The sequence below is a fragment of the Streptomyces sp. NPDC006265 genome (assembly GCF_040613555.1).
In the GTDB taxonomy this organism is placed as follows: Bacteria; Actinomycetota; Actinomycetes; order Streptomycetales; family Streptomycetaceae; genus Streptomyces.
Genome location: NZ_JBEXSH010000005.1, coordinates 1 through 41,365 on the forward strand (window position 1 = coordinate 1; position 41,365 = coordinate 41,365).

The 41,365-nt window shown below is 71.1% G+C and carries 36 protein-coding genes and 1 pseudogene; 23 read left to right on the plus strand and 14 right to left on the minus strand.

Features of this window, described 5'->3' with window-relative positions:
* Positions 1–90 precede the first annotated feature (90 nt).
* Genes ABZ281_RS01200 through deoC form a run of 3 tightly spaced genes read right to left on the minus strand, consistent with a single transcriptional unit; the run spans position 91 to position 3,407 of the window.
* Entirely contained in the window at positions 91–981 is an 891-nt protein-coding gene (locus tag ABZ281_RS01200) for an aldehyde dehydrogenase family protein (RefSeq protein WP_356650844.1), read from the minus strand.
* Positions 982–2,439 carry an aldehyde dehydrogenase family protein gene (locus tag ABZ281_RS01205; protein WP_356650846.1) on the minus strand — a complete coding sequence of 486 codons (1,458 nt, stop codon included), beginning with the start codon at positions 2,437–2,439 and terminating at the stop codon, positions 982–984.
* 5 nt (positions 2,440–2,444) lie between these two features.
* A complete protein-coding gene (deoC, locus tag ABZ281_RS01210; RefSeq protein ID WP_356650906.1) occupies positions 2,445–3,407 on the minus strand; it encodes a deoxyribose-phosphate aldolase in 963 nt (320 codons plus the stop codon).
* A gap of 168 nt (positions 3,408–3,575) precedes the next feature.
* Here deoC and ABZ281_RS01215 point away from each other — a divergent pair, with 168 nt between their 5' ends.
* Positions 3,576–4,280: a PH domain-containing protein gene (locus tag ABZ281_RS01215; RefSeq protein ID WP_356650848.1), complete on the plus strand. Its 705-nt coding sequence runs from the start codon at positions 3,576–3,578 to the stop codon at positions 4,278–4,280.
* A 221-nt stretch (positions 4,281–4,501) separates the two neighbouring features.
* Positions 4,502–4,861, plus strand: coding sequence for a DUF6204 family protein (locus tag ABZ281_RS01220; RefSeq protein WP_356650850.1), 360 nt, complete (start codon positions 4,502–4,504; stop codon positions 4,859–4,861).
* A gap of 65 nt (positions 4,862–4,926) precedes the next feature.
* On the opposite strand, the gene ABZ281_RS01225 is transcribed toward ABZ281_RS01220, so the two are convergent.
* From ABZ281_RS01225 to ABZ281_RS01235, 3 genes are all read right to left on the minus strand, one after another.
* Entirely contained in the window at positions 4,927–6,594 is a 1,668-nt protein-coding gene (locus ABZ281_RS01225) for a phospho-sugar mutase (RefSeq protein WP_356650852.1), read from the minus strand.
* Positions 6,595–6,971: 377 nt separating this feature from the next.
* Positions 6,972–7,796 carry a purine-nucleoside phosphorylase gene (locus tag ABZ281_RS01230; RefSeq protein ID WP_356650854.1) on the minus strand — a complete coding sequence of 275 codons (825 nt, stop codon included), beginning with the start codon at positions 7,794–7,796 and terminating at the stop codon, positions 6,972–6,974.
* 107 nt (positions 7,797–7,903) lie between these two features.
* On the minus strand, positions 7,904–8,341 hold the full coding sequence (locus ABZ281_RS01235) for a gamma-glutamylcyclotransferase (RefSeq protein WP_030842346.1): 438 nt from the start codon (positions 8,339–8,341) through the stop codon (positions 7,904–7,906).
* A gap of 97 nt (positions 8,342–8,438) precedes the next feature.
* Between ABZ281_RS01235 and ABZ281_RS01240 the strand changes: the two genes are divergently transcribed.
* Together ABZ281_RS01240 and ABZ281_RS01245 are read left to right on the plus strand one after the other, a co-directional pair.
* A complete protein-coding gene (locus ABZ281_RS01240) occupies positions 8,439–9,887 on the plus strand; it encodes an NAD(P)H-quinone dehydrogenase (RefSeq protein WP_356650856.1) in 1,449 nt (482 codons plus the stop codon).
* Positions 9,888–10,052: 165 nt separating this feature from the next.
* Positions 10,053–11,039 (plus strand): DeoR/GlpR family DNA-binding transcription regulator, encoded by a 987-nt coding sequence (locus ABZ281_RS01245; protein ID WP_356650858.1) that lies wholly within the window; start codon positions 10,053–10,055, stop codon positions 11,037–11,039.
* Positions 11,040–11,444: 405 nt separating this feature from the next.
* On the opposite strand, the gene ABZ281_RS01250 is transcribed toward ABZ281_RS01245, so the two are convergent.
* Positions 11,445–13,217, minus strand: coding sequence for a biotin carboxylase N-terminal domain-containing protein (locus ABZ281_RS01250; protein WP_356650860.1), 1,773 nt, complete (start codon positions 13,215–13,217; stop codon positions 11,445–11,447).
* Between the two features lie 338 nt (positions 13,218–13,555).
* Here ABZ281_RS01250 and ABZ281_RS01255 point away from each other — a divergent pair, with 338 nt between their 5' ends.
* Positions 13,556–14,032 carry a hypothetical protein gene (locus tag ABZ281_RS01255; protein ID WP_356650862.1) on the plus strand — a complete coding sequence of 159 codons (477 nt, stop codon included), beginning with the start codon at positions 13,556–13,558 and terminating at the stop codon, positions 14,030–14,032.
* Here ABZ281_RS01255 and ABZ281_RS01260 read toward each other — a convergent pair.
* The 4 genes from ABZ281_RS01260 to ABZ281_RS01275 form a co-directional block, all read right to left on the minus strand.
* Complete coding sequence (locus tag ABZ281_RS01260; RefSeq protein WP_356650864.1) at positions 14,001–14,621, minus strand: nucleoside triphosphate pyrophosphatase; 621 nt, start codon at positions 14,619–14,621, stop codon at positions 14,001–14,003. The two genes, ABZ281_RS01255 and ABZ281_RS01260, sit on opposite strands and share 32 nt — an antisense overlap.
* 32 nt (positions 14,622–14,653) lie before the next feature.
* Complete coding sequence (locus ABZ281_RS01265; RefSeq protein WP_107051621.1) at positions 14,654–14,782, minus strand: hypothetical protein; 129 nt, start codon at positions 14,780–14,782, stop codon at positions 14,654–14,656.
* A gap of 76 nt (positions 14,783–14,858) precedes the next feature.
* Complete coding sequence (locus tag ABZ281_RS01270; protein ID WP_356650866.1) at positions 14,859–15,068, minus strand: acyl-CoA carboxylase epsilon subunit; 210 nt, start codon at positions 15,066–15,068, stop codon at positions 14,859–14,861.
* A gap of 25 nt (positions 15,069–15,093) precedes the next feature.
* On the minus strand, positions 15,094–16,698 hold the full coding sequence (locus tag ABZ281_RS01275; RefSeq protein WP_356650868.1) for an acyl-CoA carboxylase subunit beta: 1,605 nt from the start codon (positions 16,696–16,698) through the stop codon (positions 15,094–15,096).
* A 110-nt stretch (positions 16,699–16,808) separates the two neighbouring features.
* Here ABZ281_RS01275 and ABZ281_RS01280 point away from each other — a divergent pair, with 110 nt between their 5' ends.
* Together ABZ281_RS01280 and ABZ281_RS01285 are read left to right on the plus strand one after the other, a co-directional pair.
* On the plus strand, positions 16,809–17,675 hold the full coding sequence (locus ABZ281_RS01280; protein WP_356650870.1) for a biotin--[acetyl-CoA-carboxylase] ligase: 867 nt from the start codon (positions 16,809–16,811) through the stop codon (positions 17,673–17,675).
* A gap of 243 nt (positions 17,676–17,918) precedes the next feature.
* The gene (locus tag ABZ281_RS01285) at positions 17,919–19,025 is read left to right on the plus strand and encodes an adenylate/guanylate cyclase domain-containing protein (protein ID WP_356650872.1); all 1,107 of its coding nucleotides are present in this window, start codon (positions 17,919–17,921) and stop codon (positions 19,023–19,025) included.
* Positions 19,026–19,072: 47 nt separating this feature from the next.
* Here the strand turns inward: ABZ281_RS01285 and ABZ281_RS01290 are convergent, their stop codons facing one another.
* Complete coding sequence (locus ABZ281_RS01290; protein WP_356650874.1) at positions 19,073–19,753, minus strand: hypothetical protein; 681 nt, start codon at positions 19,751–19,753, stop codon at positions 19,073–19,075.
* Positions 19,754–19,985: 232 nt separating this feature from the next.
* Between ABZ281_RS01290 and ABZ281_RS01295 the strand changes: the two genes are divergently transcribed.
* The 3 genes from ABZ281_RS01295 (at position 19,986) to hutH (ending at position 23,681) form a co-directional block, all read left to right on the plus strand.
* Positions 19,986–20,786, plus strand: a complete 801-nt coding sequence (locus ABZ281_RS01295; protein ID WP_356650876.1) for an enoyl-CoA hydratase-related protein — start codon at positions 19,986–19,988, stop codon at positions 20,784–20,786.
* Between the two features lie 87 nt (positions 20,787–20,873).
* Positions 20,874–22,025, plus strand: a complete 1,152-nt coding sequence (locus ABZ281_RS01300) for a GGDEF domain-containing protein (RefSeq protein ID WP_356650878.1) — start codon at positions 20,874–20,876, stop codon at positions 22,023–22,025.
* Between the two features lie 117 nt (positions 22,026–22,142).
* The gene (gene hutH / locus ABZ281_RS01305; protein WP_356650908.1) at positions 22,143–23,681 is read left to right on the plus strand and encodes a histidine ammonia-lyase; all 1,539 of its coding nucleotides are present in this window, start codon (positions 22,143–22,145) and stop codon (positions 23,679–23,681) included.
* Between the two features lie 46 nt (positions 23,682–23,727).
* Here the strand turns inward: hutH and ABZ281_RS01310 are convergent, their stop codons facing one another.
* Entirely contained in the window at positions 23,728–24,042 is a 315-nt protein-coding gene (locus tag ABZ281_RS01310; protein ID WP_356650880.1) for a hypothetical protein, read from the minus strand.
* A 109-nt stretch (positions 24,043–24,151) separates the two neighbouring features.
* Here ABZ281_RS01310 and ABZ281_RS01315 point away from each other — a divergent pair, with 109 nt between their 5' ends.
* The 12 genes and pseudogenes from ABZ281_RS01315 (at position 24,152) to ABZ281_RS01370 (ending at position 39,142) form a co-directional block, all read left to right on the plus strand.
* Positions 24,152–24,481, plus strand: coding sequence for a hypothetical protein (locus ABZ281_RS01315; protein WP_356650882.1), 330 nt, complete (start codon positions 24,152–24,154; stop codon positions 24,479–24,481).
* 307 nt (positions 24,482–24,788) lie between these two features.
* A complete protein-coding gene (locus ABZ281_RS01320; protein WP_356650884.1) occupies positions 24,789–26,039 on the plus strand; it encodes an Ig-like domain-containing protein in 1,251 nt (416 codons plus the stop codon).
* 103 nt (positions 26,040–26,142) lie between these two features.
* Positions 26,143–26,376: pseudogene (locus ABZ281_RS01325) on the plus strand (ABC transporter ATP-binding protein); the annotation flags it as partial.
* Between the two features lie 207 nt (positions 26,377–26,583).
* Positions 26,584–29,868, plus strand: a complete 3,285-nt coding sequence (locus ABZ281_RS01330) for a S8 family peptidase (RefSeq protein ID WP_356650910.1) — start codon at positions 26,584–26,586, stop codon at positions 29,866–29,868.
* Entirely contained in the window at positions 29,808–30,068 is a 261-nt protein-coding gene (locus ABZ281_RS01335) for a hypothetical protein (RefSeq protein WP_356650886.1), read from the plus strand. Before ABZ281_RS01330 ends, ABZ281_RS01335 begins: the two co-directional genes overlap by 61 nt.
* A 170-nt stretch (positions 30,069–30,238) precedes the next feature.
* Positions 30,239–31,081: a nitrilase-related carbon-nitrogen hydrolase gene (locus ABZ281_RS01340; protein ID WP_356650888.1), complete on the plus strand. Its 843-nt coding sequence runs from the start codon at positions 30,239–30,241 to the stop codon at positions 31,079–31,081.
* Positions 31,078–32,364 (plus strand): aspartate aminotransferase family protein, encoded by a 1,287-nt coding sequence (locus ABZ281_RS01345; RefSeq protein ID WP_356650890.1) that lies wholly within the window; start codon positions 31,078–31,080, stop codon positions 32,362–32,364. Before ABZ281_RS01340 ends, ABZ281_RS01345 begins: the two co-directional genes overlap by 4 nt.
* Before the next feature lie 29 nt (positions 32,365–32,393).
* A complete protein-coding gene (locus ABZ281_RS01350) occupies positions 32,394–33,959 on the plus strand; it encodes a PucR family transcriptional regulator (protein ID WP_356650892.1) in 1,566 nt (521 codons plus the stop codon).
* Positions 33,960–34,114: 155 nt separating this feature from the next.
* On the plus strand, positions 34,115–34,957 hold the full coding sequence (locus ABZ281_RS01355; protein WP_356650894.1) for a nitrilase-related carbon-nitrogen hydrolase: 843 nt from the start codon (positions 34,115–34,117) through the stop codon (positions 34,955–34,957).
* 79 nt (positions 34,958–35,036) lie between these two features.
* Positions 35,037–36,440: a dihydropyrimidinase gene (hydA, locus tag ABZ281_RS01360; protein ID WP_356650896.1), complete on the plus strand. Its 1,404-nt coding sequence runs from the start codon at positions 35,037–35,039 to the stop codon at positions 36,438–36,440.
* An 11-nt stretch (positions 36,441–36,451) separates the two neighbouring features.
* On the plus strand, positions 36,452–37,474 hold the full coding sequence (locus ABZ281_RS01365) for a TIGR03842 family LLM class F420-dependent oxidoreductase (protein ID WP_356650898.1): 1,023 nt from the start codon (positions 36,452–36,454) through the stop codon (positions 37,472–37,474).
* 147 nt (positions 37,475–37,621) lie between these two features.
* Complete coding sequence (locus ABZ281_RS01370) at positions 37,622–39,142, plus strand: NCS1 family nucleobase:cation symporter-1 (RefSeq protein WP_356650900.1); 1,521 nt, start codon at positions 37,622–37,624, stop codon at positions 39,140–39,142.
* 24 nt (positions 39,143–39,166) lie between these two features.
* Here ABZ281_RS01370 and ABZ281_RS01375 read toward each other — a convergent pair whose 3' ends face one another.
* Complete coding sequence (locus ABZ281_RS01375; protein WP_356650902.1) at positions 39,167–39,850, minus strand: hypothetical protein; 684 nt, start codon at positions 39,848–39,850, stop codon at positions 39,167–39,169.
* A 333-nt stretch (positions 39,851–40,183) separates the two neighbouring features.
* On the opposite strand from ABZ281_RS01375, the gene ABZ281_RS01380 reads away from it, so the two are divergent.
* On the plus strand, positions 40,184–41,365 hold a 1,182-nt coding region (locus ABZ281_RS01380), incomplete at its 3' end, for a gamma-glutamyltransferase (RefSeq protein ID WP_356650904.1).

A 41,365-nucleotide genomic window follows, 5' to 3' on the forward strand; every position in this document is an offset into this window, starting at 1 on the left:
AGTCCAAGCACACCTGCTCGAACTCCTCGGCATCGACGAAACCAGACCCCGCTGGCTGGAGACCTAAACCCCCAAGTGCGAAGTCACCGGCTAGTACGAGGAACCCGACGCGCCCAGTGACCCCGTCGGGTGCCAGACCGTTTTGGTCTCCAGGAATGCTGTGAGGCGGTCGATGCCGGGGGTCTCCGCGTAATCCACAGGCTGTGGACGAAGAACCCGCTTGAGATTGTCGGCCGCCGCGATCTCCAGCTCCTTCGCGAGGACCTCGTCGGCGCCCGCGAGATCGATCGCGTTGACGTCCTGGTGGGCCGCCAGCGGGGTGGCGATCTCGGCCGTACGGCCCGAGAGGACGTTGACCACGCCGCCGGGGACGTCCGAGGTGGCCAGGACCTCGGCCAGGGACAGGGCGGGGAGCGGGGAGTTCTCGCTCGCCACCACGATCGCCGTGTTGCCGGTCGCGATCACCGGGGCGAGCACCGACACCAGGCCCAGGAAGGACGATTCCTGGGGGGCCACGATCGCGACCACACCCGTCGGTTCGGGGGAGGACAGGTTGAAGAACGGGCCCGCGACCGGGTTGCCGCCGCCGACCACCTGGGCGATCTTGTCGGTCCAGCCCGCGTACCAGACCCAGCGGTCGATCGTCGCGTCCACGACCGCGGCCGCCTTGGACTTCGACAGGCCCTCCGCGCCGGCCACCTCACGGGTGAACTGGTCGCGGCGGCCCTCCAGCATCTCGGCGACGCGGTAGAGGACCTGGCCGCGGTTGTACGCCGTCGCCCCGGACCAGCCGCCGAACGCCTTGCGCGCCGCGACGACCGCGTCACGTGCGTCCTTGCGGGACGACAGGGGCGCGTTCGCCAGCCACTTGCCCTTCGAGTCGGTCACCTCGTACACCCGGCCGCTCTCGGAACGCGGGAACTTCCCGCCGACGTACAGCTTGTAGGTCTTCAGGACGTTGAGCCGATCAACTGCATTCATTTAACGCTCGCCCTCCGGGCTCGACGGGGCGAGGTACGCCTCCAGGCCGTGACGGCCGCCCTCGCGGCCGAAGCCCGACTCCTTGTAGCCGCCGAACGGCGACGTCGGGTCGAACTTGTTGAACGTGTTGGACCAGACGACACCGGCGCGGAGCTTGTTCGCGACCGCCAGGATGCGGGAGCCCTTCTCCGTCCAGATGCCGGCGGAGAGGCCGTACGGCGTGTTGTTGGCCTTGGCGACCGCCTCGTCCGGAGTGCGGAAGGTCAGCACCGACAGCACCGGGCCGAAGATCTCGTCGCGGGCGATCCGGTGCGCCTGGGTGACGTTCGTGAACAGCGTCGGGGCGAACCAGTAGCCGCTCTCCGGCAGCTCGCACGCCGGCGACCAGCGCTCGGCGCCCTCCGCCTCGCCCTGCTCCACGAGCGAGGTGATGCGCGTGAGCTGCTCCTCGGAGTTGATCGCGCCGATGTCCGTGTTCTTGTCCATCGGGTCGCCGAGGCGCAGCGTGGACAGACGGCGCTTCAGGGACTCCAGGAGCTCCTCCTGGATCGACTCCTGCACCAGCAGGCGGGAGCCCGCGCAGCAGACCTGGCCCTGGTTGAAGAAGATGCCGTTGACGATGCCCTCGACGGCCTGGTCGATCGGGGCGTCGTCGAAGACGATGTTCGCGCCCTTGCCGCCCAGTTCAAGCGTGACCTTCTTCCGGGTCCCGGCGACCGTGCGGGCGATCTCCTTGCCGACGGCCGTGGAGCCGGTGAAGGCGACCTTGTTCACGTCCGGGTGGGCGACCAGCGCGGCGCCGGCGTCGCCGTAGCCCGGGAGGATGTTGACGACGCCCCTGGGCAGGCCCGCCTGGCGGCAGATGTCCGCGAAGAACAGAGCGGAGAGGGGGGTGGTCTCGGCGGGCTTCAGGACGACCGTGTTACCCGTCGCGAGGGCCGGGCCGATCTTCCACGCCAGCATGAGCAGGGGGAAGTTCCAGGGGATGACCTGGCCCGCCACGCCGAGGGGCCTCGGGTTCGCCCCGTAGCCGGCGTGGTCGAGCTTGTCGGCCCAGCCCGCGTAGTAGAAGAAGTGCGCGGCGACCAGGGGCAGGTCCGCGTCGCGCGTCTCCTTGATCGGCTTGCCGTTGTCGAGGGTCTCGAGGACGGCCAGCTCGCGGGAGCGCTCCTGGATGATGCGGGCGATCCGGAAGAGGTACTTCGCGCGCTCCGTGCCCGGCAGCGCCGACCACTTCTCGAAGGCCCGGCGTGCGGCCTTCACCGCACGGTCGACATCCTCGGAACCGGCCTGGGCGATCTCGGAGAGGACCTCCTCGGTGGACGGGGAGACGGTCTTGAAGACCTTGCCGTCCGCCGCCTCGACGAACTCGCCGTCGATGAACAGGCCGTAGGAGGGCGCGATGTCGGCGATCGCGCGCGACTCGGGGGCCGGGGCGTATTCGAATACCGATGCCATGGTGATCAGTCCACCGTCACGTAGTCGGGGCCGGAGTAGCGGCCGGTGGCCAGCTTCTGGCGCTGCATCAGCAGGTCGTTCAGCAACGACGAGGCGCCGAAGCGGAACCAGTGGTTGTCCAGCCAGTCCTCGCCCGCCGTCTCGTTGACCAGCACGAGGAACTTGATGGCGTCCTTGGAGGTGCGGATGCCGCCCGCCGGCTTCACGCCGACCTGGATGCCGGTCTGGGCGCGGAAGTCGCGGACGGCCTCCAACATGAGCAGCGTGTTCGCCGGGGTCGCGTTGACGGCGACCTTGCCGGTGGAGGTCTTGATGAAGTCCGCGCCCGCCAGCATCCCGAGCCAGCTCGCGCGGCGGATGTTGTCGTACGTCGAGAGCTCGCCCGTCTCGAAGATGACCTTCAGGCGCGCGGAGGTCCCGCAGGCCTCCTTCACGGCGGTGATCTCGTCGTACACCTTCAAGTATCGACCCGAGAGGAACGCCCCGCGGTCGATGACCATGTCGATCTCGTCGGCACCGGCGGCGACGGCGTCGCTCACGTCGGCCAGCTTGACGTCGAGCGCGGCGCGGCCGGCCGGGAACGCCGTGGCCACCGAGGCGACCTTCACGCCGGAACCGGCGACGGCCTCCTTGGCCACGGCCACCATGTCGGGGTAGACGCAGACCGCCGCCGTGGCGGGCGTCGTACGGTCCGTCGGATCGGGCTTGACCGCCTTCGCGCCGAGCGCCCGGACCTTGCCCGGGGTGTCCGCGCCTTCCAGCGTCGTCAGGTCGACCATCGAGATCGCGAGGTCGATGGCGTACGCCTTCGCGGTCGTCTTGATCGAACGCGTGCCGAGAGAGGCAGCACGGCCCTCGAGTCCGACCGCGTCGACGCCGGGGAGCCCGTGGAGGAAGCGGCGCAGCGCGCTGTCGGACGAGGCGACGTCCTTGAGGGGGTGAGCTGCGGTGAGTGCAGAACTGGGCATGGTCACCAGACGAGCATATCTACGCGCGTAGCGGCTGTACAGCCCCCGGTTCTCTTCGACGGGGTCGAAGGTGCCCGCAGTGGGCCTTGGGGAGGGGCGGAGGTGTGAGGGCGGCCTTGGGGGTGGGGGCGGAGGTCCCGGGCGGGGCGGGTCCGGCAGAATCGAGACATGACGAGCCCCGAACCCCATTCGCCGGCGCCGCAGCCTCCGGAGCCCGAGTCCAAGGACCGGGTCTACCGGTCGATCCCGGCCATCGCCGGTGGCGTGCTGCTGCTCGCCATCACCGGCTGGCTCGGCGTCGACGCGGTGATCTCCGGAGAGGGGCGCACACCGTGGCTCGCGCTCGCCGTGATGCTCCTGGTCGTGCCGCTGGTCGCCGCCTTCACCCTGCGGCCCGCCGTGTACGCCGGCGACGACCGGCTGCGGATCCGCAACCCCTTCCGCCTCGTCGTGGTGCCTTGGGGGCAGGTCGCCTCGCTGCGCTCCTCCTACTCGAACGAGGTGCTCACCGAGTCCGGTGCGAAGTACCAGCTGTGGGCGGTCCCCGTCTCGCTGCGTGCGCGCAAGAAGGCCGCGCGGCGCGAGATGCGGGCGACGGCGCAGGCGCGGCGGGAGATGGGACGGGACGAGGGCCGCGGCAGCGCGCTCGGAATGCGGGCGGGTCTGGACGGGGCCTTCGGCGGGGATTCCGTTTCCGAGGGGCCTGCGCGGGCCGAGACCGACCGGATCATGGACGAGCTGCGCGGGCTGCAGGAGGCGCGACACCAGGCGGAGTCGGCGCGGGGCGAGGTCACCGTGCGGTGGGCCTACGAGGTGCTGGCGCCGACGGTGGCGGGAGCGGTGCTGGTGCTGATTCTCGTGGTGGTGGGCTGAGGGCTTGGCCGGTTTCGTCGGGGTGGGCTGAGGGCTCGGCCGGTTTTGCCGGTGGTGGGCTGACGGCTTCGCCGGCCGTGGGGCGAGGGACTGACCGGGTTCCGGCGGTGGTGGTTGAGGGCCTGAGCCGTTGTGTCGGCCCGGTCTGTCAGGCTCCGGCGGCGCGTCCCGGGCTGGAAAAGCGGTGGAGGGTGTGCGCTCCCCGCGCCTAGGTTCGGGGCATGAGTACCCGTACCTTCCGTGTCACCGTCCGGGGCGTCTTCGACGGGCTGAGCGCCGAGCAGCGGGCCGGGCTGCTGGAGCGGGCCGCTGAGCACGACGTGCTGCGCGCCGCGTTCACGCCCGAGGGGAGCCTGACCTACGACGTGGCCGTGCGGCCCGCCTTCACCTTCCGCTTCCTCGACTCCGGGGAGGCCGAGGAGGACATCCTGGAGGCGACCGAGCGGGCCGAGGAGTCGGCGCGGGCGTGGCTGGAGCAGCGCGGGTACGGCTACAAGAACCTCCGGTCCACCGCCGAGGACCTCTCCCAGGCGCCTCTCGGCAAGCGGCAGCGGCGTGAGGCCGCCCGGAAGAGCTCCTGAGTCGTCGGCGGGGGGAGGGGGCGGTGGTGCCGGACCCGGGGCCCGGGCCGTCCGGGGCCTTGGCCTCAGATGCCCGCCGCCGTCGACAGGTCGCGCTTGATCGACTCCAGCAGCGCCGTCGCCTTCGCGCGGGCCGCCGGGAGGTCCTTGTGGGACCCGACCGGGATCACGACCTCGAGATAGCACTTCAGCTTCGGCTCCGTGCCGCTCGGGCGGACGATCACCCGGGCGCCGTCGAGGGTGTAGCGCAGACCGTCCGTGGGCGGGAGTTCTGCCGTGCCCCGGGTGAGATCGTCCGTGCGGGTGATCGGCAGGCCGGCCAGCTCCGTCGGGGGCTGCTCGCGCAGGCGCCGCATCGCGGCCGCGATGAGGGAGAGGTCCTCGACGCGGACCGAGAGCTGGTCCGTCGCGTGCAGGCCGTGCTCCACCGCCAGGTCGTCCAGCAGGTCGAGGAGGGTGCGGCCCTCCTCCTTGAGCCGGGACGCCAGTTCCGTGATCAGCAGCGCGGCCGTGATGCCGTCCTTGTCGCGTACGCCCTCGGGGTCCACGCAGTAGCCGAGGGCCTCCTCGTAGCCGAATCGCAGGCCCTCGGCACGGGCGATCCACTTGAAGCCGGTGAGGGTCTCGACGTGCGGGAGGCCCGCCTTCTCGGCGATACGGCCGAGGAGGGACGACGAGACGATCGACTCCGCGAACGTGCCGGTCGCTCCGCGGCGGACCAGATGGGCGGCGAGCAGGGCGCCGACCTCGTCGCCGCGCAGCATGCGCCAGTCGGCGCCGTCGGCGGCGACCTGTACGGCGACGGCGCAGCGGTCCGCGTCCGGGTCGTTCGCGATGATCAGGTCCGGGGCGGCCTTGCCGGAGAGTGCGCGTGCCGTCGCGAAGGACAGGTCCATCGCGCCGGGCTCCTCCGGGTTGGGGAACGCGACGGTCGGGAACTCGGGGTCGGGGTCGGCCTGCTCCGCGACGAGGACCGGTGCCGGGAAGCCGGCGCGTGCGAAGGCGGCCAGGAGGACGTCCTTGCCGACGCCGTGCATCGCCGTGTACACCGTACGGGCCGTGCGGGGGGAACCCTCGGACAGGACGGCGTCCGTGCGGGCGAGGTAGGCGTCCAGGACGCTGTCGTCCAGGGTGTCCCAGCCTTCGGTGGGACGCGGGACCGTGCTGAGGGACGGGACTGCGGCGATCTCCGCCGCGATGTCGATGTCCGCCGGGGGGACGATCTGGGACCCGTCGCCGAGGTAGACCTTGTAGCCGTTGTCGCGGGGCGGGTTGTGGCTGGCCGTGACCTCCACGCCGGCGACCGCGCCGAGGTGCCTTGTCGCGAAGGCGAGCACGGGGGTCGGTAGGGGGCGGGGGAGGACGGCCGCGCGCAGGCCGGCGCCGGTCATGACGGCGGCGGTGTCCTGGGCGAAGTCGTGGGACTTGTGGCGGGCGTCGTAGCCGATGACGACGAGGCCGGCCTCCCCTTCCCCCGCGGGGGAACCCTGCTTCTTCAGGTACGCGGCCAGGCCGGCGGCGGCGCGGATGACGACCGAGCGGTTCATGCGCATGGGGCCGGCGCCGAGTTCGCCGCGGAGGCCGGCGGTGCCGAACTGGAGGGTGCCGCTGAATCGGGCGGCGAGTTCGGCGTGGTCCCCGGCGTCGATGAGGCGGGCGAGCTCGGTGCGGGTTTCCGGGTCGGGGTCCTCGGTGAGCCACGCCTGGGCCTGTGCGATGAGTTCGTCGTGCACGGTCGGTGTCAGCCTCTCGCTTGTCGATGATCGCTGCGGGTGCCTCCGGCGGTGGAGCGGGTGGTCCGCCTTCTCGCCGGTGGGGGTGCGCGTCCGTTTCGCCTGACCGTCGGGGGTGGGTCGGTCGGTGCCGCGCCGGGGGGTCACCGTCCTCGGAACGGCGCGATGGGGTCGGATGCCGACTAACCGTCCGTTGACGCGCCAACCGCTGCGGACGGGCACCCCCCGACACGGCCCCTTGCGTCGTCCGGCGGGTGCGGGCACATCCCCTTGCTGTTGTGGTGGCCGCGGCTGCAACCCCCAGGGGCGCGGGGAGCTGCGCGACCAGCCACCGCGGACCCGCAGCCGACGGACGAACCCCCGCAGCCGCGAATTTCTTACAGGCGGCCCAGGACCTGTGTCAGCAGGGAGCCCATGCGGGTCGCGGAGTCCCGGCCGGCCTGGAGGACCTCCTCGTGGTTCAGGGGCTCGCCCGTCATGCCCGCGGCGAGGTTGGTGACGAGGGAGATGCCCAGGACCTCGGCGCCCGCCTCGCGCGCGGCGATCGCCTCGAGGACCGTCGACATGCCCACCAGGTCCGCACCGATGACCCGGGCCATACGGATCTCGGCCGGAGTCTCGTAGTGCGGGCCGGGGAATTGGGCGTAGACGCCCTCCTCCAGCGTGGCGTCGACCTCCTTGCACAGGGCCCGCAGGCGCGGGGAGTACAGGTCGGTGAGGTCGACGAAGTTCGCGCCGATGATGGGGGAGGTGGCGGTGAGGTTGATGTGGTCGCTGATGAGGACCGGCTGGCCGGGGCGCATGCCCTCGCGCAGGCCGCCGCAACCGTTGGTGAGGACGACCGTCTTGCAGCCGGCCGAGACCGCGGTGCGGACGCCGTGGGCGACCGCTGCCACCCCGCGGCCCTCGTAGTAGTGCGTACGGCCCAGGAAGACCAGGGCACGCTTGTTGCCGATCCCGTACGAGCGGATCTTGCCTCCGTGGCCCTCCACCGCCGGGGGCGGGAAACCGGGGAGCTCGGTGACCTGGAACTCGGCCTCGGGGGCGCCCAGCGCGTCCACGGCCGGGGCCCAGCCGGAGCCCATCACGAGGGCGACGTCGTGGGTCTCGGCGCCCGTCAGTTCGCGCAGGCGGGCCGCGGCGGCGTCGGCGGCCGCGTGGGGGTCGCCCTGGATGTCGTCCGGAAGAAGAGATGCGTTCACGCCGATGAGGGTAGCCGGTGATTGCCTACGCGCGTAGATGGCAGAGCTCACGGGGTGGCGATCGTTGTCTTGTCGTTTCCGACGAAGGGGTGTCGCGCCGGCTGCCGTCAGCAGGGGCGCTTGCGGAGCTCCATCACGTAGTCGTGGGGGGCGCCGGCCGACTCCGCCGCGTCGGCGATCTCGCCCAGGTAGCGGGCGGACGGCAGGCCGCCCTCGTACGCGTTGAGGGCGAAGGCCCAGGCGGAGTCCTCGCCCTCCAGGGTGTGGACCCGTACGCGCGTACGACGGTAGATGTCGAGGCCCACGCCCTCCCAGCGGTCGAGCGACTCCTCGTCCATCGGGGCGATGTCGTAGAGGGAGACGAAGACCTGCGAGAGCGGGTCCTCGACGATGGTCGGCAATGCGCCCTCCCAGCCCATGTGCTCGCCGCCGAAGGTCAGCCGGTATCCGTTCAGCCAGCCGGTGGCGCGCAGCGGCGAGTGCGGGGCGCGGCGGGACATCAGCCGCGCGTCGAGGTTGCCGGCGTACGCGGCGTAGAGCGACATGGGGGAAGGGTACGGCAGGCGGCCCCGGCGTCACTGTCGTAACAACAGGCGCATCGACGGGGCCCCGGGGCGGTGGCACGCCGAGCGGTGCGGGACAATGGGGTACGTGACTCGGATCGTGATCATCGGTGGCGGACCCGGCGGATACGAAGCGGCCCTGGTGGCTGCTCAACTCGGCGCGGAGGTGACCGTCGTCGACTGCGACGGTCTGGGCGGGGCGTCGGTGCTCACCGACTGCGTGCCGTCGAAGACCCTGATCGCCACGGCCGAGGTGATGACCACCTTCGACTCCTCCTACGAGGAGCTGGGGATCATCGTCGCCGACGACACCCCGCACATCGAGCAGGCCGCCCGGGTCGTGGGCGTCGACCTGGGGAAGGTCAACCGGCGTGTGAAGCGCCTCGCGCTCGCCCAGTCGCACGACATCACCGCCGCCGTGACGCGTGCCGGGGCGCGTGTCATGCGCGGGCGCGGGCGGCTGGAGGGCATGCAGGCGCTCGACGGGTCGCGCAAGGTCGTGGTGCGCACCGCCGACGGGAGTGAAGAGACCCTGACGGCTGACGCCGTGCTCATCGCCACCGGCGGGCACCCCCGTGAGCTGCCCGACGCCCTGCCCGACGGCGAGCGGATCCTGAACTGGACGCAGGTGTACGACCTCGACGAGCTCCCCGAGGAGCTCATCGTGGTCGGATCCGGTGTGACCGGTGCCGAGTTCGCCGGGGCCTACCAGGCGCTCGGGTCGAGGGTGACGCTCGTGTCGTCGCGCGACCGCGTGCTGCCGGGTGAGGACCCGGACGCGGCCGCCGTGCTGGAGGACGTCTTCCGGCGGCGCGGGATGAACGTCATGGGGCGTTCCCGGGCGCAGTCCGCCAAGCGGGCCGGGGACCGGGTCGAGGTGACCCTCGCCGACGGGCGGGTCATCACCGGCTCGCACTGCCTCATGGCCGTCGGTGCCGTGCCCAACAGCGCGGGAATGGGCCTGGAGGACGCCGGTGTCCGGCTGCGCGAGTCCGGCCACATCTGGACCGACAAGGTCTCGCGCACGACCGCTCCGGGCGTGTACGCCGCCGGTGACGTGACCGGCGTGTTCGCCCTCGCCTCCGTGGCCGCCATGCAGGGCCGCATCGCCATGTACCACTTCCTGGGCGACGCCGTGGCCCCGCTGAACCTCAAGACGGTCTCGTCGAACGTCTTCACCGACCCGGAGATCGCCACCGTCGGCTACACCCAGGCCGACGTCGACGGCGGGAAGATCGACGCCCGGGTCATGAAGCTGCCGCTGCTGCGCAATCCGCGCGCGAAGATGCAGGGCATCCGCGACGGCTTCGTCAAGCTCTTCTGCCGGCCGGGCACGGGCATCGTGGTGGGCGGTGTCGTCGTCTCGCCGCGTGCCTCGGAACTGATCCACCCCATCTCGATCGCGGTCGACAACAATCTGACAGTCGAACAGATCGCGAACGCCTTCACCGTCTATCCCTCGCTGTCGGGCTCGATCGCCGAGGTGGCACGGCAGTTGCACACCCGCAAGGAGAACGGCGACGGCTGAGGCCGAAACCGATTCCTTCCTGGTCGCGGGGAGTGTTCGACCATTCGTACGGCATAGGCGGCGGGACTAGGCCCTATACCACTTCCCGCTGCTCGGTGCGAACATCTTCTGCTATTCAGCGCAAACTGCTGAAAGCAGACGGTCGCTGGCGTTACTGTCAGTTTCGTGTTCGCTGCAGAACGTCGCCAATTGATCCTCGAAATGGTGCGAGCGAACGGGGCCGTGTCGCTCCGTGAGCTCGCCCGCGTCGTCCAGACCTCCGAAGTGACCGTACGGCGGGACGTGCGCGCGCTGGAGGCAGAAGGACTCCTCGACCGCCGGCATGGCGGTGCGGTACTGCCGGGCGGTTTCACGCGGGAGTCCGGCTTTCCGCAGAAGTCTCATCTCGCGACCGCCGAGAAGACCGCCATCGCCGACCTCGCCGCGAATTTCGTGGAAGAGGGGGAAGCGATCGTGGTCGGGGCGGGTACGACGACCCAGGAGCTGGCCCGCCGGCTCGCCCGGGTGCCCGGGCTCACCGTCGTCACCAATTCGCTGCTGGTGGCCCAGGCGTTGGCCCATGCCAACCGGGTCGAGGTGGTGATGACCGGCGGTACGCTCCGCGGTTCGAACTACGCCCTGGTCGGCAGTGGTGCGGAGCAGTCTCTGCACGGGCTGCGGGTGTCGCGGGCGTTCCTGTCCGGGAGTGGATTGACCGCCGAGCGTGGGCTGTCCACGTCCAACATGCTGTCGGCATCCGTCGACCGGGCGTTGGTGCAGGCCGCGGCGGAGGTCGTCGTGCTCGCCGACCACACGAAGCTCGGCACCGACACCATGTTCCAGACCGTGCCGACGGATCTCATCACGCGCCTCGTCACCGACGAGCCGCCCGCGCATGACGACCGTGCCGCCGCGGAGCTTCAGGCGCTTGCCGATCAGGGTGTGCAGATCGCTGTCGCCGGGGGGCAGGGGGGTTCTGCCGGAGCGGGGGCGGGGAGCCCGGGGGGTGATGCCGTTCCGGTGCGCCAGCAGCGCCGGGATGTGCCGTTGCCCGGGCCTCGGCGGCAGGGGCCGGGGGCTGGGGGGCAGTTGAGGTCTGCCTCTGCCTCGATGCTGGGTGAGCAGGGGCCCGGGGCGGAGCGGGCGCGGGTGGCTGATCTGCGGCGGCGATGACCTCGGGGGTTCCACCGGCGGGGAGTTCTGTCGCTGTCGGCGTGTCGGGCACCCGGCGTTGTCGCTGGGGCCGGGCGGGTCCGCCTACGACGGGCCCGCAGCCATAGGCCTGTGACGGCTGGGCGAGTCGCCGGCGCTCGCGCAGTCATGAGGTCGTGACGCCGGGAGAGCCACGACGGGCCCGCAGTCGTAGTCCCGCTATGCCGCCGGGGCGAGCCACGCCAGGCCCGTAGCCGCCGTCGTACGCAAGGGGTCGTGGCGGGGGGTGTCCGCCCGCAGCGGTCGGCGCGTCAGCGGACGGTCAGTCGGTGTGGCACCCCATCGTGCCGTTCCGAGGACGGACGCCCCCGACGCGCCCCCGACTCGGGGCCGCGCCGGGGGCGTGCCGTGCCTCGCTCAGCCGCGTCAGTCCTTGATCTCGCAGATCGCCGCGCCCGACGTCACCGACGCGCCGATCTCCGCGCTCAGACCCTTGATCGTGCCCGACCGGTGCGCGTTGAGGGGCTGCTCCATCTTCATGGCCTCGAGGACGACGATCAGGTCGCCCTCCTTGACCTCCTGGCCCTCCTCGACGGCCACCTTGACGATGGTGCCCTGCATCGGGGAGGCGAGGGTGTCGCCGGAGGCGACGGGGCCCGACTTCTTCGCCGCGCGGCGCTTCGGCTTGGCGCCCGCCGCGAGGCCCGTACGGGCCAGGGACATGCCCAGCGACGACGGCAGGGAGACCTCGAGGCGCTTGCCGCCGACCTCGACGACGACCGTCTCGCGGCCCGGCTCCTCGTCCGCGTCCGCATCGGCCGGCGCGACGAACGGCTTGATCTCGTTGACGAACTCCGTCTCGATCCACCGGGTGTGCACCGTGAACGGGTCGGACGAGTCCGTGAGCTCGGGCGCGAACGCCGGGTCCTTCACCACCGCACGGTGGAACGGGATGGCGGTGGCCATGCCCTCGACCTGGAACTCCTCCAGCGCACGGGCGGCCCGCTGCAGCGCCTCCTTGCGGGTGCGGCCGGTGACGATCAGCTTGGCCAGCAGGGAGTCCCACGCCGGGCCGATGACCGAGCCGGACTCCACGCCCGCGTCCAGACGGACACCCGGGCCGGACGGCGGGGCGAACGTCGTGACCGTGCCGGGAGCCGGGAGGAAGTTGCGGCCCGGGTCCTCGCCGTTGATGCGGAACTCGAAGGAGTGGCCGCGCAGCTCCGGGTCGCCGTAGCCGAGCTCCTCGCCGTCGGCGATGCGGAACATCTCGCGCACGAGGTCGATGCCGGCGACCTCCTCGGTGACCGGGTGCTCCACCTGCAGACGGGTGTTGACCTCCAGGAAGGAGATCGTGCCGTCGAGGCCGACGAGGAATTCGACCGTGCCGGCGCCGACGTAGCCGGCCTCCTTCAGGATCGCCTTGGAGGCGGAGTACAGCTCCTCCACCTGCGCGTCGGACAGGAAGGGGGCCGGGGCCTCCTCCACCAGCTTCTGGTGGCGGCGCTGCAGTGAGCAGTCACGCGTGGAGACGACGACCACGTTGCCGTGCTGGTCGGCCAGGCACTGGGTCTCCACGTGCCGGGGCTTGTCCAGGTACCGCTCGACGAAGCACTCGCCGCGGCCGAAGGCGGCGACGGCCTCACGGACCGCCGAGTCGTACAGCTCCGGCACCTCTTCGAGGGTGCGGGCGACCTTCAGACCACGACCGCCACCACCGAAGGCGGCCTTGATCGCGATCGGCAGGCCGTGCTCCTCGGCGAACGCGACGACCTCGTCCGCACCGGAGACCGGGTCGGGCGTACCGGCCACCAGCGGGGCACCCGCGCGCTGCGCGATGTGCCGGGCGGCGACCTTGTCGCCCAGGTCGCGGATCGCCTGCGGCGGCGGCCCGATCCAGATCAGGCCCGCGTCCAGGACCGCCTGCGCGAACTCGGCGTTCTCGGAGAGGAAGCCGTAGCCGGGATGGATCGCGTCCGCGCCCGACTCGCGGGCGGCGCCCAGCACCTTCTCGATGTCGAGGTAGCTGGTGCCCGGCGTGTCACCGCCCAGGGCGAACGCCTCATCCGCGGCGCGGACATGCAGAGCGTCCCGGTCCGGGTCGGCGTAGACGGCCACGCTCGCGATACCGGCATCCCGGCAGGCCCGGGCCACGCGGACAGCGATTTCGCCACGGTTGGCGATGAGCACCTTGCGCACGATTGAGGCTCCCTCCTTGAAACAAGCCGAGTTTAGGGACTGCCGACACGACACTTCGACCCGTCCCCAGTGGTGAGCTTGCCCACACGGAGCGTGATGCGAGGCTCGCTCGACCCGCGAAATCCCTTGTCGCACCGCGGTACGCAGTACTCCTCCGGGAAACCCTAGCCCTCTCCTGTGGCCAAGGTCTCTGTCATCACGTGCTGCGGGCCACTCTGTTTCTTTGTTGAGTCCCTACGAATGGCCCAATGATTCTTTGCCCGCCGCCGGACCCTTGTCCCCCGGTTTACCGGTTAGTAGCGTTCGCGGGTGTCGTCAGAGGGAAGAGGGTGGGCCCGGTGATACGCAGGCCGGTGGCGTGGGTCGTGGCGGTGGTGCTGTTCGCCGAGGCGTTCGGTCTCGCGGCGCTCAACTGGTTCCTGGGGGTCGTCGTCGACCGGCAGGACATGTCGCTCGCCGGGCTGGACCCGCACATGATGTCGGTGTCGTCGAAGATCGGCGGGGTCGCCTTCGGTCTCTACTTCGCCCTGTGCGGCCTGGTCGCCCTGCTGGTGGCGCTGCGGGACCGGCCCCCGGCGGGCTTCGGCCGCGTGCTGCTGATCAGCGCGGCCGTCGTGCACGGGCTGCTGGGCGCGTTCACCTGGGGCCTCGTCGGCTGGACCGCGTTCCTGTTCATGGTGCTGGTCCTCGCGCTGATCGTGCTGCTGCTGATGACGTACGACCGTCCGGCCGAGCCCGCCGACGCCGCGCCCGAGGGCGGCAAGGGCGGCGACGGGTCCCCGGTCACTTCTCCGTCGGCGTCCACAACTCCGTGATGCCCACGCCCAGTTCGGCGAGGAGCCGCCGCAGGAGGGGCAGGCTGATGCCGATCACGTTGCCGTGGTCACCGTCGATGCCGTCGATGAACGGGGCCGAGCGGCCGTCCAGGGTGAACGCCCCGGCGACGTAGAGGGGTTCGCCGGAGGCGACGTAGGCGGCGATCTCCTCGTCGGTGGGCTCGCCGAAGTGCACGACCGTCGAGGCGGTGGCGGAGACATGGCGGCCGGTGAGCGTGTCGTAGACGCAGTGGCCGGTCTGGAGGGTGCCGGCCCGGCCGCGCATCGACTTCCAGCGGGCGGTGGCCTCCTCGGCGTCCGCGGGCTTGCCGAGGGCCCGGCCGTCCAGGTCCAGCACCGAGTCGCAACCGATCACGAGCGCGCCCTTGACCTCCGGCCGGGCCGCCACGACGGAGGCCTTCGCCTCGGCCAGGGCGAGCGCCAGCTCGGCGGGGGTGGGGGCGGTGACGGCGTCCTCGTCGACGCCGCTCACGATCACCTCGGGGGTGAGGCCGGTCTGGCGGAGCAGTCCGAGCCGGGCGGGGGACTGGGAGGCGAGGACGAGTCGCCTGCGGCGCTGAGCAGTCATGCGGTCAGGTTAGTCACCCGGGCGGGTCCGGCTCACCTGACTCCGATCACGATCATCGCCACCACCATGGCCAGGGCCAGGAGAACGCTCAGCCGCCGCAGCATGTCCTGCATGTCGCGCAGTTCTTCGGGCGGCTCGTTCTCGGGGTCGGACCACAGCATGCCTTCCATGGTCGGACGGGGGGTGGGCCGACGCCTGAGTACGCGTACTCAACTTGCCGGGCCCACCCCCCACATCTCACCCCGGCCAGTAGGTCCGGCCCCACGCCGCCGGCCCCGGCTGGGGCAGGCGGTGGGCCGCGATGCGGGACGGATCGGACCAGGAATCGCGGGACACCGGCGCGCCGGGCGGGGCGGCTGCCGCCGCCGCGGCGCGCGCCCTGACCACCGCCAGGGCGGCGGCCAGCTCCTCCGGGGTCGGGTTGCCCCGTACGACCTTGATCGTCATGTGGGCCTCCTTGGCTCGCTGCGGGTCAGAGGGGGATGTTGCCGTGCTTCTTCGGAGGCAGGGATTCCCGCTTCGTACGCAGTTGACGCAGACCCCGCACGACGTGCCGACGGGTCTCGGACGGCCGGATCACGGCGTCGACATAACCGCGCTCCGCCGCGACATAGGGGTTGAGGAGGGCGTCCTCGTACTCCCGGATCAGCCGCGCCCGGACCGCCTCCAGATCCTCGCCGTTCGCCTCGGCCTCCGCGATGGTGCGGCGGTGCAGGATGTTGACCGCGCCCTGGGCGCCCATGACGGCGATCTGGGCGGTGGGCCAGGCGAGGTTGAGGTCGGCGCCCAGGTGCTTGGAGCCCATGACGTCGTAGGCGCCGCCGAAGGCCTTGCGGGTGATGATCGTGATGAGCGGGACGGTCGCCTCGGCGTAGGCGTAGATCAGCTTGGCGCCGCGGCGGATGATGCCGTCGTGCTCCTGGCCGACACCGGGCAGGAAGCCGGGGACGTCGACGAACGTGATCACCGGGACGTTGAAGGCGTCGCAGGTGCGCACGAAGCGGGCGGCCTTCTCGCTGGCCTTGATGTCCAGGCAGCCGGCGAGCTGCGTCGGCTGGTTGGCGATGATGCCGACCGGGTGGCCCTCGACCCGGCCGAAGCCGGTCACGATGTTCGGCGCGTACAGCGGCTGCGTCTCGAAGAACTCGGCGTCGTCCAGGACGTGTTCGATCACCGCGTGCATGTCGTACGGCTGGTTCGCGCTGTCCGGGACGATCACATCCAGCTCGCGGTCCTCGTCGCCGACCTCGAGGTCGGCCTCCTCGGGGAAGGCCGGCGCCTCGGAGAGGTTGTTGGACGGCAGATACGACAGCAGCTGCTTGATGTACTCGATGGCGTCCTTCTCGTCGCCGGCCATGTGGTGGGCGACTCCGGAGGTCGCGTTGTGGGTCCGGGCGCCGCCCAGCTCCTCGAAGCCGACGTCCTCACCGGTGACGGTCTTGATGACGTCGGGGCCGGTGATGAACATGTGCGAGGTCTGGTCGACCATGACCGTGAAGTCGGTGATGGCCGGCGAGTACACCGCGCCGCCCGCACACGGTCCGACGACCAGGCTGATCTGCGGGATCACGCCGGAGGCGTGGGTGTTGCGGCGGAAGATCTCGCCGTACGCGCCGAGCGACGCGACACCCTCCTGGATGCGGGCGCCTCCGGAGTCGTTGATCCCGATGACCGGGCAGCCGGTCTTCAGGGCGAAGTCCATGACCTTGACGATCTTCTGGCCGTAGACCTCGCCGAGGGCCCCGCCGAAGACGGTGAAGTCCTGCGAGAACACGGCGACCGGGCGGCCGTCGACGGTGCCGTACCCGGTGACGACCCCGTCGCCGTACGGGCGGTTCTTGTCGAGGCCGAAGTTGGTGGAGCGGTGCCGGGCGAACTCGTCGAGTTCGACGAAGGAGCCCTCGTCGAGCAGGAGCTCGATTCGCTCACGGGCCGTCAGTTTGCCCTTGGCGTGCTGCTTCTCGACGGCACGAGCGGAGCCGGCGTGTGTCGCTTCCTCGATGCGTCGCTCCAGATCCGCGAGCTTGCCCGCGGTCGTGTGAATGTCGGGCTGCTGCTGCTCTTCCGGCTCGGACATCGGGATGCGGCTCCCTGCCTGCTCAAAAGGGGGGACGGTTACTCATCCGTAGAGTAGTGGGGTGCCTCCACATCGGCAGTGCGGCGTTTGCCACACCTAGGGTGGCTTGCATGACGCCGCGAGATGCATCAGAGCCGAACGGAAGCCGGTGGTCGGACCTGGACCGCCCGCCCCTCAACGTCACCGCGCTGCGCCGGGGTCTGGTACGGCAGGGAGGGCTGTGGTCGGAGGTGGACGTGGTGCAGCGCACCGGCTCCACGAACTCCGATCTGGTGGCCCGGGCGGCGAAGGGCGAGGTGACCGAGGGCGCGGTGCTGGTCGCCGAGGAACAGACGGCGGGCCGCGGCCGACTCGACCGCCAGTGGACGGCGCCGCCCCGCTCCGGCCTCTTCTTCTCCGTCCTGCTCGCGCCGAGCGAGGTGCCGGTGGCCCGGTGGGGCTGGCTGCCGCTGCTCACGGGGGTCGCGGTGGCGACGGGGCTGTCACGGGCGGCGGGCGTGGACACGGCGCTGAAGTGGCCGAACGATCTGCTGGTCACGGTCGGGGGAGCGGAACGCAAGGCCGGCGGGATCCTGGCCGAGCGGGCCGGCGACGACGGGGTCGTCATCGGGGTCGGCATCAACGTCTCCCTGAAGGACGACGAGCTGCCCGTGCCGACGGCGGGGTCGCTGGGGCTGGCCGGGGCGGTGAGCACGGACCGTGACCCGCTGCTGCGGGGGGTGCTGCGCTCGCTGGAGGAGTGGTACGGCACGTGGCGCGAGGCCGGGGGCGACCCGGGGCCGAGCGGGTTGCAGGAGGCGTATGCGGCCGGTTGCGCGACGCTCGGGCGGGTGGTGCGGGCGGAGCTGCCGGGGGATCGGTCGGTCGTGGGGGAAGCGGTGGCTGTGGACGGAGACGGGCGATTGGTGCTGGCGACGGAGAAGGGGGTGCAGGAGCCGGTCGGGGCCGGGGACATCGTGCACCTGAGGCCGGCGTGAGCTGAGGCCGGACGCGGGCCAGGTGCCTCCAGCCCGTCCGGCGATTGAGGACGAGGCCGTTCAGGCCGAAGGCGGGGGCCTGGGGGGCGGCGGCCCCCAGAGGGGCCCGCCACCAATGCCGAGCACCGGACAATCCCGGGCGCCTCACCTCCGGCTCAACCTGACGGAGTGAGCTGGCGCACACCTGCCGTAGAGTTGAGGCCGGTCGATACATGACCGTGACAGATCGGAAGGGCAACACGCGTGACCGTCGACGACTCGGGTTCCGGCGAGGACGCGCAGGGCGCCGACTCCGGCGAGGATCCGCTCGCCCTGCGCCTCGAAGGGCTCATCCTGGGCGCCGAGCGCCGCTACACCCCGTTTCAGGCGGCCCGCAGCGCCGGCGTCTCCATGGAACTGGCCTCCCGCTTCTGGCGTGCCATGGGTTTCGCCGACATCGGTCAGGCCAAGGCCCTCACGGAGGCCGACGTCCTCGCCCTGCGGCGCCTCGCCGGTCTGGTCGAGGCGGGCCTGCTGAGCGAGGCGATGGCCGTACAGGTGGCCCGATCCACCGGGCAGACCACCGCACGGCTCGCCGAGTGGCAGATCGACTCCTTCCTGGAGGGGCTGACCGAGCCGCCCGAGCCGGGCATGACCCGCACCGAGGTCACGTATCCGATCGTCGAGCTGCTCCTGCCCGAGCTGGAGGAGTTCCTGGTCTACGTCTGGCGCCGGCAGCTCGCCGCCTCGGCCGGGCGGGTCGTGCAGGCGGCCGACGACGAGGAGATGGTCGACCGGCGCCTCGCCGTCGGCTTCGCCGACCTGGTCGGGTTCACGCGGCTGACGCGCCGCATGGAGGAGGAGGAGCTCGGCGAGCTCGTCGAGGCCTTCGAGACGACGGCCGCCGACCTGGTGGCCGCGAACGGCGGGCGGCTGATCAAGACCCTCGGAGACGAGGTGCTCTACGCCGCCGACGACGCGGGCACGGCCGCCGAGATCGCCCTGCGGCTGATCGAGACCATGGCGCACGACGAGACGATGCCGGAGCTGCGGGTCGGCATGGCGTTCGGCACGGTGACCACCCGTATGGGGGATGTGTTCGGTACGACCGTGAACCTGGCCTCCCGGCTCACCTCGATAGCTCCGAAGGACGCCATGCTCGTCGACACCGCCTTCGCCGAGGAGCTGATCCGTACGCAGGACGCTCCGGCCTCGGAGGCGGAGGCGGCCGAGGAGGCCGCGGCGGCGGAGAAGGAGGGCGAGGAGCCCCCGGTGTACCGGTTCGGGCTGCAGCCGATGTGGCAGCGGCCGGTGCGTGGACTGGGTGTCGTGGAGCCGTGGCTGCTCACGCGGCGGGACACGACGCCGTAGACGGTCCTCCGCGGGGCGTCGTGCCCCGGCCCTTCGCCGGTGGGCTGTCAACGGCGGCCGGCCGGCGAGTCCACGCACAGGCCGATCACCGGCACGCACAGGCCCGGGTCGTGCGGCTTCTTCGGTTCATCGGCCGTGGGTGCCGGGGCCGGTGCGGTCCGGCTCAAAGGTGCGGTCGGGGCCGGGGCCGGACGCGGGGCGCCGCCGCCCCCTGAGGCCGTGGGCGCCGGGGCGGGGGTGTTCGGCGTGTCGGGGATGGTCGTGGACGCCGGATCGGCGGCCGTGGCGGCCACCGGGGTTCCGGTCGTGGCGGACGGGGACGGCCGCGCGCCCTTGGTGACGGGCGACGGGGGCAGGCCGCCCAGGGCCGTGGGTGACGAGGGGCTCGCCTCGGGGGCTGCCGGGAAGGTCGCGGCGGTCTGGGTGGCGTCGTCCGTGGCGGTGGTGACCGGGTCCGGGCGGGGCTCGGCCTCGACGGTGCCGGGGCCGGGGGGCAGACGCAGCAGGCTCACGGCGCCCGCGGCGAGGGCGAGGCCGCCGGCGGCGAGCAGGACCTTGCGGTGGCGGGGCTTGCGGGGGCGGGGCTTGCGGTGGCGGCCCCGGGCGCGGGGGTGGAAGGGAGCGGCCTCGGCGGGGTCCGGCTCGCGGGGTGCGGACAGCTCACGCCGGAGGGGTGCCGTGGCGGCCCTGGTGTCCCCTCGCGGCTTCGCCGTCGTGTGCGTCGTCATCACGGTCCTCCCCGAAACGGTCCCTCCCTGATGCACTCGCGTCCCCTGTGCGCCGTGGGGGACGCACGCTATGCGCTCCCATGGGCGGTTGGATCGGAGTTGGGGTGATGTCACTCGAACGGGTGGGCGGGGGGTGGTGGGGGAACCGGACCCGTCCGCCCTTTCGCGGGTGGGGTGCGGCTGCGATGATCTGAGCGTCGACCTTGTTAACCCGCGTTAACCGGAGGGTGTCATGAGTGAGGAACGGTTCGGGGAGTTCGTGCTGGTGCGGCGGCATGAGCAGGGGCATGTCGCGGAGCTCGTCCTCGACCGGCCCAAGGCCATGAACGCCGTGTCGACGGAGATGGCCCGGTCCGTCGCCGGGGCGTGTGCGGCCCTGGGGGAGGACCGGGACGTCCGGGCGGTCGTCCTGACCTCGACGCATGAGCGGGCGTTCTGCGTCGGGGCCGATCTGAAGGAGCGGAACTCCTTCAGTGACGCGGATCTGCTGCGGCAGCGGCCGGTGACGCGGGGGGCGTACACCGGGGTGCTGGAGCTGCCGGTGCCGACGGTGGCGGCGGTGCACGGGTTCGCGCTCGGAGGCGGATTCGAGCTGGCGCTGGCCTGCGACGTGATCGTGGCGGACCGGACTGCGATCGTGGGGCTGCCGGAGGTGTCGGTCGGGGTGATCCCCGGGGGCGGGGGGACACAGTTGCTGCCGCGGCGGGTCGGGGCGGCCCGGGCGGCCGAGCTGATCTTCTCGGCGCGGCGGGTGGAGGCCGTGGAGGCGCGCGAGTTGGGGCTGGTCGATCAGTTGGTGGAGGAGGGGCGGGACCGGGAGGAGGCGTTGGTGCTGGCGGGGCGGATCGCCGGGAACTCCCCGGTCGGGCTGCGGGCCGCGAAGCGGGCGCTGCGGCTCGGGCAGGGGCTGGATCTGCGGGCCGGGCTGGAGGTTGAGGACGCGGCATGGCGGGCCACGGCGTTCTCCGGGGACCGGGCGGAGGGCGTCGCGGCCTTCAACGAGCGGCGCAAGCCGCAGTGGCCGGGGGAGTAGCGGCCGGAGCGCACCCCGGTGACAACATCCGTCCCCGTTCGCGTCGTAAACAGGTCAGTCTGGCTGGAAACTCCCTAGCCTGGAGTGATGGGTGAGGACAGACGGCTGGCGGCCGTCGTCGCGTTGGCTCAGGGGATGGCGGCCGCGCACGGGTCGCGTGAGGCGTGGCGTGCCGCGGCCACCGGGGCGTGCCGTGCGCTGGGTGGGAGTTTCGCCGCGCTGTCGGTCTGGGAGCGCGAGCTCGGGCGGCTGAGGGTCCTCGTGAACGTCGGTGAGCTGGCCGAGGGCGAGGAGGAGTTCCCCGAGGACGAGGCCTACCCGGTGCACCAGTTCGCGGAGATCACCGAGTTCCTGCACGAGCAGTGGGCCGGAGGCGGGGAGCCCGACGCGTGGGTGGAGACCGCCGAGGGGCCCGCCGCCGGCCGGGAGCCCGGGTACTGCCATCAGCGGGTCGCCGCCCTGCGCCGCCGGGGCCGAGGCTGCTGCGTCGTCGCGCCCATCGTGCTGCACGGGCGGGCCTGGGGCGAGCTGTATGTCGCCCGCCCGGCCGGTGAGACCGTCTTCGGACGCGGCGACGCCGACTTCGCCACGGTCCTGGCCTCCGTCGTGGCCGCCGGCATCGCTCAGACCGAGCGCCTGGAGGAGGCCCGGCGGCTCGCCTTCACGGACTCCCTCACCGGGCTGGCGAACCGTCGCGCCGTGGACGTGCGCCTGGAGCGGGCGATCGAGCGGCACCGCCGGGACGACGCCGTCGTGAGTCTCGTCGTCTGCGATCTGAACGGGCTCAAGCGGGTCAACGACACCCATGGGCACGCCGCCGGGGACCGGCTCCTGGAGCGGTTCGGGTCGGTGCTGTCGCTGTGCGGGGCCATGCTGCCGGGGGCGCTGGCCGCGCGGCTCGGCGGGGACGAGTTCTGTCTGCTCGCGGTCGGGCCGCCCGCCGACCAGGTCGTGAAGGCGGCCCATGAACTGTGCCGCAGGGCCGCCGAGTTGGAGCTCGGGGACGGGGTGGCCTGCGGGGTCGCCTCCACCGAGGACCCGATCGGGCCGGTGCGCTCCGCCCGGCGGCTGTTCCGGCTCGCCGACGCCGCCCAGTACCGGGCCAAGGCCGAGCGGGCGAGCAGGCCGGTGGTGGCCGGACGGGCCGGGCCCGACGATCCCGTCGTGCGGCTGGCGGACGAGCCGTCCCGAGAGGAGGGCGGAGAGCGTCGGCGGTTCCGCGGCCGGCACGCGCCCTGACCCCGGTCCTGGCGGTGTGACCGGTAACCGGCGGCGTGTGACGTATTCGGTAAGGGGTGAACGCCGCCCCCAGTGGTGACATCATCGAATTCACTGCGTACGCTCCTGAATATGGATATGCACACTGTGGTGGTGGGGACGTCCGGGGTGACGGCGTCCGACGTGCTCGCCGTGGCGCGCGGCGGCGCCCGCGTCGAGCTCTCCGAGGAGGCCGTGGCCGCCCTCGCCGCGGCCCGCGAGATCGTGGAAGCGCTGGCGGCCAAGCCGGACCCCGTGTACGGCGTGAGCACCGGCTTCGGTGCCCTGGCGACCCGGCACATCAGCCCGGAACTGCGCGCGCAGCTGCAGCGCAACATCGTCCGCTCGCACGCCGCCGGGATGGGCCCGGCCGTGGAGCGGGAAGTCGTCCGCGCGCTGATGTTCCTGCGGCTGAAGACCGTCTGCTCCGGGCGCACCGGCGTCCGGCCCGAGGTCGCGCAGACCATGGCCGACCTCCTCAACGCCGGAATCACCCCGGTCGTGCACGAGTACGGCTCCCTCGGCTGCTCCGGCGACCTCGCGCCGCTGTCCCACTGCGCGCTGGCGCTCATGGGCGAGGGCGACGCCGAGGGCCCCGACGGTGTCGTACGCCCGGCCGCGGAACTCCTCGCCGCGCACGGCATCCAGCCGGTCGAACTGCGCGAGAAGGAGGGCCTCGCCCTCCTCAACGGCACCGACGGCATGCTCGGCATGCTGGTGATGGCCCTGGCCGACCTGGAGACGCTCTACCGGTCCGCCGACGTCACCGCCGCCCTGTCCCTTGAGGGCCTGCTCGGCACCGACAAGGTCCTCGCCCCCGAACTGCACGCCATCCGGCCCCACCCGGGGCAGGCCGCCAGCGCCGCCAACATGCAGGCCGTGCTGAAGGGGTCGGGCCTGACCGGGCACCACCAGGACGATGCCCCGCGCGTCCAGGACGCCTACTCGGTGCGCTGCGCCCCGCAGGTCGCCGGCGCCGGGCGGGACACCATGACCCACGCCCGGCTGGTCGCCGACCGCGAGCTGGCGGCCGCCGTGGACAACCCCGTCGTCCTGCCCGACGGGCGCGTGGAGTCCAACGGCAACTTCCACGGGGCGCCCGTCGCCTACGTCCTGGACTTCCTCGCCATCGCCGCCGCCGACCTCGGCTCCATCGCCGAGCGGCGCACCGACCGGCTGCTCGACAAGAACCGCAGCCACGGCCTGCCGCCGTTCCTCGCCGACGACGCCGGTGTGGACTCGGGCCTGATGATCGCTCAGTACACGCAGGCCGCGCTGGTGAGCGAGCTGAAGCGGCTCGCCGTACCGGCGTCCGCCGACTCGATCCCGTCGTCCGCCATGCAGGAGGACCACGTCTCGATGGGCTGGTCGGCGGCGCGCAAGCTGCGCACGGCCGTCGACAACCTCACCCGTGTGATCGCCATCGAGCTCTACGCCGCCACGCGCGCGGTGGAGTTGCGCGAGGGTCTCACCCCGGCGCCCGCCTCGCAGGCGGTTATCGACGCGGTACGGGAGGCGGGAGTCCAGGGGCCCGGTCCGGACCGGTTCCTCGCGCCCGACCTCGCCGCGGCGGACGCGTTCGTGCGTGACGGGCGGTTGCTGGCCGCGGTCGAGAAGGTCACCGGGCCGCTCCAGTAGGGCGGCAGGGGCCCCGCCGTCCCGCGGGGCCCCGCGTCAACGACCGTCAGAAACCGAGCCGTTCCCGGCGCACCGAGTACGCGACGAATCCCGCGCCGAGCGTGAGGCAGAAGGTCCCGCCGATCACGTACGGCGTGCTGTCGAAGCTGCCGGTGTCGGCGAGACGGGTGCCGGTGACGGAGGCGTCCGCGGTCGTGGCCGCGATCCGGGCCTGCTCCGTGACCTGCGGCGACGGGCTCGTCGAGACCGCGTCTCTCACCGGGGAGGCCGACGTCGCGTTCGCGGACGGGACGAACCACAGGGCGCCCAGCAGGGACGCCGCGGCGGTGGCGGTCAGCAACGGGCGGCGAGCGGATGACACGGAATATCGATCCCCTTGTGACGTCGGCGAATTGGCCGTGTGGGGCGATGTTAGTGAAAGTCGCGGGTCACGGGAAAGTCACGGGAGGGCCTCGACGTACGCTCCCGCCATGAGCACTCCAGAGACATCACGTTTTGTACGGCTTCGGGTGGAACTCGTTCTCGAAGTCGACGACGCGGACGCGGTCACCAAGTCCGCGCTGCGCCGGATCGCCGACGAGGCAGAGATGCCGGCGGCGGAACGGGCCCACGCCGAGGGCGCTGTGACGGAAGACACCGCGGAGGCCCTCGCGTACCTCGTGGACCCGTTCGACCTGGTCAGCCAGGTGCCGGGGATCGAGCTCCAGCAGGCCTCCTGGAGCAGTGAACGGATTGACTACGACCCCGATTCGCCGGACTGGGACCTCGACGAGGATGATGGCGCCGACAGCGACGGCTGAGCTGTCCGGGACTCGTGACCCCGGGCGGCAACCGCCGCCCGGGGTCTTCGCGTCTCAAGCGGCGCACCGACCGCACCTGCAACGACCGGCCCCGTCCGTCACGGACGTGGTGATTCCCACACCTGCGCGACCTGGGGAACCGGAGGAGCCGGTCGTAGCGTTGAAAGTTCCGGATGGGGACTCACGAGTCCGGGCGAGGACTCACCGGGTCCGGGCGAGGACTCACGGGTCCCGCCGGGGGCACTCAGGTCTTTTGACGGGGACACTCGGGGTTTTGGGGAAATCGGCGACGATGGAGAAGCGTGTGATGACGGTCAGTAAGCGGCGCAAGGGCCTGACGGTCGCGTCCGCACTGCTCGGCGGAGTGCTGATGCTCTCGGCGTGTTCCGGAGGCGACGACAGTGCCTCCGGGGGCGACGGAGGCGACAGCTCCCAGTCGAAGGTCGACGAGGCGGCGGCGAAGAAGACCTCCGAGGCCCAGATCAAGATCACGCCCGAGGACGGCTCGGACAACGCCTCCATCAACAACTCCGCCGCCGTCACCGTGAGCAAGGGCACCCTCACGGACGTGAAGATGACGACGTCGGAGGGCACCGAGGTCAGCGGCCAGATATCCGCCGACAAGACCAGCTGGAAGCCCACCACCCAGCTGGAGCGGTCCACCACCTACAAGCTGGCGGCCGAGGCGAAGGACTCCGACGGTCGCGTCGCCCACGAGAACGCCTCGTTCACCACGGTCTCCCCGGCCAACAGCTTCATCGGCAATTTCACGCCGGACGACGGCACCACGGTGGGCGTGGGCATGCCGGTCTCGATCAACTTCGACAAGGCGATCACCAACAAGGCCGCGGTCCAGAAGGGCATCAAGGTCAGCACGACCGGTGGCCAGGAAGTCGCCTGCCACTGGTTCAACGCCAACCGCATGGACTGCCGGCCCGAGGACTACTGGAAGGAAGGCTCCACCGTCACGCTGAAGCTCGCGCTCGACGGCGTCGAGGGAGCCAAGGGCGTCTTCGGCGTCCAGCAGAAGACGGTCACCTTCAAGATCGGCCGCAACCAGGTCTCGTACGTCGACGCGAAGACCAAGAAGATGAAGATCACGCAGGACGGCAAGGTCGTCCGCACGATCCCGATCTCCGCCGGCTCGCCCGAGAACAAGACCTACGAGGGCATCATGGTGATGTCCGAGAAGTTCAAGGAGACGCGCATGAACGGCGCGACCGTGGGCTTCACGGACGACGACGGCAAGGGCGAGTACGACATCAAGGACGTGCCGCACGCCATCCGCCTCTCCAGCTCGGGCACGTTCATCCACGGCAACTACTGGGGCGCGAAGTCCATCTTCGGCAACGTGAACACCAGCCACGGCTGTGTCGGTCTGCAGGACGCCAAGGGCGCCAACGACCCGAACACGCCGGGTGCGTGGCTCTTCAACAACTCGATGATCGGCGACGTGGTGGTCGTCGAGAACACCGGCGACAAGACGGTCGCGCCGGACAACGGCCTCAACGGCTGGAACATGAGCTGGGCCGACTGGAAGGCCGGTTCCGCGGTCTGACGATTCGCCGGCTCCACTGACGAAAGGCCGCCGGGGGGCGTCTCTTCTCATCCAGCTCTTATGCGGGGCTCAAGCCCTCATCACAGACCGTCCCTAGCTTGCCGCCATCGCCCGGGCCCTGGTGAAACAGCCGAAGGTACTCCTTGCCGACGAACCCACCGGTAATCTCGACGAATCGATGCGCGACGAGATCATGGACGTACTCGAACGCATGTGGGAGGAACTCGGCCTCACCTTCGTGATGGTCACCCACGACTCGGCGATAGCGAAGAAGGCTCCGCGTGTGGCGACGATCCGCAAGGGCCGGATCTCTGTCAAGGAGAACGCGCGTGCGTAACTACCAGGCCCTGTAACGGAGTTCCGTCGGCCGTGTAACAGACGGCCGACGGAATTCTTACCGTCCTCTCGTCTATTGAGCGCCTGATCACCCCTCGGCATACTGCGTATTCCGGGGGGCGTACGGGCATGCGTACGAGACCACCCCCGGCCGGGTGAACGGGGAATTCACCCGGTTCTTCTGCAAGGGGGAAACTTGCGCAGACAAGTGAAAAGGGCGTACGCGGCCACCGTCGCCACAGCGGCGGCCGTGGCCCTGGCGGCGGGTATGACCAGCCCGGCGTCGGCCAACGGCGAGCAGGCGGCAACGTCCGCCAAGCCGGCGTCCCTTACCGCCAAGCACCGCATCACACTCATCACCGGCGACCGCGTCGTCCTGGACGCCAAGGGCCGCGTCATCGGCCTGGAACACGCCAAGGGCCGTGAGAAGGTACCCGTCCAGATCCGCAAGGTCGACGGCCACACCCTCGTCATCCCGGCCGACGCGGCCCGCCTGGTCGCCACGGGCAAGCTCGACCAGCGGCTCTTCGACGTCACCGAGCTCAACAAGTCCACGACCCGCAAGGCCCAGAAGAAGGGCCTGAAGGTCATCGTCGGCTACCGGGGCAGCGCCGCCGCCACCAAGGCCGACGTCCGCGAGGCCGGCACCCTGAGCCACGCGCTGAAGTCCGTGAACGCGGACGCGGTGCAGACGCCGCAGCAGGACACGCCCGAACTCTGGGACGCGGTCACCAACGGCGAGAAGACCGCCTCCGGCATCGCGCACGTCTGGCTCGACGGCGTCCGCAAGGCCAGCCTCGACAAGTCCGTCCCGCAGATCGGCGCGCCCAAGGCCTGGTCGGCCGGTTACGACGGCAAGGGCACCAAGATCGCCGTCCTGGACACCGGTATCGACGCCACCCACGACGACCTCAAGGGCCAGGTGGTCGGCGCCAAGAACTTCACCACCTCGCCCGACGCCTCCGACAAGGTCGGCCACGGCACGCACGTCGCCTCCATCGCGGCCGGCACCGGCAAGAAGTCCGGCGGCACGTACAAGGGTGTCGCGCCCGGCGCGAAGATCCTCAACGGCAAGGTCCTCGACGACGACGGCTTCGGCAGCGACTCCGAGATCCTCGCCGGCATGGAGTGGGCGGCCGCGCAGGGCGCCGACGTCATCAACCTGAGCCTGGGCGGCGGCGACACGCCCGCGATCGACCCGCTGGAAGCAGCGGTGAACAAGCTGTCCGACGAGAAGGGCGTCCTGTTCGCCATCGCGGCCGGCAACGAGGGCGACTTCGGCGAGCAGACCATCGGCTCCCCGGGCAGCGCCGCCGCGGCCCTGACCGTCGGCGCGGTCGACGACAAGGACAAGCTCGCCGACTTCTCCAGCCGCGGCCCCGGCATGGACGGCGCCCTCAAGCCCGACGTGACCGCGCCCGGCGTGGACATCACCGCGGCCTCGGCCCCGGGCAACCAGATAGCCCAGGAGGTCGGCGAGAAGCCGGCCGGCTACATGACGATCTCCGGTACGTCGATGGCGACCCCGCACGTCGCGGGCGCGGCGGCGATCCTCAAGCAGCAGCACCCGGACTGGAAGTACGCCGAGCTGAAGGGCGCCCTCACCGGCTCCACGAAGGGTGGCAAGTACACCCCGTTCGAGCAGGGTTCGGGCCGGATCCAGGTGGACAAGGCCATCAAGCAGTCCGTGATCGCCGAGCCGGTCTCGGTGAGCTTCGGAGTGCAGCAGTGGCCGCACACCGACGACAAGCCGGTCACCAAGGAGCTGACGTACCGCAACCTCGGTACGAAGGACGTCACGCTGAAGCTGACGTCGACGGCCACCAACCCCAAGGGTCAGGCCGTCCCGTCCGGCTTCTTCAAGCTCGGCGCCACCTCGGTGACGGTCCCGGCCGGCGGCAAGGCCTCCGTGCCGTTCACCGTCAACACCAAGCTCGGCGGCACGGTCGACGGCGCGTACTCGGCGTACGTGACGGCGACGGGCGGCGGCCAGAGTGTCCGCACGGCGGCGGCGGTGCAGCGCGAGGTCGAGTCGTACGACGTGACGCTGAAGTTCCTCGACCGTGACGGCAAGGCGGCGAAGAACTACAGCGCCGACCTGACCGGCATAGCCGGCCTGGGCGAGGGCAAGGGGGTCTCGCCGTACGACGAGGACGGCACCGTCACCACCCGTGTCCCCAAGGGCACCTACGTCCTCAACACGAACATCTACGTGGGCGACGACCCGGAGAAGTACGAGGGCGTCGACTGGCTCGCCCAGCCCAAGCTGAACCTCACCAAGAACACGACGGTCACGCTGGACGCCCGCAAGGCCAAACCGGTGGACATCACCGTCCCGGCCACGGGCGTCAAGTCGGAGTTCGCCTCGGCCGACTACACGGTGGAGACCGACGACACCAGCTACGGCTTCGGCTGGTGGCTCGACTCCTACGACGGCTTCCGCAGCGCCCACGTCGGCCCGCAGATCACCGACGGTTCGGTGACCCAGCAGTGGGACGGCCACTGGTCCAAGGGCGCCAACGAGGAGTACGACGTCGTCGCCGGCGGCAAGGTCAAGCAGCTCGCCACCGGATTCATCAAGCACTACAAGGCGAGCGACCTCGCCACGGTGAAGGCCGGTCTCGGCGCCGCGGCGAGCGGCAAGAAGGGCGCGCTCAACGCGGTGGGCTGGATGCCGTGGAGCAGCGGCGCCTCCTCGATCGGCCTCTCGCAGACCCTGCCCGGCACGCGCACCCTGCACCTGTCCGCGCAGGGCGGCGTGAAGTGGCAGCTCGAGTTCGACCAGTACGGCGGCGTGGACCCGGACGGCTTCCCGACCGACGAGGCCGCCTACGACATGGGCACGCATACGTTCGCCGCCGGCAAGAGCTACGCGAAGACCGTCAACACCGCTGTCTTCGGGCCGCGCCTGACCGGCGACTTCGGTGTCGTCCGCGAGGGCGACCAGATCTACGGTTCCCTGCCGCTGTTCGCCGACGGCAAGGGCAACGTGGGCTACTCGAAGTTCTCCGCGGTCGACACGACGCTGTACCGCAACGGCACCAAGGTCGGCAGCAACGACGACCCGCTGTTCGGCGACAAGCAGTTCAAGGTCCCGGCAGGTGACGCCGCGTACAAACTGACCACGTCGGTCAAGCGCAGCGTCAAGGTCGCGGCGGCCTCCACCCGCGTCGACGCGAGCTGGACGTTCCGCTCGAAGAAGACCAACGGCATCACCAAGCTGCCCGTCTCCACGGCCCGCTTCGGCGCGATCACGGGTCTGGACAGCAGGGTCCCGGCCGGTTTCCGATGCTCGCGGAGCGGCTGCGCCTCGCCGGGCTGGACGCCGACTGGCAGACACTGCTGTGGGAGGCCGCCTCGCTGCCCGCCGGGCGCCTGGTCGCCGCCGCCGACGCGCTGGTCGCGGCAGGGCGGGCGGGGGACGGGCAGCAGATGCTGCGGCAGGGGGTCGCACGGCCCCCGGGCGAGGTCGGAGAGGCCGTCCTCGGCCTGACCGCCGAGCGGCGCCACCGCGAGGTGCGCGTCCTGCTCGACGCGTACGTCAGGGCCCGCACCCCCGAGGAGGCTGCCCGCAGCGCCGAGCCCGATCCGCAGCGCCTCGTGCCGCTCCTGCTGGAGGCCGCCCAGGGCGTGTCGGACGAGCGCCGATGGGATCTCGTGCACGCCCTGCGGGTCGCCGGATTCGCCACCTGACCGGCGAGGTCGCGCCCCGGGCGACTCACCCACAGGAGTGCGAATCGCGCAATGCCCCGCGGGTTGGCGACGATGGTCTTGGCAACCCCGTGCCAGAGGCTTACGTTCGTGGCTCTACGGCCCGCTTCTACGGGCGTAGAGGCGCAGACGTCGCGTCGAAGGAGCAGCTCATGGCCAACGTCGTACGTGCCGCCCTCGTCCAGGCCACCTGGACCGGCGACACCGAGTCCATGGTGGCGAAACACGAGGAGCACGCCCGCGAGGCGGCCCGCCGGGGCGCGAAGATCATCGGTTTCCAGGAAGTCTTCAACAGCCCCTACTTCTGTCAGGTCGAGGAGCCGGAGCACTACCGCTGGGCCGAGTCCGTCCCCGACGGGCCGACCGTGCGACGCATGAGGGCGCTCGCCCGCGAGACCGGCATGGTGATCGTCGCGCCGGTGTTCGAGGCGGAGCAGCCCGGCTTCTACTACAACACCGCGGCCGTGATCGACGCCGACGGCACCTACCTCGGCAAGTACCGCAAGCACCACATCCCTCAGCTCAAGGGCTTCCGCGAGAAGTTCTACTTCAAGCCCGGGAACCTCGGCTGGCCCGTCTTCGACACGGTGGTCGGCAGGGTCGGTGTGTACATCTGCTACGACCGCCACTTCCCGGAGGGCTGGCGGCAGCTCGGCCTGTCCGGGGCCCAGCTGGTCTACAACCCGTCGGCGACCCACCGGAGCCTGTCGTCCCACCTGTGGCGCCTGGAGCAGCCCGCCGCCGCCGTCGCCAACGGGTACTACATCGCCGCGATCAACCGCGTCGGGCAGGAGGAGTACGGCGACAACGACTTCTACGGCACGAGCTACTTCGTCGACCCGCGCGGGCAGTTCGTGGGGGACGTCGCCAGCGACAGCGAGGAGGAGCTCCTGATCCGGGACATCGACCTCGACCTCATCGAAGAGGTACGGCAGACGTGGGCCTTCTACCGCGACCGCCGCCCCGACGCCTACGAAGGGCTGGTGCAGCCGTGACCAACGACCTCCTGGGCCGCCACCGGGCCGTGCTCCCCGACTGGCTCGCCCTCTACTACGAGGAGCCCCTCGAGATCACCCACGGCGAGGGCCGCCACGTCTGGGACGCCCAGGGCAACCGGTACCTCGACTTCTTCGGCGGCATCCTCACCACCATGACGGCGCACGCGCTGCCCGAGGTGACCAAGGCGGTGAGCGAGCAGGCCGGGCGGATCATCCACTCCTCGACCCTCTACCTCAACCGCCCGATGGTGGAACTCGCCGAACGCATCACCCGGTTGAGCGGGATCCCGGACGCCCGGGTCTTCTTCACCACGTCCGGCACCGAGGCCAACGACACCGCCCTGCTGCTGGCCACGGCGTACCGGCGCAGCAACACGATCCTCGCGATGCGCAACAGCTACCACGGCCGCTCCTTCAGCGCCGTCGGCATCACCGGCAACAGCGGCTGGTCGCCGACCTCGCTGTCCCCGCTCCAGACGCTGTACGTCCACGGCGGGGTGCGCACCCGCGGCCCGTTCGCCTCCCTCGGCGACGACGCCTACATCGCGGCCTGCGTCGAGGACCTCAAGGACCTGCTCGGCCACACCCGCGCGCCGGCCGCGCTGATCGCCGAACCCGTCCAGGGCGTCGGGGGCTTCACGGCGCCGCCGGACGGACTGTACGCCGCCTTCCGCGAGGTGCTGCACGAGCGCGGCATCCTGTGGATCGCCGACGAGGTGCAGACCGGCTGGGGCCGCACCGGCGAGCACTTCTGGGGCTGGCAGGCCCACGGGCGCAACGGACCGCCGGACATCATGACCTTCGCCAAGGGCATTGGCAACGGCATGTCCATCGGCGGGGTCGTCGCCCGCTCCGAGATCATGAACTGCCTGGACTCCAACAGCATCTCCACGTTCGGTGGCACCCAGATCACCATGGCGGCGGGCCTCGCCAACCTCAACTACCTGCTGGAGCACGACCTCCAGGGCAACGCCCGGCGCGTCGGCGGCCTGCTGATCGAGCGGCTGCGGGCCGTCGCCGCGCAGATTCCGGCCGTACGGGAGGTACGCGGACGCGGGCTGATGATCGGCATCGAGATCACGAAACCGGGGACCGACGAGGCCGACCCGCAGACCGCCGCGGCCGTCCAGGAGGCGGCCCGCGAGGGCGGCCTGCTGATCGGCAAGGGCGGCGGACACAACACCAGTTCGCTGCGCGCCGCCCCGCCGCTGTCCCTCAACGTCGCGGAGGCCGAGGAGGGCGCCGCGATCCTCGAGAACGCTCTGAGGAGCATCCGGTAGCAGTGGACTGAGCAAGGGACAACGGCGTCATGACCATCACCCTGGATTCCCTGGAGCCCGCGCTGTCGGTGCGGCAGGTCCTCACCCTGGAGCGGGTGCTCGCCGGGGAGCCCGAGGTGGTGGCCGGCGCGAGCCATCTCGACCGGCCGGTGCGCTGGGTGCACGTCGCCGAGGCCGCCGACGTCGGAGTGATGCTCACCGGCGGCGAGATGGTCCTCACCACCGGCGTGCTGCTCGCCGGCGACGAGGGCAAGCAGGCCGAGTACGTCCGGTCGCTGCACCGTGCGGAGGCCGCCGCCGTCGTCCTCGGACTAGGCCGCGCCTTCCCCGCGGCGCCGGATGTGATGCGCCGGGCGGCCGAGCGGTGCGGACTGCCGATGGTCGTCCTGCACCGGCCGTTCCCCTTCGCCGAACTGACCGAGGAGGTCCAGTCGCGGCTGGTGCGGCGCAAGTTCGCCGCCGTCAGCCTCTCCGAGGCCGTCCGCACCGAGCTCACCGCCCTCATCACCGCCGGCGCCCCGCTGCAGCGCCTCCTCGACGAGGTCGCCCGGCACAGCGCCTGCCCGGTCGTCGTCACCAACCTGGCCCACCGCGTCCTCGGCACGGCGGGGGAGCGGCCCGCGGTGGACGACGTGCTGCGCGACTGGGAGCGCATCGCCCGGCAGGCCGGCGGCACCGAGGGCGACGGCTGGATCCGAACCGAACTGGGCGGGCGCGGGGAGCGATGGGGCCGGATCGTGCTGTGCGGCTACCGCGGCGACACCGCCACCGGACGGCTGCTGGCCGACCGTGCCGCCGAGGCCCTCGTCCTGCACCGCATGCTCGCCGGAGGCGCCGCCTGCTCCTGGGAGGAGCAGTCCGCGCAGAGCCTGCTGACCGACCTGGTCAGCGGCGTCGTACCGGCACGGCAACTGCTGCCCCGGGCCCGGGCTGCCGGGCTGCCGGTGAACCGGCGCACCTTCGTGCCGCTGGTCGTCCGCGACGGCGACCCGGCCCGGCTCGAACGGCTCCTGCGGCTGCTGGGCCTGCCCGGGCTGGTCGCCGAACTCGCCGACGGTGCCACCGCCGTGCTGCTCAGCCTGCCCCGGGACCAGGACGCGGGCGCCCTCGCCGCGCACTTCGCGACCCGGCTGCGCACCGAGACCGGCCCGGACCACACGGTCGTGGCAGCGGCCGAACCCCGCGCCGCCTGGGACGACGTACCCACCGGACTGCGCGAGGCCCAGCACGTCGCGGACGCCGTCGCCGACTCCTCCACCGTCCTCGACCTCCCGCCGGTCGTCCGTCTGAAGGACGTCCACCTGCGGGGTCTGATCCGGCTGCTGCGCGACGATCCGCATGTGCAGTCGTTCGCGGAGCGGGAGCTGGACGGGCTGCTGCGCGAGACCGACGAGGACCTGCTGTCGGTCCTGCGCACCTACCTCGCCACCGGCCGCAACAAGTCCCGCACGGCCCAGCTCCACCACGTCTCCCGGCCGGCCCTCTACCGCCGCCTGGAGTCCATACAGGTCCGCCTCGGGGTGGACCTCGACGACTTCGAGCAGGCCGCCTCGGTGCACATCGCACTCCTCGCGCACGACGCGCAACAGCAGTGAAACACGCGACCACCTGGGAAAACGGCGGTGAAACATGGGTCCACGAAAGAGTGACACGGTGGCACGCCGCACGCCCTCGGACGTGACACGCTGCAACTCAAAGACGCCCTCCGCCCTCCCTAGGCTCACGGCACACCGAGCGACCGGAGGTCCCGATGAGCCGAGTGATCCGCGCCGCCGTCTTCCAGACCGCCTGGACGGGCGACAAGGAATCGATGATCCAGGTCCACGAGCAGGCGGCCCGCGACGCGGCCGCGCAGGGCGCTCAAGTCCTGTGCTTCCAGGAGCTGTTCTACGGGCCGTACTTCTGCCAGGTCCAGGACCCGGCCTTCTACGAGTACGCCGAGCAGATCCCCGAGGGCCCCATCGTCCGCCGCTTCCAGGCCCTCGCGAAAGAGCTGGGCATCGTCCTGGTGCTGCCGATGTACGAGGAGGAGCAGCCCGGCGTCCTCTACAACACCGCCGCCGTGATCGACGCGGACGGCTCCTACCTCGGCAAGTACCGCAAGACACACATCCCCCAGGTCAGGGGCTTCTGGGAGAAGTTCTACTTCCGCCCGGGCAACAGCGGCTGGCCCGTCTTCGACACGAAGGCAGGTCGTGTCGGCGTCTACATCTGCTACGACCGCCACTTCCCGGAGGGCTGGCGCGCCCTCGGCCTCGCGGGTGCCGAGATCGTCTTCAACCCCTCGGCCACCTCCCGCGGCCTGTCCGGCTACCTCTGGCAGCTGGAGCAGCCGGCGGCGGCCGTCGCCAACGAGTACTTCGTCGGCGCGATCAACCGGGTCGGCGTCGAGGAGTACGGCGAAAACGACTTCTACGGCACGTCGTACTTCGTGGACCCGGAGGCCCAGTTCGTCGGCGAGGTGGCGAGCGACAAGGAACCCGAACTGGTGGTGAGGGACCTGGACATGGCCAAACTCCGCGAGGTCCGCGACCGCTGGCAGTTCTACCGGGACCGGGCGCCGGGGGCGTACGGCCCACTGACGGCTCCCTAGGCGCCCCGATCGGGGCGCGGGGGACTGCCCGCCCAGCCACACACAACCGGCACGTACCGACTGTGAGGAGCGACACGACATGAGCAGCCGTACAGTCATCCGCGGCGGCCTCGTCATCACAGCCTCCGACGAGATCCACGCCGACGTCCTGATCGAGGACGGCCGAATCGCCGCCCTCGCAACCTCCCACACCCCCGCCGCAGAAGCCTTCACCGCGGACCGGATCATCGACGCCACCGGAAAGTACGTCATCCCCGGCGGCGTCGACGCCCACACCCACATGGAGCTGCCCTTCGGCGGGACCTTCGCCTCCGACACCTTCGAGACCGGCACCCGCGCCGCCGCCTGGGGCGGCACGACGACGATCATCGACTTCGCCGTGCAGAGCGTCGGGCACAGCCTGCGCGAGGGCCTCGACGCCTGGCACGCCAAGGCCGACGGCAACTGCGCGGTCGACTACGGCTTCCACATGATCGTCTCCGACGTCAACGAGCACACCCTCAAGGAGATGGACCACCTGGTCGAGGAGGGCATCACCTCCTTCAAGCAGTTCATGGCCTACCCGGGCGTCTTCTACAGCGACGACGGCCAGATCCTGCGCGCCATGCAGCGCTCCGCCGAGAACGGCGGCCTGATCATGATGCACGCCGAGAACGGCATCGCGATCGACGTCCTGGTCGAGCAGGCGCTCGCCCGGGGCGAGACCGACCCGCGCTACCACGGCGAGGTCCGCAAGGCCCTGCTGGAAGCCGAGGCCACCCACCGCGCCATCAAACTCGCGCAGGTGGCGGGCGCGCCCCTGTACGTCGTGCACGTCTCGGCGACGGAGGCGGTCGCCGAGCTGGCCCGGGCCCGCGACGAGGGGCTGAACGTCTTCGGCGAGACCTGCCCGCAGTACCTGTTCCTTTCCACGGACAACCTCGCCGAGCCCGGCTTCGAGGGCGCGAAGTACGTGTGCAGCACCCCGCTGAGGCCGAAGGAGCACCAGGCCGCACTGTGGCGGGGGCTGCGCACCAACGACCTCCAGGTCGTCTCCACCGACCACTGCCCCTTCTGCTTCACCGGGCAGAAGGACCTGGGCCGCGGTGACTTCTCCAAGATCCCCAACGGGCTGCCGGGCGTGGAGAACCGTATGGACCTCCTCCACCAGGCGGTCGTCGACGGGCACATCTCGCGCCGCCGCTGGATCGAGATCGCCTGCGCGACCCCGGCCCGGATGTTCGGCCTCTACCCGAAGAAGGGCACCATCGCGCCGGGCGCCGACGCCGACGTCGTCATCTACGACCCGCACGCCGAGCAGGTCATGTCCGTCGAGACGCACCACATGAACGCCGACTACTCGGCGTACGAGGGCAAACGCACCACCGGCCGGGTCGAGACGGTCCTCTCGCGCGGCGAACCCGTCATCACCGAGCGGGAGTACACCGGGCACGCCGGGCACGGCGTGTACACCCCGCGATCCACCTGTCAGTACCTCAACTAGGAGTGGCGCAGATGGACTTCGGACTCGTGCTGCAGGCCGACCCGCCGGCCTCGCGGGTGATCAGCCTGATGAAGCGGGCGGAACGCAACGGCTTCACGTACGGCTGGACCTTCGACTCCGCCGTGCTGTGGCAGGAACCGTTCGTGATCTACAGCCAGATCCTCGCCAACACCACGACCCTGAAGGTCGGCCCGATGGTGACCAACCCGGGCACCCGCACCTGGGAGGTCACCGCCTCCACCTTCGCCACCCTCAACGACATGTTCGGCAACCGCACGGTCTGCGGCATCGGCCGCGGCGACTCGGCGATGCGCGTGGCCGGCCGCAAGCCCAACACCCTGGCCCGGATCAGCGAGGCCATGAAGGTCATCAGGGACCTCGGCAGCGGACGGGAGGCCGACCTCGGCGGCGGCACCGTGGTGCGGTTCCCGTGGATCGGTGAGGGCGCCGAACTGCCTGTGTGGATGGCCGCGTACGGCCCCAAGGCCCTGAAGATGGCCGGCGAGGAGGCGGACGGGTTCATCCTCCAGCTGGCCGACCTCTACCTCACCGAGTACATGGTCAAGGCCGTGAAGGACGCGGCCGTCGTCGCCGGCCGGGACCCCGCCGAGGTGACCATCTGCGTGGCCGCCCCGGCGTACGTCACCGAGGACGACTCGCCGGAGGCGCTCGCCCACGCGCGTGAGCAGTGCCGCTGGTTCGGCGGCATGGTCGGCAACCACGTCGCCGACCTCGTGTCCAAGTACGGCGAGCACTCCGCCCAGGTGCCCGACGAACTCACCGAGTACATCAAGGCCCGCGAAGGCTACGACTACTCCCACCACGGGCGCAGCGGGAACCCCGACGCCCAGTTCGTGCCCGACGAGATCGTCGAGCGGTTCTGCCTGATCGGCCCGGTCGAGAAGCAGATCGAGAAGCTGGACGCGCTGCGCGCGCTCGGCGTGGACCAGTTCGCCGTCTACGACATGCACGACGCGCAGGAGGCCGTGATCGAGGCCTACGGATCCCGGGTGATCCCGGCCGTCAACGGCTGACCTCCACCGCCTCACACCCTGTGAACTCCCCCTTCCCAGCGGCTCGGGAAGGGGGCCCAGGGCGCTCCCCGGTGCACCCGGAGCGCACCCCCCATCGGCGCCACCGCACGGCCTTTCCCGTCCCACCTCCCCTGATTGGCCCGGCCCATGACCGATACCGCTCCCACGGCCCCACCGCCGACCGCCCAAGTCACCCTCGCCGACGGCCGGGTGGAGATCGCCCCGGGCGCCCCCGCACCGACCGGCCCCTACGCCAACGAGGACCTGCTGCCGGTCCCGGTGGACAAGCGCACCTGGACCACCTACAACTTCTCCGCGCTGTGGGTCGGCATGGCCCACAACACGGCCTCCTGGACCCTGGCCTCCGGGCTCATCGCCGTCGGCATGGACTGGAAGCAGGCGGTGCTCACCATCGCCCTGGCCAACGTCATCGTGCTGATACCGATGCTGCTCACCGGGCACGCCGGACCCAAGTACGGCATACCCTTCCCGGTCTTCGCCCGGGCCTCCTTCGGCATCCGCGGCGCCAACCTGCCCGCCGTCGTACGGGCGTTGGTGGCGTGCGGCTGGTTCGGCATCCAGACCTGGATCGGCGGCGAGGCCATCTACTTCCTGGCCGGCAAGCTCATCGGCACCGGCTGGACGGAGGCGGCGAAGGTCGGCGGCTACGCCTGGACCATGTGGCTGTCGTTCGCGATCTTCTGGGCGCTGCAGGTCGTCATCATCTACCGGGGCATGGAGACCATCCGCCGCTTCGAGAACTGGGCGGCGCCCTTCGTACTCGTCGGCGCGTTCGTGATGCTGTGGTGGATGAGCGACAAGGCGGGCGGCTTCGGCCCGCTGTTCGACCAGCCCTCCAAGCTCGGCTGGGGCGCGGACTTCTGGAAGCTGTTCGCCCCCGCCCTCATGGGCATGATCGGCTTCTGGTCCACGCTGTCGCTGAACATCCCCGACTTCACCCGCTACGGCAAGAGCCAGAAGGCGCAGACCCGGGGCCAGGCGCTCGGTCTGCCGACCACCATGACGCTCTTCGCGTTCCTGTCGGTGATGGTCACCTCGGGCTCCCAGGCCGTCTACGGCGAGGCCATCTGGGACCCGGTGCAGCTCGCGGCCAAGACCGACAGCACGGTGGGTCTGCTCTTCGCGCTGGTCACCGTCCTGGTGGCGACGCTCTCCGTCAACGTCGCGGCCAACCTGGTCTCGCCGGCGTTCGACTTCTCCAACATCGCGCCCCGCAGGATCAGTTTCCGGGCCGGCGCCCTCGCGACCTGCGTCCTCGGGGTGCTGATCTTCCCGTGGAAGCTGTACTCCGACCCGCAGGGCTACATCTTCACCTGGCTCGGGCTGGTCGGCGGGCTGCTCGGCACCGTAGCGGGCATCCTCATCGCCGACTACTGGATCCTGCGCCGCGCCCGGCTCGACCTCGCCGACCTGTACCGCCCGGGCGGCCGCTACTGGTACGAGGGCGGCTGGAACTGGCGGGCCGTCGTCGCCTTCGCGGTCGGCGGTGTCCTCGCCGTCGGCGGGGCGAGCTTCAAGCCGCTGATCGACGGCCGTCCCGTCCAGGCGCTGGCCGATCTGGCCGACTACGGCTGGGCGGTGGGCCTGGGCACGTCGATGGTGTTGTACCTGCTGCTGATGGCCACACGGGGCCGGAGCACCGTCTGAGGAAGGCGGCGCGCTGGAGGGCGCTCAGCCCTTGTCGCTCTCCAGCGCGGCCACCGCTTCCTTCGCGGCCTTGATGGCTCCCTTGTTGATCGTGTCCGTGCTGGGCGCCTTCTTCGACTCGAAGTCACTGCCGTTGTAGGTGATCGTCACCAGCGCGTTGGAGGCGCGGGCGATCACGACGCCCTCGCGGGTCTCCTGCTTGTCCTCGGTGGTGAGGTTCACGACGGAGTACGCGCTGTCGCCCAGACCGGGGACGGCCCCGCCGCCGCTCTTCTTGTCGAGGTGCGCCTGGTACGACTTCTGCGCGGCGTCGTCCGACTCCATGACCTCGTAGGAGACGTCGAGCCAGCGGTAGTCGTACCCCTTGAGCGCGTTCCAGGAGCAGGTGCGGCGCAGCTCCGAGTCTGTGGAGGGGATCTCCTTGCCGGCCGTCTTGGCGCCCGGCACCAGCGACTCGATCGTCTTCTTGGCGACGCTCTCGCACGGGGCGGGCGCGGCCGAGTACGCCTTCGACACCGTCGACGTCGATGGTGTGGACGCGGACTGGGTGGACGCGGACCGGGTCTCGGTCTTCTCCCCGGCCGGCTTGTGCTCGGCGGCCTGCGGCGCGGCGAACGGGCCGGACGACAGTGCCCAGCCCGCCGCGGCGAGCAGCACCACCGGGGACAGCCGGGCGGTCAGGGCGAGAGGCAGAGGTAGGGGACGCACGGCGCCCTTCTCGTGGGGGACGGAAGGTGCGGAGCGGGTCCGCACGGCGGACGGAACGACAGTGTCACACGAGTGTCTGTGGGGCGGAAGGGCGAACTCGCTCCGTGGCCGCGCGGTGACGGGGGCCCACCATTCGCCGCCCGCATTCGGCCAGTTGGGCGCCCGGTGGGTGGTTTGCGGCAGGTGCGCGTGTAGCCGGGGGCTGGGGTGGTTCCTGCCGAGAAGTGACCGCCCACCTGCGATCCTGCGAGGTTTTGCCAGGACCCCGGCAGGGGGAGGGGGACGGGTGGCGTGCCCATGAGCGCATGCGACGACGAGAGATGAGAAGGCCGTATGTTCACGTCCCGCCCGACCCTGCAGGGCACCTTCGGCATGGTCTCCTCCACCCACTGGCTCGCCTCCCAGTCGGCGATGGCCGTCCTGGAGAGCGGCGGCAACGCCTACGACGCGGCCGTGGCGGGCGCGTTCGTGCTGCACGTCGTCGAGCCGCATCTCAACGGCCCGGCCGGCGAGGTGCCGATCCTGCTCGCCCCGGCCGGCGGTGAGGTGCGGGTGCTGTGCGGTCAGGGTGTCGCACCGGCCGGCGCGACCGTCGCGCACTACCGGGGCCTCGGCCTGGACCTCGTCCCCGGCACCGGGCCGCTCGCCGCCGCCGTACCGGGCGCGTTCGACGCCTGGATGCTGCTGCTGCGCGACCACGGCACCCGCTCCCTCGACGACGTCCTGAAGTACGCCATCGGCTACGCCGAGCACGGACACGCGCCCGTGGAGCGTGTCGGCGAGACCGTGGAGACCGTACGCGAGCTGTTCGAGACGGAGTGGACCTCGTCGGCGGACGTCTACCTGCCCGGCGGCAAGGGGCCGCGCCCCGGCGAACTCTTCGCCAACCCCGCACTCGCCGCCACCTGGAAGCGCCTGCTCGCCGAGACCGCCGGCGCGGGCGGCAGGGAGGCGCGGATCGAGGCCGCCCGGCAGGTGTGGCGCACCGGGTTCATCGCCGACGCCCTCGTCCGCCAGGCCGGGCGCCCCGCCAGGGACACCAGCGGAGAACGCCACACCGGCACCCTCACGGCCGCCGACCTCGCCACCTGGTCCGCGACCTACGAGACACCGGCGACATACGACTGGAACGGCTGGACCGTGTGCAAACCCGGCCCCTGGAGCCAGGGCCCGGTCCTCCTCCAGCAACTCGCCCTGCTGCCGGCCGAACTGCCCCGCTACGGCTCGGCCGACTACGTCCACCTCCTGGTCGAGAACTGCAAGCTCGCCATGGCCGACCGGGAGGCCTGGTACGGCGACGCCGCCGACGTGCCCCTCGACGACCTGCTGTCCGACGCCTACAACACGGCCCGCCGCGCCCTCGTCGGCGAGCGGGCCGAGAACGACCTGCGGCCCGGCAGCCCCGGCGGACGCACCCCGCGGCTGTGCGCGCACGCGCGCGTGGCGGCCGACGCCCAGGAGGGCTACGACGCCCTGGGCGTCGGCGAACCGACCGTCGCCAAGAGCCCGGCGTCC

Excerpts from the sequence above, each read along its gene's own strand:
- ABZ281_RS01355 (WP_356650894.1), top strand. The coding sequence starts at position 34,115 with ATGAGCCGAGTGATCCGCGCCGCCGTCTTCCAGACCGCCTGGACGGGC.
- deoC (WP_356650906.1), bottom strand. The coding sequence starts at position 3,407 with ATGCCCAGTTCTGCACTCACCGCAGCTCACCCCCTCAAGGACGTCGCC.
- ABZ281_RS01350 (WP_356650892.1), top strand. The coding sequence starts at position 32,394 with ATGACCATCACCCTGGATTCCCTGGAGCCCGCGCTGTCGGTGCGGCAG.
- ABZ281_RS01215 (WP_356650848.1), top strand. The coding sequence starts at position 3,576 with ATGACGAGCCCCGAACCCCATTCGCCGGCGCCGCAGCCTCCGGAGCCC.
- ABZ281_RS01320 (WP_356650884.1), top strand. The coding sequence starts at position 24,789 with ATGACGGTCAGTAAGCGGCGCAAGGGCCTGACGGTCGCGTCCGCACTG.
- ABZ281_RS01240 (WP_356650856.1), top strand. The coding sequence starts at position 8,439 with ATGGGGTACGTGACTCGGATCGTGATCATCGGTGGCGGACCCGGCGGA.
- ABZ281_RS01200 (WP_356650844.1), bottom strand. The coding sequence starts at position 981 with ATGAATGCAGTTGATCGGCTCAACGTCCTGAAGACCTACAAGCTGTAC.
- ABZ281_RS01275 (WP_356650868.1), bottom strand. The coding sequence starts at position 16,698 with ATGTCCGAGCCGGAAGAGCAGCAGCAGCCCGACATTCACACGACCGCG.
- ABZ281_RS01340 (WP_356650888.1), top strand. The coding sequence starts at position 30,239 with ATGGCCAACGTCGTACGTGCCGCCCTCGTCCAGGCCACCTGGACCGGC.
- ABZ281_RS01205 (WP_356650846.1), bottom strand. The coding sequence starts at position 2,439 with ATGGCATCGGTATTCGAATACGCCCCGGCCCCCGAGTCGCGCGCGATC.
- ABZ281_RS01300 (WP_356650878.1), top strand. The coding sequence starts at position 20,874 with ATGGGTGAGGACAGACGGCTGGCGGCCGTCGTCGCGTTGGCTCAGGGG.
- ABZ281_RS01265 (WP_107051621.1), bottom strand. The coding sequence starts at position 14,782 with ATGCTGTGGTCCGACCCCGAGAACGAGCCGCCCGAAGAACTGCGCGAC.
- ABZ281_RS01365 (WP_356650898.1), top strand. The coding sequence starts at position 36,452 with ATGGACTTCGGACTCGTGCTGCAGGCCGACCCGCCGGCCTCGCGGGTG.
- hutH (WP_356650908.1), top strand. The coding sequence starts at position 22,143 with ATGCACACTGTGGTGGTGGGGACGTCCGGGGTGACGGCGTCCGACGTG.
- ABZ281_RS01235 (WP_030842346.1), bottom strand. The coding sequence starts at position 8,341 with ATGTCGCTCTACGCCGCGTACGCCGGCAACCTCGACGCGCGGCTGATG.
- hydA (WP_356650896.1), top strand. The coding sequence starts at position 35,037 with ATGAGCAGCCGTACAGTCATCCGCGGCGGCCTCGTCATCACAGCCTCC.
- ABZ281_RS01220 (WP_356650850.1), top strand. The coding sequence starts at position 4,502 with ATGAGTACCCGTACCTTCCGTGTCACCGTCCGGGGCGTCTTCGACGGG.
- ABZ281_RS01260 (WP_356650864.1), bottom strand. The coding sequence starts at position 14,621 with ATGACTGCTCAGCGCCGCAGGCGACTCGTCCTCGCCTCCCAGTCCCCC.
- ABZ281_RS01335 (WP_356650886.1), top strand. The coding sequence starts at position 29,808 with ATGCTGCGGCAGGGGGTCGCACGGCCCCCGGGCGAGGTCGGAGAGGCC.
- ABZ281_RS01290 (WP_356650874.1), bottom strand. The coding sequence starts at position 19,753 with ATGACGACGCACACGACGGCGAAGCCGCGAGGGGACACCAGGGCCGCC.
- ABZ281_RS01280 (WP_356650870.1), top strand. The coding sequence starts at position 16,809 with ATGACGCCGCGAGATGCATCAGAGCCGAACGGAAGCCGGTGGTCGGAC.
- ABZ281_RS01370 (WP_356650900.1), top strand. The coding sequence starts at position 37,622 with ATGACCGATACCGCTCCCACGGCCCCACCGCCGACCGCCCAAGTCACC.
- ABZ281_RS01295 (WP_356650876.1), top strand. The coding sequence starts at position 19,986 with ATGAGTGAGGAACGGTTCGGGGAGTTCGTGCTGGTGCGGCGGCATGAG.
- ABZ281_RS01315 (WP_356650882.1), top strand. The coding sequence starts at position 24,152 with ATGAGCACTCCAGAGACATCACGTTTTGTACGGCTTCGGGTGGAACTC.
- ABZ281_RS01270 (WP_356650866.1), bottom strand. The coding sequence starts at position 15,068 with ATGACGATCAAGGTCGTACGGGGCAACCCGACCCCGGAGGAGCTGGCC.